Raw genomic sequence first — 57,328 nt, forward strand, 5'->3', positions numbered from 1 at the left:
CGCGTCCGGGTGCAGCCTGCCGGATACCCGGTTGCTGTGCAGCCATTTCAACTGGTCGCTGATGGCCTGCTGCGCGGCAAGCTGCACGTTCTTATTGAGGGTCGTATGCAGGTCGTAGCCCTTCTCCGGGGCCGTCCATTCCGGGATGCCTTTAGCCATGTTGCGGGAGTTGACTGATATTTTCTTGAACCCGTTTTTACCGCGCAGCTCATTTTGGTAATACAGCTCAAGCCCGTCATAGCCGACGTTCTCAGCTTCCGTATACTGGAGGGCCGGATCGGAGCCTTCCCTGGCTTTTAACTCTATGTAATAATCCCAGGTCGTCGAAGCGTTCGCATATTTCCTCATGTAGCCGATCGTCTGAACGGCCACTCGGTCCTGATCGTAATGCCGGACGCTCTCCTCAATGATTTCAATCCCGGGGAAGCGTTCCTTCCGCTCGAGGAAATAAGCAATCTCCTGCCGGGTCAGGCCCATCTTGATCCGCCGGGGCTCAAAGCCGCTAGCCTTCCGGTATTCCAGATCCATCGCATCGATAATGTCCTCAAGCGTCATCGGAGCGCTATTCGGGTCGCCATGAGCATCGAAGCCCGACTTCAGCCTCTCCGCCAAAGCCACAGCCTCGGGCCGATTCTCCCTGCCCCTCTCTGTACTGCTGCTGTAATCCTTCTGCAGCGTAATATACAAGGATTGCACCGAAATAGAGTACGCGAGCCTCTCTCCCCCGGCTGCATATATCGTCCCCCGGATCGGCGGAAGCGGAACATCCTTAACCTTCAGCTCCATTCCTTGCTCCGCCAGTGACGGCCCTTCGACGAACTGCAGAATAGCCAGCCGGATGATCATCACTGTAAAGATAGCGAATGCGCTGAAGAAAAACACATTAAGGCGAATATTGAAATGGCGCTGCAGCCTGCCGTCATGATCAGAGGAATTCTTGGAATAAATGCTTTTCATCGCTAAGCTCCCCATTTTCCATAAATATCTCAATGCATGAAATAATTGTAACATGGGGAATAAGCAATGAGCCAGAGTCTTTCGAACTTAGCCACCATCAAGAAAATCAATCCATATCGGTTCGGAGCGCGGAGACGGCCTAAAATACACAGCTGACGATAAAAAAGCGGCTCCCCTGATCTTTTGCGATCGGGAGCCGCTTCTCGTCCACCCTTTGGGCGATACAAATTTGCTAGTTTCCGTCCGATTCCGAGCCGGACTGCGTAGTTTTAGCCTTCTTCGGCACGCCATCGAGGCCGTATTCCTGATCGTACGCGTCAAAAATTTTGCGTGCGATCGGCGCAGCGCTCATGGAACCGAACCCGCCCTCTGGGACAACTACTGCTACAGCGAGCTTCGGATTCTCCCGCGGGGCAAAGGCGATGAACACCCCATTATCGATCATTTTACCGCGGTAGCTCTGCTCTGACGTTCCCGTCTTCCGGGCAAAATCATAAGGGAAGCCGTTGAATGCGGAGACATCCGTCTTCATGCCGCTGATAACCTCGTTCCAGTGCTCCTTCTTGAAATTCACTTCATTCAGCACCGTAGGCTCGAATTCCTTGACGATATTCCCGTCGGAATCGGTAATTTTGCTGACGAGATGGGGCTCCATCCGCTTGCCGCGGCTGGCCAGGGTTGCAGCGTATTGAGCCAGCTGCATGGCGGTATATTTCCCCTGCTGCCCAAAGGAGGCATAGACCAATCTGGCCAGCGGCGTCTCGTTCTCATCCTTGTATTCGAGCTTGCCCAAATATTCCGAGGGAAGGTCGATTCCAGTTGAGACGCCGAGTCCGAATTCCTTCATGTACTTATCCCATACTTCGATGCCTTCGGCCTGGTATTTGCCATACAGCTTCTCCCCGACCATATCAACCATGAAGGTATTCGACGATTTATAAATGGCCCGCGACGGCTTCATCGCCCCATAAGCATGGCTGCCTGAGTTCCGCACCCGGGAGGAGTCGTTTCGCCCGAAATACGTAACCCCTCTGTCATTGTAGGTTGTATTCGTCGTGAACAGCCCTTCGTTCAATCCGATCAGAACGGATAGCGGCTTGATCGTCGAGCCGAGCAGCACCGTCGATTCGAAGTTATGGCCCGAGCGGCCCGAGCCGAACGGCGTTATCGTTCCGTTCTTGTAGCTGTTCTCGATCTGCTTCCATGTATCGCTGCTCACGCCGCCGCTCTTCCACACGTTCGAATCGTAATCAGGCACGCTCGCCATGGCAATGATATTTCCGGTTTCTACTTCCATAGCTACGGCATAACCCGTTTTGGCGTTGGGATGCGTCCTGCCGGACACCGGATTGCTGTGGAGCCATTTGAGCTGGTCGGTAATGGCCTGCTGCGCGGTGAGCTGCACAGACTTATTGATTGTCGTATGCAAATCATAGCCCTTCTGCGGAGCCGTCAGCTCTGGTATGCCCGACGCCATGTTCCGCGGGTCGATCGGAACGCTCTTATAGCCGTTCTTCCCCCGCAGCTCATGCTGATACTGCATTTCCAGACCGTCGAAGCCCACAAATTCCTCCGCCGTATACTCTAGACCCGGATCCTTGTTCTCCGAGGCCATCGCTTCCCTGACCGATTCATACCAGGGAATGTCCAGCGTAGAGCTGAACTTGCGCAGATAACCGATGGTCTGCACGGCAACCCGGTCCTCATCGTAATGCCGGATGCTCTCCTCCACAATGTCGATCCCCGGGAACTGATCCTTCCGCTCCAGGAAATAGGCGACTTCCTGATCCGTCAAATCGATCTTGATGCGGCGCGGCGCGAAGCCATTGGCTCTTCGGTACTCCAGATCCATTGCATCGACGATGTCCTCGAGCGTCATCGGCGTAGCGTTCGCATCTCCGTATTTATCGAAGGCCGCCTTCAGCTTCTCTGCCAGGGCGATCGCCTCGGGCCGGTTCTCCTTCCCTTTGGTCGTGCTCTTGCTGTAATCCTTCTGCAGCGTAATATACAGGGACTGTACCGGCGTCGAATAAGCCAGCTTCTCTCCGCCAGCCGCATAAATCGTCCCCCGCATCGGCGGAAGCGGAACATCCTTCACTCTAAGGCCGGTCCCCTGCTGTGCCAGCGTCGGACCCTCGACAAATTGCAATATGGCCAGCCGTACGATGATCACCGTAAAGATGGCAAACGCACTGAAGAAGAACAAATTAAGGCGGATATTGAAATGGCGCTGCAGCTGTATTTCCTGCTCGCGCGGATCATCTGAATACATCTTTTTCATGGCCTGAATCTCACTTTCTCTTGTTCGCGCAATAATACGTTTATTGTATTGTAACATACCCTGCAGGAGTCATTTCAAGCGGGGACAAGCCCTTGGCGGAGTCTTGCTTAAATGACCTTGCCAGCGATATGGGTCTCATGAAAAGCAGGCGGATTAAACCAGTCCCCACTGCGCGCCCAGGTCGCATCGAGCGGAACCCAAGCATCCTTCTCGGACAGATATACCTCATTCCAGGCATGCGGGCCGTAACCGCCCCGGCCATCATAGCCAAGTCCAGTCACGACTTTGACCTTCAGCCCCTGCGAACGAGCCATCACAGCATATAAGCGGGAATAATCAATGCATACGCCGCGCTTGCTGTCGAAGGTCATCTGCGGCGTCTGCTCGCGCCAGTTGTCATTCTCCTCATAATCCCTGACTTTGTCGTAATCATAGGCCACCCTGGTTCCGATCCACTCATAGAGCCGGCGCGCCTTCTCCTCATCGCTACGCGCATCCGCGGTGATCTGGGCAGCAGCCTGCTCAATGTCCCGTGGAATTTCAGCATCGATAACCTCATACCTGCGCTGCAGGATGCCGTTTAATTCCTCCCCGACCTCCCGGGTAAACACCGGGAGCTTATCCTTGATCAGCTCGCCGGTTAACGGCTCGATAATCGTCCGGGCCCCTTGCTGGTATACAGGAGACGCTTCTACGTAGCGGCTGAAGCCGCTATTGGGGAACAAAGTAACCACAATGAACAGCATCGCAATGACCATCAGGCAGCGCGCCGCCCCGATGACCGCTCCGATTCCGGCTCCCATGAGACGGCTGATCCATGAAGCCGCCCCCTCCCGGCCGGAAGCAATCCTCCCGAACAAGGAGTCGCTGCCAAAGGCGAAGGCGCAGATCAGTCCCAGTACGGAGCGTATCAGCCAATAGCTGAGGATAAACACTACGGCAACGCGCATTAGCGGAAAATCCCTCACCGCCGTAACGAGCGTATAGTAAAGCTGTTCCCACCTCGACAGTTCCCGGACAGGTGCAGCCAAGCCGCCGAGCCACTCCTGCACCTTCGGAGCGATCCATATCGTGAACGGAACGGATGCCGCAATGCTGACCAGCGACAGCAGCCCTCCGCTGAACAGCGTGAACAACCGGCCCGCCGAACGGGATGCCCCCCGCAGCAGGCCCTGCAGGATTGAAATAGCCATAATGAGCATGAGCAAGGCGGAAATCATGTTGTATTCCCGCAAACCATCTATCCAGATTTCCGTCATGTCCGCCCCCTACCGTTTTACTTATTTAGCGCTTTTCTTCGCCTCCTGCACGAAGGCCTCCAGTGTATCGCTCATCTTCCATTCGCCGAGGGACACGCCGCGAAAGACAACCTTCACCTTGTCCTTGCCCGGCGTCCCCGTCACCTCCAGGTTCGGCGTTGTGATCGTGAATGTCCCGTCGCCATTCTGAGTCCACTTGGCCTCCTTGGCTTCATTCTTCATCGCGTTCAATACTTCATTCTTGCTGTATTCCACTGCCTGATCCTTGACTGCATTAACCGCATCCCCGATATCCTTTAAGGAAATGCCGCTGTAAATCACAATAAACGCAGCGATAACCAGCACCAATGCCCATTTAACTACAGTCTTCACCAAATTTACGATCAGAAGCAGCGCAACCAGGGCAATGACGATCACCAGCCAGTTCTGCTTCAGAAATTCGGTCCACACCTGCACATCCATCATCAACAACACCTCTAACGTCTTATATTCTCTTAATTAAACGCAGCAGACTTCAACTTAGTTTCATCTTAAAATTAAGGACTCCATAGTGTTAGTTATTATACATGATTGACCTGAGCGATGTCAGCTAACCCTTGTTTATTGCCCGGTATTCAAGGAAAAGCGCTGCCTGTTCGCGGAAAAGGGTATAAGTTCGTCCCCTTCGACGTACAAGTAGAGCATAAGGGAAATACTCAGGAGGGCAAGGTATGATGAAAATGGCATTTTGGCTCTACTTTTTTTTGTTCCTCGCTTTCTTCGATCTGCACGCGCAGTACCCCATTCTAACCCCCTTCGCGCTTTCGATCGGGGCAGCCCCCGTGTTTATCGGCTGGATGATGGGGATCTATGCCCTCACACATTTGCCTGGCAACCTGATCGCCGGCCAGGGCGTAGACAAGCACGGCAGCAAGGGGTACATGGTCTTCAGCCTGATCTCCGCCGGGATCATCCTGCTGCTGCAGGCGCATGTTACCGAGCCTTGGCAGCTTCTAGTTCTCCGCTCCATCAGCGGCTTCGTGCTGGCCTTTCTGTCACCAGCCTGTCTGGCGCTGCTCGCCTCGCTGTCCAGAGATCCCGTTGCCCAAGGCAAGCTGATGGCCGGGCATGGTGTCGTGCATACCCTCGCTTCCGTCGTTTCCCCGGCAGCCGGCGCATTTCTGGTCGCCCAAAGCGGCTACTCCATGACCTTTCAATCCCTGGGCTGGCTGCTGATCGTCACCGGGGTTATTGCGATATTCATGATCCATGAGCCTCGCCAGAACGGTATTCAGCTGCAGGGAATCGCCAGTACGAACGAGCGCGCACCGGGGGTATTCCGGGTAATTCCCCTGAGGTACTTCCTGCTGCCCTTTGCGGTATCCTGCTCGCAGGGGATATTGTTCTTCGAGCTCCCGCTGCAGCTGGGCGGTACGGAGGGCATTATGCATACAGGGATCAGCTTTTCGATTATAAGCCTGGGTGCATTGGTTACCTTGTCAATGCTGTTTCTAAGTCATTATTCACCTTACTTGCGAACCCATCTGGGGACATTGGGAATCGCCCTGTCCTTCTTCTCCCTCGCCGCCCTGGATGCCGTTCCGCTGGCCGTGTCGCTGTTTGCGCTCGGCATTGCCAAAGGCGTGGTATATCCCGCCATGTCCTCCCTATTCATCGACCTGAGCGGCGGAGAACGCCTCGGCACCGTCTTCTCCCTGCAATCGATCGCCATGTCGGTCGGTTCCTTCATAGGACCCATTGCCGCAGGGGCCATCCATGGCTCGTACTCTCCCTATTTTGCCGCTTTCCTGCTCCTGATGAGCGTGCTCATCGCCGTACCGCCCGTGCGCAAAAAAGGACTGAGCCTGCCTCCCCTGACAACGAACCAAATTCATTAATCTAGGAGCCGGGCCATGCCGCCGGCGTTTTACCTGCGCTTCTTTTTCCGCCTTTAGGCTGCTGCACAGGGCAATAGTAATGCAGGCACATAGTATAATGTGTAGTCACCTACCAATGCGGAAAGTGAGGTGAAAGAAATGGGCCACATCGATCCTTGTTGCAAACCTGGACCGGTCGCGCCAGGCGGATTCTGGACATCCACAGGAACAATCCTCGTATTGTACATTCTACTGGTGATCATTCTCCGCGCTCCTCTGTACTAATATCATCCATGCTTTGCCTATAGCGGTCTGCCGGCGGCAGGCCGTTTGCTTTTGGCGTTTTGCATGAACGGCGGCCGCGGTATACACTAGAGAAGACAGACTAATTCGATAACGGCCAGCCTGAGGTGATTGATTTGCCGATTTACATCATCGTTGAAGGAAAAAATGACCGCAGCAAGCTCCGTCCTCTGCTGAGCGAGGAAATTTCGATCCTGTGCACCTTCGGCACGCTGAATTCCGCGAAGCTGGAAGCGCTGCGCAAGCAAGTGAAAGATGACGAAGTATTCTTATTCTTGGACAATGATTCCTCCGGCAAGCGAATCCGCGGCGTGCTTCGCGACGCTTTCCCGGACGCCGTCCAGATCTATACCAGGCGAGGCTACGCCGGGGTAGAGGGGACACCGGAAGAATACCTTATCGCACAATTAGAAAAAGCCGGGCTGGAGGATTACATCAACTATCCCCCGCCCAGCTTCATTTAAAAGCTTCCTATTCCTTCACCAGCCCGGCTACAACATCCGTAATCTCCTCCGCACTTGCCTCGGGACGGAACATCTGCCGAATGTTTCCCTCGCGGTCGACGAGCCCGATCAGGTCCATATGAACAAAGTTCCCCTCCTTGTCCTGGTTCACCAGGATTTTGAAGGAATTCATCGCCAAATCGATGACCTGCTTCTGATCTCCCCGCAGGAAATACCAACCGGAATAATCCGCTTTGAATTTATCGCCGAACTCCTTAAGCCTCTCCCTCGTATCTCTCTCCGGATCGAAGGTAATCGACACAATCGTCGCATCCTTGCCGAATATCCCCTTCTCCTTCAGCCCGTCTTGAACCTGAGAGAGCCTTAGCGTAGTGACCGGACACACGTCCGGGCAATGGGAGAAGAAGAAATAGAACAGCCTGACCTTCCCGTTCGTATCCTTCAATGCTACGTTGCTGCCATCCACGTTCTCCAGCGAGAACGGCGCTACCGTCCCGATGACCGGAAGCTTCGGTCTCGAGAAGGAGCCCCAGAGCAAATATACCGCAAGCCCTACGCATATGGCCAGCATGATCCACGTCCATTTATACTTCTTCAACAGAGTCATTGCAGTCCTCCAACATCAGCTTCTATCCCGCCGATTACATACGTACTGTATCGAGAATCATGACAATCAAGCTGATCGTCAAATAATTCACGGAGAAAATAAACACTTTCTTGGCCCAGGCATCATCATTCTGTGAGCGGATGCCCTTGAGTGCCATGTACAGCCAAATAACGGACAATGCCTCGCCGAGAATCAGGAACCATATCCCGGTATAGCCATAAACGTACATTAATACAGGTATGGGGAGCAGCAGCACTAGATAAGGAATCATCTGCAGCTTTGTTCTCGGAATGCCTTTAACAACAGGCAGCAGCGGATAGCCCGCAGCCCGGTATTCCTCGACGCGGCGAATGCCTAGCGCCCAGAAATGCGGCGGCTGCCACAAGAACAAGAGAGCGAACAGCAGCCATGCTCCCAGATCCACCTTCCCCGTTACAGCGACATACCCGATGACAGGCGGCATCGCGCCTGAAATTGCTCCGACCGAGGTGCTCCAGGTTGACGTGCGCTTGAGCCATAATGTGTAGACGACGACGTACACGAACATCCCTACTGCGCCGAACACTCCTGCCAGCAGGCCGGAGAAGCTGAATAAAACCGCCAATCCGATCACGCCGAGAACGATCGCGTACCACAGCACGACGCGCGGCGAGAGCTTGCCTGTAGGCAGAGCCCGCTGCTTCGTCCGTTCCATCTTCATGTCAAAGTCGCGGTCGAAGTAATTGTTGAACACACAAGATGAAGCCATTACAAGAATGGCTCCCAGTATCGTCCAAATTAATTTCCCGTATTGCAAGTTCCATTGGGAAGCCAGCCAGAATCCGGCAAAAACCGCAATGACGTTAGAGCGGATAATGCCCGGCTTCGTCAAGGCTACGAAATCTTTCCAAGTTGCCGTTTCTCCCGGAGGAGTTGGTCTCACGGACAACGCAGGGGAATCCGATGGAGCAGAATAGCCTAGTGGTTTTTCCATGCGTTATATCTTCCTCCTATACTTATATATATGAACATCATCAATTAAATTCTAAGATGAATACCTTCTTGCTATAAACTTTATCATAACAAAACAATGAAGTCTCTGACAATCGTTACATAATGGTCAAGTTATTATGACAATTCCGTGACGTTAAGTAAAAAACCCGGATTTTTATCCGGGTTCTTCTACTGTTCAATCCCTTGTTTAGCTTTTTCTATTTCGTGATAAATCCCATCATCCGCTGAACGTCAGACAGCGTCTGCTCCGCCATTTCAGAAGCTCTCTCAGCGCCTTGCGCCAAAATATCGAAAATTTCGCCGGACTCCCGGATTTCGCGGTATCGCTGCTGAAGCGGCTCGATAGCTCCGACCACGACCTCGGCCAGATCCTTCTTGAAGGCGCCGTACAGCTTGCCCTCATAGAGCCGCTCCACCTCCGCAACTGGAATTTCCGCACACTGACTGTAAATGGTAATGAGATTGCTTACCTCCGGTTTGTTTACCGGATCGAATCTCACCTCGCTGCCCGAATCCGTCGTCGCACGGCTGATCTTCTTGCGGATATCGGCCGGGGGATCCAGGAGCGATATATAGCTTCCGGGATTCGGATTGCTCTTGCTCATTTTCTTGGAGGCGTCATCCAGTGACATGATGCGGGCCCCTACTTCCGGAATATATGGCTCAGGAATAGTGAAATATTCCCCGTATCTGCTGTTGAAGCGTCCGGCCAAATCGCGGGTCAGCTCCAGATGCTGCTTCTGATCGTCGCCTACCGGCACCAGGTCTGCATTGTACACCAGAATATCTGCTGCCATCAGCGAAGGATATACGAACAGCCCCGCGCCGACCGAGTCTTTGCCCGCCGATTTGTCCTTGAACTGGGTCATCCGCTCCAGCTCGCCCATGGCCGTCAGCGTCGTCAGGATCCATCCAAGCTGCGCATGCTGTAGAACGTGAGACTGCATGTATACATTCGCCTTGGACGGATCGATGCCAGCCGCCACGAACAATGCCGCCACCTGCTCGGACTGCTCCCGCAAGGCGGCAGGATCCTGAGGGACTGTAATCGCATGAAGATCGACCACCATAAAGTTGCACATATGCTCATGCTGGAGCTTCACGAAATTTCTTAGCGCACCGATATAATTGCCCAAGGTCAATTTGCCGCTGGGCTGGATGCCGGAAAGTACTTTTTTCATTAATAATCTTCCTCCTTATCTTTCTATAAAAGAACCGCCTCTATGCGGCCTTTTGTCCGGTAACAAATGCTGTTGCCTGCTCAAATGCTGCTGCCTGCTCATGATAAACGCGATAAACGCAAAAAAGCCCACGCCCGAAAGGGACGTGAGACCGTGGTGCCACCCTTATTCATCAAGCCCTGATAGCGGCATTCCTCCGCTGAAACAACATAGGTCTTGACCTTAAACAGCTCCGTAACGTGGGGCAGGCCGGCCGGCTTAATGGGACAAATCAAAGATCTGTCTGTTACGCTCGGCGCTCCAGGGTCCATTCGGCCAAAGCAACTCCGCCGGTTCACATCAACCACCGGCTTTCTGCAGAGGAAGTCCGCTTTGCTTACTTATCCCTGTCATCGCGTTCAATTTGTTAAATTTATTAGTCCAATCATACTCGGCAGGCGGCGGCAATGTCAACTTCCGTTTTTCGTCCTCAGAAAAAAGTGTTATGATAGGGCTAGCTGTTCGAATTCGATTATTTGTGGGAAAAGGAGCATCGATATGAAAAAAGTGACCAAAGGGCAATGGAACGGTTACGATACCTATACGTTACATAGCCGCGAGCTTGATGTCACGCTGCTGCCCCGCCTTGGCAACAATGTCATCAGCATTCGGGACCACATCCAGCAACGCGATGTACTTCGCTGCCCAGACGAAAGTGAACTCGATTTCTATTTGCAGAAGCCGTATCATTTCGGTATCCCTCTGCTGATTCCGCCCGGACGCATCCGCAGAGGGCAATTCACTTATGCTGGTCAGGATTATCAGTTTGACCGCAATACGGCCAATGACAATCATATTCACGGCCTTCACCGCACCCAAGCATGGCGCGTAAGCGACATTGAGGAAGACGATGAGGGCTGCACGATTACAACGGAATTCGTAACCTCGGATGATCCGGACTGGATACGCCAGTTCCCGGTTCCCCTCAAGCTTGAAATGACCCTCCGTCTTCAGGGAGCAAGGCTTGAGCAGACGTTCAGAATTAGCCATTTGGGCGATCGCCCCGCTCCTTTCGGCCTCGGCCTGCACACCTGGTTCCTGCTAGACGGACAGCCTGATAAGTGGACGATTACGCTGCCGGTTGCCGGGACATACGGCTTGGATGAAGAGCTGATCACGACGGGAGAAATCATGCCGCTGGACGGCCTGGAGCAGCTGAACCGAGGTATGAAGCTGCAGGGAACGAACTTCGATACGATGTTCCACATCGGTGACAATCCCGTACAAGCAACATTGATGCATGATCAAGGATATGGCCTCGTCTACTCCGCTGATCCCGCTTATTTCAAGCATTGGGTGCTGTATACGAAGGGAGAAGCCGATCAGTTTCTTTGCATTGAGCCTTACACCTGGCTTCCGAACGCCCCTAACTCGGGATTGCCGAACGAAGTAACGGGACTTATCGAGCTTCAGCCCGAGCAGACTCTTGAGCTCCAACTGCAGCTGGAAATGATCTATCCCGACGCTACCTGAGCCAACTCAGCGATGATCAACACCTATAGAAATCAAAGAAAGCAATTCTCTGTGGAGGATTGCTTTTTTTTGCTGCGTTGCAAATATTACCAATGATATAGAAAGAATTAAGACTGCATATTTTCGCCCGTGAAATCCATACTAAATTCACAAAGGCAAAGGAGGTGACAAACATGGCCAACCGTTCCAACAACCTTGTCGTTCCTCAAGCGAACGCTGCATTGCAGCAGCTGAAATTCGAAGCTGCACAAGAACTAGGCGTTCAAATCCCACAAGATGGTTACTACGGTAACTACACTTCCCGCGAGACCGGTTCTCTGGGAGGGTATATCACCAAACGTCTGGTTCAAATCGCAGAGCAGCAATTGTCGGGTCGTTCTAACCAGTAATCTGCGTCTCACCTATAAGAAGGCAGGCGGTCTGCATTAGCAGGTCGCCTGCTTTTTGCTCATAGGCGCGCTCACTGCAGCAGCCTGGTTCTAAACGGTCCTTAATTCTCCGTGCCTTTATGAAATATCGTGATATGTACTCGCCGCATCCTTTCTCGGATAACGCTGTATCATCAAGTTTGCCATATTATAATTGGACTCTAGAATAGCATCTACAATGATCGTCTCCTGCCGCAACGCGAACTCGTAGCTAATTTCGCCGTGTGTCCAGTACCGCTTGAATTTCAAGGCTTCGATAGCCATCGCCTTAAATGATTTCAGCTGCTGGCTTGTTAATCCTCTATCCTCCTCAGACAATTGTCCGTTGCGACCTGCGATCGGATTATGGCGGATACCGAATTTCCCGATGGCATTGTTCCGGATTTGAATAAATACGGTTCCCGAGGTCATCCCTGATAGTTCTGCTTCAAGCTCCTTGAATACCATGTCAACCTGCCTGGCAAGTGAAAGCTGGTCCGTCTTCAGCATATCCACCCTCCCTTCCCATATGATTCCCTATATAGGGCTTACGACTCATTATATTCCAATATCACCAACCAATCAACAATATGAAACAAAAATGGTTATTTATTACTATATATATCATTTTTTCAACATTTTCTAATCAAATACTTCGCCAAAATATACATTTTTACGACAGTGTTTTTTCTTGATATTTCAAGGTTTTAGGGGGATTCCCGCCTCTTGCAGGCAAAGTCTCTTTCGCTTACTGAGACCCGAGGAGAAATCTTGTGAGCCTGGCCGGAGCAATGACATAATTTGCAAAAGGCCGTATTGCAAAGCAAAAAAACGAGCAGCGATATAGGCCTTTTTACCTATCAAAATAACAATATTGCACATCAGCTTCTGAATTTTCCGGCCTTATTTAAGAAAATACCAGCCCGCCATCTAAACAAATTCTAATAAAAAAACAGGGCTCCCCTTAAGGAAGCCCCGCTTATCTTCTATTCCGTCAGCTTCAGGAACGTCTCGACATCAGCCACCGCTACAGCCATTGCTTCCCGCCAGAAGTCCGGCTGCGTCAAATCTACGCCGAGATGCTTGCTCGCAAGCTCCTCTACCGTCATTCTTCCCGTATCCTGCAGCAAGGCATCGTACTTGGCCGCGAAGCTCTCTCCCTCACGCTGCGCCCTTGCATACAACCCTGTGCTGAACATATACCCGAAGGTGTACGGGAAATTATAGAACGGCACATCGGTAATATAGAAATGCAGCTTGGACGCCCAGAAATGAGGGTGGTAGGAAGCCAGTGCCCCATGATACGCCTCGCGCTGCGCTTCCTCCATCAAGGCTGACAGCTCATCCGCGCTCAGCGCCCCCTCCCGTCTTCTCTCATAGAATCGCGTCTCGAACAGGAATCGAGCATGAATATTCATGAAAAAGCTGACGCTGCTTCCGATTTTATCCGCCAGCAGGCTCAGCTTCTGCTTATCGTCTGACGCATTTTTGACGAGCGCATCCGCCACAATCATTTCCGCGAATGTAGATGCCGTCTCCGCGACGTTCATCGCATAATCCTGATTAAATGCCGGAAGCTCGTCCATGAGGTGCTGGTGATAAGCATGCCCCAGCTCGTGCGCCAGCGTGGAGACGTTGGATACCGCTCCTCCGAACGTCATGAAGATGCGCGTCTGTCCGCTGACCGGAAGCGATGTGCAGAACCCCCCGGGCCGCTTGCCCGGCCGGTCCTCAGCTTCGATCCAACGCTTGTTGAACGCCTCAGCGGAGAATTCCGCCAGCTTCGGGCTGAAATTCCGGAACTGCTTCACGATCTCCTGCGCCCCGGCTTCATAGGAGATTTTACCGGCGGATTCTCCGAGCGGAGCATCAACGTCAGCCCAGGACAGCTTCTCCAGCCCCATCAGCTTGGCCTTTCGATTCAAATAGGCCACAAACAACGGTTTATTCTCTTCGATGACCTGCCACATCATGTCCAGCGTTGCCCGGGACATCCGGTTAATTTCCAGAGGCTCCTTGAGGATGTCATTCCAGCCTCTCTTCTCGTACAGCTTAATGCGGAAGCCTGCCAGCCGGTTAAGCGTATCCGCGCAGTAGTCCGCGACGCTGCTCCAGGCCTGCTCCCAATTATTGAACGTCTCCTCCCGCACCGCGCGGCTGCTGTCCTCCAGCTTATTGGCGGCCTGGCCTACGGACAAGGACGTAAGCTTGCCGTCTCCATCCTTGAAAGGCACCGCCACTTTTGCCACGATGGTGTCGTAGTGCTGCCCCCAGCCGTGGTAGCCGTCGATCGCCAAATCGGAAGCCAGGCTCTCCAGCTCCGGAGCCAGCTTCTCACGGGCGGCAGCGCGCTTCTCGCTAAGCACGAATGATATCGGAGCGACCTCCTTGCGGAACATCCATTCCTCCCAGAGCTCATCCCCCGTATTCCGAAGCACATTTTGAAACAGAGTCATGACGTTCTCGTAAGCAGCACGGAGGGAGGTGACTTTGCCTGACAGCTGCACCGCCTTCTTGTCGTGCTGGTTCTCTGCCGTCAAGCAGGCAACGAAGCTGTCCGCTTCCACGATTCTGCCTGCCGCGCTTTGAAGTCCGGCAATCAGCTGGTCAAGCCCTGCGGCCTCCTCCAGACTGCTTGGAGCACTGCACTTCTGCAATTCTTCATGTAAAGCCGTAATATCCGTCTGCAATTGCTGCAGGAAAGCCGCAAATTCCGAAGAAGAGGAGCCCCCGGCAAAAATGGAATCCAGCTCCCAGGTCTGCTGCACCGGATTTGTCAATTGTGCCATGATTACGCATCCTTTCTTATGCCAGTGTTGATGCCACCGGCATGATAAGTGTATGATATAGAAACCAGATCGACAGGAGGGGATCACATGAAACCACTGCAAGTCTCACCGGAAACTGCCGTTAAACTAGCCGAGAAGCTGAAGGTGCCCCTTGAGCATCTTATGCATATGCCGCAGCATATTTTAATGCAGAAAATCGCCGAGCTCGCTAAAGAAGAAGCGAACAAGCCTGCATCCCCGGACGATTCGGGTGCGTCCTCATGATTCCTTTTGAAAGAGCTTTGCCTTACGATATCGTGATGGGCGATGTATATGTGCCCACATGCCCCTTCTGCGGGCAGGAGAACGTCCTTCTCTCCATGAAGCCCCGCGAGGTACAGAGCGTCCATGAAGGAAAGAAAAAGCTGCTTGTTTTTCCATGCTGCAAGAACAAACTAACGGTCCTCGACAGCGACCGGGACTACTTGCTGACCGATACAGTCGTCCGCAAATAAACCGGCTGTGTTCGAAGGCCAGAAGAGGCCGTTCCCTTACCGTGGACGGCCTCTTCTAAGCTGTAGTCTTAGCATTCGAATGAATTCATCATTGCGAGCTTCTGAACTTCCTACCCCTTGATCTCTTCCGTTAACGATTCCCCTTGATCCAGCATTTCTTCCCGCAGCAGCGCCCACTGCTCCCGGCAGGCGCGAATCATTGCCGCATCCATGATTTTCTTATCATTAATGACTCTGGAGAACCATTTGACAGCTTCATTATATGCCCCTAGCCTGCGGTTTAATTCACCGATCAAATACATCAGCCGGGCATCATTGCCGCTAATCCCCTCATTCTCGAATACCTTGATGTAAGAATCCAGGGCATGCTTCAGGAAGCGCTGCTCCTGATCCTGATCCTCGCGGTAACGGTACAGCCAGGCGATATGATGGAGCAAGCTAGCGATAATTCGATCCGTCTCGCCGACCGTCTGTGCGCAGAGCAGAGCTAGCTTATAAGTCTCCAGCGCATTCTCCCATGTTCTAGAGCCGCCGTAATCCCGCTTAACGAGCCGGTTGCTGATCTTCTCCTCGAATTCCCGGCGCTGGTGTTCGGCCAAGCGGTCATTCGAATTCTCCGTCGAAGCGAAGCCGCAGGAAGGACATACCCGGACTACATAATAATCGGGATTCTCCCCCCGGTAGTACCCGCAAAAATCAGTGTCCGTCTTAACAGCCCGCTTTAGGCTTGGCCTCACCCGGGATGTTGAGAACACATTTTCGCAATAGGCGCAGGTCACTTTGATTTTATAAAGGGGTTCCATTTCCACACGATAACTTCCTTTCCATTACCGCCATTAGGCAGGACGTTTGATCATTTCTAAGGTGTATTCACGAAATGAAAAGCTGGTCCAGACAATCGCTGAATGACAAAATCCTTTAATTCCGTCTCGATCCCGATCTCTTCCAAAGCTTCCGACATGCAAGCCAGCCAGGCCTCAGCTCTCTCGCGCGTGACCGGAAATGGAAGATGCCTCGCTCTCATCATCGGATGGCCGTAGGCGTCCGAGTACAAGGAGGGACCGCCAAAAAATTGCGACAGGAACATATACTGCTTCTCCATTACAGGCTCAATATCCTCTGGGAATAAAGGACCAAGCAGAGGATTAGCCTTCACTTTAGGATAAAAGGCCTCGACAAGCTGCCTGATGGCTTTGTCGCCGCCCAAATTGTCATAAATGCTTAAACTTGGATTCACGGGATTCCTCTCCAACTTCCACAATGTATTTTTGATACGATGCTTCAATTATAACAAAAAAAAATAAAAGCTCCTACCGGAGCTCTTACGTATCAACAGGATCAACCTGCCATTATGTCAATAACTTCGCCAATCTTCTTCACTAGAATGGACGCGGGAAGCGCGGATCACATACACAAAGGCGCATACAAGCACACCTGCTACAAAGCTCATAGCCAACACTCCATCCATCAGAGATTTTTGTCTCGTGAAGTTTACATCTGTGATTTTTATTCTAACACATCTTATTCAAAAATACAGTATAATTTGTAATCGCTTACTTGCTTTTTTTGTGCTGTTTGTCCTAATTCGATCATACACTCCACTATGACCATTGTGGAGGCGTTCCTCATGAATATAGCGCGAATGACTATTTCGCTGATGGTTGCGGCGATGACGGCGCTCCTGATCCTGATGCTGGTCTTCCCCGAGGCTTCCTGGGAAGCGGGCGTTGCAGGATTAGCCATCTGGTGGGATGTTCTCTTCCCGTCCCTGTTTCCCTTCTTCGTGATCTCCGAGCTCATGCTCGGCTTCGGAATCGTTCATTTTCTTGGAAAATTGCTGGATCCCCTAATGAAGCCCTTGTTTCGAATCCCCGGAAGCGGAGGCTTCGTTGCAGCGATGGGCTTTGCCTCCGGCTACCCGGTCAGCGCCAAGCTGGCGACCAAGCTCAGGGAGCAGCGGCTCATCAGCCGCGTTGAAGGCGAGCGCCTTGTGGCCTTCACCACCTCATCGGACCCGATCTTTCTCATCGGCGCCGTCTCGGTCGGCTTCTTCGGCAGCTCCAGCCTCGCGGGCATTCTGGCCATAGCCCATTACGGCAGCGCCCTGCTTCTCGGCTTCATCATGAGGTTCTACGGAACCAAGGAGGAGGAAAACAAGGGCCCTGGGAATGAAAAGGCCAGCGGCGGCGCAGCCAAAGGCCCCGACTCGGAAGACGGCTTGCAGGGAAATTCCTCTGCCGGGGCTGCCGGGGCGAAGTTCAGCCTGCGGCTTGCCCTCAAAGCGATGCACGAGGCAAGGATCAACGACGGCCGCAGCTTGGGAGAGCTGCTGAAGCAGGCCGTTTCTTCCTCTTTGCAGCTCATGGCCGTAGTCGGCGGCCTCGTGGTCTTCTTCTCGGTCGTCCTCAAGCTGCTGACCGCCTCGGGGATAATGGGATTGCTGTACGCCGGCGTTCATTCCATCCTGGGCATGACCGGCCTGCCGGCTGCTTTGGCCGAGCCCTTCATGGGAGGGATCTTCGAGGTAACACTTGGCGCCAGAGCTGCAGCTGCACCGGCCGATGTCCCCCTCATGTACAAAGCCGCAGCAGCGGCGTTCATTTTATCCTGGGGGGGCTTGTCCGTGCACGCCCAGGTTGCCAGTATTCTGAACGGTGCCGATTTGCGCTACCTCCCCTTTTTGGCGGCCCGCCTCGCCCATGGCTTTTTGGCAGCAATCCTGCTGGTGCTGCTGTGGAATCCGTTTATGGGCTCCCGTTCATCCTCCGCATCGTTCATAAGATCGGAAGGTGAAATGCTCCTAGGCTGGGGCAGCGTTCCTGATGCTCTTTTGATTTTTCTGAAACTGATCTCGGTGCTCCTTATTTTCTCTCTGCTTGCCCGAATCATTCATCGCTTGCTCATGAGGGACGAAGGGAGATCAAGGAAATGAAACGTTGTGTTCTCTTTCAGAATTGATTATGATCTTTACAAGCGGTAGTTTTTCTTGCGATACCAGGAAGCTCTTGCTTCGGATGTATTGTACTTTCTGATATCTATTACAAAGGAGCCTGTCATCTTGAGATATTACGTTCTTGACCGTGGCGATCAATTGTCCGTCGAATTAAGCGAGCAGTTCCATCAATTGGCCGCAAAGCAAGGTCTTCAATTGGATGCAGAGTCACCGGACATCGTCGTTTCTATTGGAGGAGACGGAACGATGCTCCACGCTTTTCATACGTTCATTGACCGTATTCCGTCGATCTCATTTGTAGGGGTACATACCGGGCATCTTGGTTTTTTTGCCGATTGGCAAGCCAATGAAATACCCGAGCTCGTGGATATGATAACCCGGCACAAGGATGAATCCCTTCTCAAGCCCAGGATCGTGCACTATCCGCTCATTGAGCTGGAGATTCAGAAGAAATCAGGAACCTCCTCGTATATCTGCCTGAACGAATTCACGTTAAAGGGCGTAGACGGCACGATTGTCGCCCAGGTCGATATCAACGACCAGATGTTTGAAATGTTCCGGGGAGACGGGTTTTGCATTTCTACCCCTTCCGGAAGTACGGCATATAATAAAAGCCTTGGCGGTGCTATCATTCATCCTTCAATTAAAGCCTTGCAAATTTCCGAAATCGCCTCGATCAACAACCGGGTGTTCCGAACAATCGGGTCATCCCTGGTGCTGCCGAAGCACCATCATTGCGACATTTATTCCCGCAAGGAACAGAATTTGCTGCTTACGCTGGATCATATCAACCATCCGATCAGCGACCTTATTTCCGTACGCTGCCAAGTAGCGAAGCAAAGCGTAAGCTTCGTGCGCTATCGGCCTTTCCCTTTCTGGAATCGCGTCCGCAACGCATTCCTAGGATAACAAAACTGAATATGGAGCCTTCACCGATCGAACGGATGTTGTAATAAACATCCGTTTTCCTATATAAATTTCCCTTTTTTACCTGTATGATAGAGTTATATATTCTAGCAAATACATAGCAAAGGAAGTTTATATGATTATGCTCAAATCGTGGTGCAAGACAGCTCTAATCACCCTTCTTCTTCTCGCGGTAAGCCTTCCCCATGCCGCATACGCGGATAGCAGCGCGGATGAAGCGGCGGAAGCCGGGGAGCTCGAAATTCTTCGGGAGGTTCTGCAGTACCTGGACGCCCACAACATCGAAGGCGTTCAAAGGGAGGAATTCATCGAGAACGCCATACGTGGTATGGTCTATACTCTGGATGACCCTTATTCGGATTATTTCACAAAGGAAGAGCTCGAGGAATTTGAAGGCGAGCTCAATCAGGAATATGTAGGCATCGGGGCGCTGCTCCGTTTTAAACAAGGCAAGCTGTACATTACCGAAGTTCTCGACGGATCACCCGCCAAATCAGCAGGCCTGCGCAAAGGCGATATTATCGCCAAGGTCGATGGGCATTCCGTGACCAGCCAGGATGACATATATCTCATTCAGGGCGCGGAGGATACGAAGGTCAGCATCACCGTCAAGAGGGGCCCTAGCCAGCTAACCGTACAGGTTACCCGGGCCCATTTCACTCTGCCGGCCGTCTCAAGCCGCCTCATCTCGGCGGGGGATATCGGATATATCGCTATTTCCACCTTCTCCGATCAAGCGGATGAGGAGTTCACCGTGCATTTGAACAAGCTCCGCAAGCTAGGTGTGAAGTCGCTGGTTCTAGACCTCCGCGACAACTTGGGAGGATACGTGGAATCGGCGGAAAATATCGCCAAGCAATTCATCAAAGACGGCGTGCTTATGTATGTAGAGCGCCAGAATGGCAATATGGAAGCGATCCGAATTACGGACGGCAGCCCGATCGGCATGCCGGTCGTTATTTTGACTAACGAGTGGACGGCCAGCGCCGCGGAAATATTGACCGCCGCGCTGCGCGATAACGGTATCGCTTCGGTGGTAGGCACGCAAACCTACGGGAAAGCCCGGATCCAGAATATCTATGCTTTATCCAACGGAGCCTCCCTGAAGCTGACAATTATGAAATATTTGACGCCGAAGCTTGAGGACTTCAACTATATCGGCCTTAAGCCCGACGTCGAAGTGAGTCTCAGCTCGACAGCACAGCTTATTGCGGCCCTGCACCAAGCCGGTCTCAAAAGCATTGAAGTTAGCGGAAATGCCTCCGAGCTGAGCATCAATAACGTATCCTTTACAGGGTATCTGGACGCCATTGAGGAAAACGGCAAAGTATATGCTTCCTCGCGCGTACTCGCTGCCCTCGTCCAGGGCAAGGCTTCCTGGTCGTCCAGTGCCGGAGCGCTGGCAATCACCGATGGATCGGGCAAGAAGCAGGAGTTCAAGCGCAATGCCGGCAGCATCAAGATCTTAAACGATGAGACCTTCATCGAGCTCGGCGATTTCAAGAAGATGTATCCCGGTTTCGAATGGAGCTACCAGGATGAAAGGCTAATGCTGAAGGTGAAGGTAAACTAGGGGATTTATTCTGACTACCCGGCGTCCTTTCCAAGCCGAACGACCGCATTTGCTTCAAGCTTTACCTGCGTTTTTCGGGAAAATAACGCTCCTCGACTCATACGTTCCGACATGCTGCAAAAGACGGCCTCCGCATGAATGCGGAGGCCGTCTCTTATTCTTATAAGGTGCTGCAGCCGTCAGGCTAACAAGCCTGAGCCCTGGCTGTTTCGTTACTCGGAGGCCGTCGCCGGGCCCGAAGAACCCGAGGCCTTGGAGCTGCCGCGCTGCTCCCTCTGCTCTTTGTGCTCCCTAGGCTCATGATTGTTCTTGCTCTCCTTCGTCTTCTGGAGAACGAAATAGGCACAGCCAAAATTGCAATATTCGTTAATATAATCCGTGATTCCAGAAAAAGCGGTATCCCGGTTCGCCTTGGGATGGTTGTCCCGCAAGAAGCCCTTGAGCCTCAGCTTCTCGTAGCCCCAATCCCCAAGAATATAATCGTACCGATCCAGCACTTCGCTGTATCTCTGCTTGAACGCCTCAGCGTCCCAAGCATTCTTGTAGTTCTGAATCAGCTCGTAAGTTCTGCCACCGATTTGGATCATTCGGTATCCCCCTCTTGCCTTGCCCTTAGATTTCTGCCGGAATGCCGCCCTGATGGCTCTTCGCCGATTTGACCTGCTCATGGGCATGATAGGAGCTGCGCACGAGCGGTCCGGATTCGACGTGACTGAAGCCGCGCTTCATGCCCTCCTCCTTCAGCTCGGCAAATTGCTCCGGCCGGTAGTACTTCTCTACATTCAAATGCTGCGGCGAAGGCTGCAAATACTGTCCGATCGTCAAAATATCGCAGTCCACGGCCCGCAAATCATCCATCGCCTGCAAAATTTCCGGCCACTCCTCTCCTACGCCCAGCATAATGCTGGATTTCGTAGGAATATCGGGCTGCATCGTTTTGGCACGCTGCAGCAGCTCCAGCGAGCGCCGGTATTTCGCCTTGGCGCGAACACGATCGGAAAGACGCTCCACCGTCTCGATATTGTGGTTCAGAATATCCGGCTTGGCGTCCATGACGATACGCAGCGAATCCTCGTTGCCCAGGAAGTCGGGAATAAGCACCTCCACGCTGCAAAGCGGCATGCGCTTCCGTATGGCGCGAACCGTCTCCGCAAATATGGATGCCCCTCCATCCTTCAAATCATCGCGTGCTACGCTGGTAACTACGCAGTGGCGCAGTCCCATCTTCTCGGCGGCCTCGGCCACCCGCTCCGGCTCCTGCAGATCCAGCTCCGTAGGCATTCCCGTATTGACTGCGCAGAAGCGGCAGGCTCTGGTGCAAATGTCGCCGAGGATCATGAATGTAGCCGTACGGTTGGCCCAGCATTCATATATATTTGGACAACGCGCCTCTTCGCATACCGTATGCAGCGTCTTGGAACGCATCATCTCTTTGATTTCCTGATAATTGTCGCCGGTCGTCAATTTGATTCGAATCCAATCCGGTTTCGGTTCTTTAGCTAGTTTGGACAAGAATAGAGACCTTCCTTCTCTTGGAATAGGCTATAGCGCCATTATTATACCATGAATCGGCTGGAAAAACCTCCTTGACAAATGGAATAAAAAAACAAGTTTTATCTCATCTTATAAAAACGTTGTTTACTTCAAAGGTAATCGGCGACGGAATTATAAAGGAGGAGATCTCGCATTGAGGTCGATTTTGTTATTATTCGTCGGCAGACTTATAGCTTGCTTCATAAGCCTAGCGGTATTAACGTCCCTATGGAGCATCCCCGGTTTTGGAGCATCTGCAGCCGAGGCTCCCGGCAAGCCGAGCTCCTCTCCCCCAAAGAATGCTGATGAACTGAGACGAAGCTTGTATGAAGAGATCGGCCTGCTGACCAAGATTCCGTGGTACTGGCTTGCTGCTATAGATCAATATGAACGAACGATCACCCCGCGCAAAGAGCACAAGCCTGAGATGAACCATAAACTGATCGGTATTCGCATTAAGAAGCCAATCTGGGCCGGCCCCTTGAACCCTGACACTAACGATACCGATCCCGCGACGATCGCCCTATTCGGCGGTATCGGCAAAGACGCGACGGCAGACGGGATAGCCGATCCTCGGAATGATCGGGATGCCTTGTATACGATGGCGGCTTATTTGCTTCATTTCGGCTATGCAGACGATGATATCCGCATCGGTCTCTGGCGCTATTACAAGAATGATTCATCCGTCGAGCGAATCCGGCAATTCGCCAAAATTTACAAAGTTCTTGATCGTACCGACCTTTCCGACAGCGCCTTCCCGCTCCCCGTAAGCAGCACCTATACTTACCGCGATACATGGGGGGACCGGCGCGGCTGGGGCGGCCAGCGCACGCATGAAGGGACGGACCTGTTCGCCTCCTACGGCGTGCCGGTTCGCAGCGTCTGCTACGGCATCGTCGAGACCAAAGGCTGGAATCCTTACGGCGGCTGGAGAATCGGAATCCGGGATTTGAACAACCGCTACCATTACTACGCGCATCTTCAAGGCTTTGAGAGGAGCATCAATATCGGCGATATCGTGACCCCCGGCCAGACGGTGGGCTGGGTGGGCAGCAGCGGCTACGGTCCTCCAGGAACGCAGGGCCGATTCCCGCCTCATCTCCACTATGGCATTTACAAGGATACCGGAACGAGGGAATGGGCGTTTAATCCATTCCCCATGCTGAGGCAATGGGAACAAGCCGATCAGCTGAAAAAAAGCAAAAAGGGAGCCTCCTGACCGAGAGAGGCGCTTTCTGCCTTCTAAGGGCACTACCGTTCCTTATCTAAATAGCTGCTAAAAAGACGCCCTTCCGCAGAAAGACGCCCCATTGGCTGTATGCCTATTTCAACTGGTCAGCCACGCTAGCCCTCTGCCGTGGTCTACTTCTATCACTCCTGCTCTACTGCTCCGCCGTGATCCGAACCCGTTGAATTAGGAATGGATGGCAGGGCAATATTAGGCGCGCTTACGCCGCTATCTCCCACGGGATTTCCTTTGCTGTCGTAATAATACATCGGGACATCGCCAACCACCAGCATATAGGATACCGGTATTTCGGTCTCCACCGACTGCGGCCCCATATCAAAGGGAACCACCACAGCAAGCTCCGTCCGCACGCGCAGGAATACTTCCACAAGGATCATATTGATCCCCGCCTCCTGCCGGCGGGTATTCAAATCAACCTTGACATCCCCCTTCGGCTCAATGCGAATGGGAATGCTCGGTCCAAAGGAGGCTAGAATGGGGCTGCCAAGCGCCTGTCCGAGCGGGATATGCTCCGACAATCTCGATACTTCATCCAGCGTGGACCGGACTGTCTGAATCGTATCGGACGTAATTTGCATATGCGCAGAGTAATTGAGCATAAACCCGGTGATTTTACCGGAGGAATCCGTTTTCCAATCGATAAGGTTGTCAATTTGCTCCCGATTAGCCACCTGAGCTGTAATGGCCTCATTGATCGATTCAGTAGCGATTTGCTTCACCCGGATTTGGGCAAGATGCTTTATGGGCCCGATCATATTCCGTTCGACATACTGACCGAACATCAGAATCGCAACCAAGGCGACGATACAAGCGATGAACCAAATGTTTCGCCGGCTGAGCTTCCCCCTTCTTCTCCGGCTACGCCATCCCCTTCTGATCCGCATTATCTATCCCCCTGCAGCAGTTAAATGTCTATACATACAAGTTATGCGGAACGGCCGGGAAAAAGAAGGACAAAGATTTAACTATTCGATACCGGGAGAAGACGTTTATGCGATGGTCCATCATAGAGATTAACAACCCTGCAAGTACCGGATCGGCTGGATTAGCCTGCCCGGTGCTTGTAGGGTCTTATCCTCTCTGCATAGATTCATTCCCTCAACTCTTCGAAGGGGATGGGTTCAAGTAATCGCATGTCCAGACATGTCTGAATAGATAACCGCTTGATTCCGTTCGCAAATTGAATTTCTATAATCTCTCCTGCAAGCTGCACAATGCTCCCTACTCCAAATGCAGGATGCAGCACCTGCCTTCCCTGTTCCAAGGCGGTTCTTGATTGGATCGCGTTCGGGTTGTACGGCACAGCCGCTGCCTGTCTGGAGTTCCCCGCCTGCCTCTGACCCGCGAGCATCCTAACAGCAAGCTTCGGAGGATTCAGAATATCCCGCATCTCGGATACAAATGCAGACTCCGCTGCCTTCTCTCCCTCCCTTTGCTGATAAGCCAGCAGCTCAAGCCGGGTCTTGGCTCTCGTCATACCGACATAGAACAGCCGGGCCGCTTCCTCCATCAGCTCGCTATTCCGATCCCCTGACCGATGCTTAAGATCCTCCTTCGACGGAATGATGCCGTTGACCAAATCGATCATGTATACATGCTTGAACTCCAAGCCTTTGGCGCTGTGAAAGGTCGAGAAGGTAACGGCATGCTGGCCCTTTTGGGACTTCGAGGACTTCAGTAAAGCCTCCAAGTGCTTGAGACGCTGCGCGAATTCCTCCATCGAATTCAACGATTCCGCAATCTCCTGCAGCGAGTTCAAGATGCCGAGCAAATATTCCTTCCGGAAGCCCAGCCGCTCGCACATTTTATCGATTGCTTTATCATAGCCCAGCTTCGTTCGGATGACGTCAATCGCCTCTAACGGCGGCATGCCCTTCATCTGTTCAAAGATCCATTTGCACTGCGGCAGCTGCTTCAACTGATAGTCCTGAAGCGGGACATAGTTCAGCAAATTATCAAATACGGACTCATTATTGTGAATATCCTTTAATGCAGCCATCTGCTGCTTCGTAATGTAGCCATTAAATTTCGTATGAATGGCTTCCAAGATGTCCGGCCTTCGGTCTGTATACGACATTCTCATGAAATTGAGAATATCCTGCACGACCCAATGCGAGAAGAAGCGATTGTCTGCATCGCGCATATAGAACGGAATGCCTGCCCGGTCAAACTGATTCATTAAATCAATGGAGGACGAATTATTCCGATAGAGCACGGCAACCTCGCCCAAGTTGTCCAGCTTACGAATTTCCTCGACTAAATATTTCGTTTGCTGCTTGTAATCAGGCAGGCTCTTGATGGAGATTGGCTGCTCCTCTCCATTATGTGTGAACATTTTTTTGTCGTAGCGATTTTTGTTCCGCTGGATGAACTGATTGGCTGCCTCGACAATATTTTTGGAAGATCGGTAGTTCTGCTCCATATATAAAATCCGGGCTTCCGGATATACCTGCCGGAACTCCAGCAAATAAGACGGCTCCGCCCCTCGCCAGCTATATATCGATTGGTCATCGTCCGCTACGACGCATAGGTTGCGGTGCTCCATCACCAGCTTCTCGACGATCGCATGCTGCACCAGCGACGTGTCCTGGCTTTCGTCTGTAAGCATATAATCGTAGCGCCGCTGATATTTACGGAGCAGCCGGGCGTCTTTGCTCAAAACGTCATCAGCCAGCGTCAGCATATCGTCAAAATCAATGAGCAGGCCGCCCGGATGCTCCCGTTTAAACCTCTCATACTCGCTGAGGATTTGATCCGCATGACGCACGCTGCAGGACACCTCCCGCCAGCGGCTTTCCGGGATCATTTTATTCTTGATATAGCTGATATACGTCGTTAACTCTTCTAATTGATCATCCGTGATATTCTCACCTGTGACAGCCCTAAAAATATCGCGCAATATCAATTTCTTATGCAAGGAGAGAGCCGCTGGATCTCCAGCTTCTCCCGGTTCCGTATCATGCGCCGCTCCATGCCCCTCGATGATCTGAAAGGAAGCTCTCTGGGTACGGAACCTCTCGCGCACGATTTCAAAGGCTAGACTATGAATCGTTGAAAAGTCTACGGAGGGTAGCTCCGGGAAAAGCCGTTTAAACCGCTCCTTCATGTCCCCGGCCGAAGCCCGGCTGAAGGTAATCGCCTTAATTCGCGAAGGCTGCACTCCCAGCTCCTCGATCAAGTAGGCGATCCGCATCAGCAGCGTCGTCGTTTTGCCTGAGCCCGGCGCGGCTAACAGCAGCAGCGGCCCCTCTGTATGCCGTACCGCCTGCTGCTGTATTTCGTTTAGATGAACAGCGACCTGCTGTTTTTTACGTATGAAAAAGGGATGTTCTCGCTGCATGATGATTCCTTTCAAATTACTCAATTATACTTAGGCAGGACAAATAAGAAGCCGAGCAGCTGCCAGAAACGAATTCTGAATCTGCTCGACTTCACTATAGGGAGAAGCTACTGCATTTTTAAACGGTTGATTTCTAAGTCATTCATGGATGCCTTCTTATACGTGAACTCAATATCCTTTGCAACACTATCCAGTTTTCGGCTTATAATTTTAACATTGCCAAGGTATCGTCAGGTGTTTCAGCCAAAAGCATCTCCAGTTGACTTTTCATTTCCTTTGCCTCTAGCTTTATTTCGCTGATATCATCTTGAAGTGGCTTTAATTTAATATCTAATTCCTCTGAAACAATAGTTCGAAGTACGTTTGCTATTTGTTCCATTTCCATCAAACACAACCTCCTCAAACCCATTATATCAGAGCATGGAAAGGTTGCCATCTCAACATGAAATGGAAAACCCTACTTCCACCACGTATCGAACGGCGTGGCCGGAAGCTCCCGCTTATGCCGGGAAACGGCATACTGCTTCTCGATGCGCGCTTGCTCCTGCGGATCAACCGCCTGCCCGGTCAAATACTGATCAAGCACCTCGTAGGTGATGCCAAGCTCGGTCTCATCGGATTGCAGCGGCTTGTTGTCCAGCAGATCGGCCGTCGGTATTTTCAGATACAAGCGCTCTGAAGCCTTCAGCTCCATCAGCAGCTGGCGCCCCTGCCCCTTCGTCAATCCCGCCAGAGGCAGAACATCCGCCCCTCCGTCGCCGAACTTCGTGAAGAAGCCTGTGACGGATTCCGCGGCATGATCCGTACCAATAACCAGGCAGCCGGTCTCTCCTCCAATAGCATATTGAACGATCATGCGCATGCGCGCTTTAGCGTTGCCCTTATTGAAATCCGATAATTTGAAATCTGTACTGTGTTCAACCACGTTAGCCAAGGCCAGGACCGGCTCTTGAATATTCACAACGAACTCTCGATCCGCCTGAATGAATTCCATCGCTGCCGCAGCGTCGTCCTCATCCTGCTGCACGCCATAAGGCAAGCGTACAGCATAGAACGTAGCGTCATAGCCTTCGGCACGCAGCTCTTCGGCGGCCAATTGCGCCAGCCGGCCGGCCAGCGTCGAATCCTGCCCTCCGCTAATGCCGAGCACGTAGCCTTTGGCGCCAGCCTTCCGGCAATACTCCTTCAGGAAGTCGATCCGGCCGCGGATTTCCGCCTTCGCATCGATGCTCGGCTTAACGTGCAGAGCTTCGGTAATTTGCTTCTGTGTATGGTCGATTGGCATTTTGACGTTGCTCCCTTCTGTCTGTCTTCTTAAGCTTATCATTACCCTGATCGGCCTGGAAAGTCATCATTGCAGCGTAAAATCCCCAAGTCACGGTCTCGCCCCTCTTTGCTGAACCTTGTGCTGTGCTTCCTCAATGAGCTTCATCTTATTATCCCAACAGTCTTGACTTAAATTAACAGGATACTCGGCCGGGTTCAAGAGACGCTTATACTCCTCCCACAGCACCTCCAGATTGTCCGCCGCAAATTGCCTGATTTCCTGCAGGCTCGGGAGCTCATATACCAGTTCACCATCGTGAAATACAGTCTGATGCAGCTCGCGCGCTTCAAAATTCGTCACGAACTTCGCGATATAGGTATGCACCGGATGAAACATCTTAAGCCGCTCCTCGTCTTGCGGTCTTTCGTGCTCCAGGGCGATATAGTCGCCTTCTGCCTTCCGGTTTGTCTTATTCACGATCCGGTACACCTTTTTACGCCCAGGCGTCGTAATTTTTTCAGGGTTCGAGCTGATTTTAATGGTATCTACCATTTTACCATGCTCATCCTCGATCGAAATCAATTTATAAACAGCTCCGAGAGCAGGCTGGTCATAAGCGGTGATCAGCTTGGTTCCGATGCCCCAGACATCGATTTTTGCCCCCTGCGCCTTCAGGTTCATAATTGTGTGCTCATCGAGATCGTTCGTGGCATATATTTTCGCCTGAGGGAACCCGGCTTCATCAAGCATTCTGCGGGCTTCCTTCGAGAAATAAGCCAGGTCCCCGCTGTCCAGACGGATGCCCATGAAATTGATCCGGTCGCCGAATTCCTGGGCTACCTGAATAGCCGTAGGCACCCCCGATCTCAGCGTATCATACGTATCTACCAGAAATACGCAGTCCTTATGGCATTCAGCATATTTGCGAAATGCGGTATATTCATCCCGGTAGGCCTGAACCATGGCATGGGCGTGCGTGCCAACCGTAGGGATGCCGAACAGCTTGCCGGCCCTCACGTTCGAGGTCGCCTCAAAGCCGGCAATATAGGCGGCCCTTGTCCCCCAAATGGCGGCATCCATCTCCTGGGCGCGGCGGGTGCCAAACTCCATGCTGATTCCATCCTCAATCACCTGCTGAATGCGCGAGGCTTTGCTGGCAATCAGCGTTTGATAGTTAACGATATTCAGCACAGCCGTTTCGATTAACTGCGCTTCCGCTAGCGGGGCTTCGATTTGCATGATCGGTTCATTGGCAAATACCAGCTCCCCTTCCCGCATCGAACGCACTGTTCCCGTAAAGCGAAGCGTTTCGAGATAGGCTAGATAATCGTCGCTATAGCCTTCTTCTTGTAAATAAGTTAAATCGCTCTCTGTAAAACGGAACCCCTTGAGGTAGCGGATAACCCGCTCTAGTCCGGCAAACATGGCGTAACCGTTTTGAAACGGAATTTTGCGAAAATAAACATCAAAAACCGCCTTGCGATTGTGAATTCCATCGCGCCAATAAGCCTCTGTCATATTGATCTGGTATTTATCCGTATGCAGGGCGAGCCCGTCGTCCGCGTAAGGCGGCTGCGGGAGTGGAATAGGGATCTGGTTGCTCATCTCTGCTCCTCCTCCTTCTGCTGTAACACTGCCGCACCCAGCGTTCCCTTGAAATGCTGCAGCGCCCATGCATGCCCTTCCGGGTCAAAGCTGGCCACGGCATCCGCATGGATCGCCAGCTCAAAGCCTTTGTTGTAAGCATCAACGGCCGTATGCAGCACGCAAATATCCGTACACACCCCGACCAGATGAAGCTCCGTGATTCCTCTGGCCCGCAGCACCAGCTCAAGGTCGGTGCCCACAAACGCGCTGTACCGGGTCTTATCCATCCAATAGACGTTGTCCTTATCCTTGTAGGTTTGATATACCCCATCCAGCGCTCCGTAAAGCCTGCGGCCAGCCGTTCCCTCGATATTATGCGGCGGAAACAGCTTCGTCTCGGGATGCAGCGTGTCTCCCTGCTTATGCAGATCGATCGCAAATACCACAAGCTCTTGATTCTCGATAAACTCTCTAGTGAGCTCAGCCATCCGCCCCTCTATAGCCTGACCCGGCTGTCCGCAGGTTAATGCCCCGTCCACAGCTACAAAATCATACGTGTAATCCACATTAATCAGAGCTCTCCTTCTAATAGCAGTCATCGTAAATTCCTCCCTATCGTTATCTAACATTTATCACTTTGTTAATTAATAAAACCAGAGAAATACGTCCTGCGACGTAAATATTATTTCCTCACGTGGTAAATTGAGCTGCTTACCTCCGCCTCCACGAAACGATACAGCTGAGTAGGCTTCTTCGACGTGCGCGTCGTCTTCTTCCCTTTGATTTCCTCGATGAATGGGAGGGTTTTGATCTTGCGGGCAAAAGCAGCGTCCAGAGCGATCGCGGAGTCTTGGGTGACGGTCAGCAGCACCGCCTGCAGCTCTGAATACGTGAACTCCACCGGCAAAAATTCTTTGGCCACCGTGGTCTCGAGCAGCTTATGCCGGATTACGGCAATCGCATCGGCGATAATCTGTGCATGGTCAAAGGCCAGATCCAGCTTTAATACCTCATTCACGGCAAACAGCTCGACCTCGCTCGCATCGTCATTGGCCTGGCGATGTGCAAGCTGATGCTCCGGTACAATCGCATAATGCGCATTGGAGATGATCCAGCCCCGCGGATCCCGTCCAGGAGCGTCGTATACGCCATAATGCTGGAGATGAATATGATCTACGCCCGTCTCCTCCTTCAGCTCCCTTGCAGCCGATTCGAAGGCGGTCTCATGCGGGCCTACGAAGCCGCCAGGCAGGGCCCATTTGCCTGCTTCAATATTGGGGCGGCCCTCGCTATCGACCATGCTTCGCTTAATCAGCATTATTTGAAGCTCCATCTGGGGCGGCTTGAACATTTCGGTCTTTGTCGACCTGATGGTAAATACCGCAATGTCTGAAGTATACCCGTCCGGTGTGCGGTATTTCTTGATGTCGTATTGCTGCAATGCCTGTTCGTTCGACATGCTGCGTTTAAGCCTCCTCCGTCAAATTAACAATTAACATTTTGTTAATTGTATTATATGCAGCACAATTGCTTTTGTCAATAAGAAAGCCCCCAATTACTGGGGGCTTGATCCTGCGATCGCATGGTATATATTTTCAAATCCGTATCGATCCACAAACTTGGCAAAGGGCTCTCTTCTTTTGCCTTGCGCCGAATAGATTTCAATAATTTGGTCAACTGCGCCATATAGCTCCTCGGGCGTCGCCTCTTCCAAGATCAAAGCACCCACCCTGGCATCTGTCCCTTTTGCTTTACCGCCAATATATAGATTATATCCGCTTCTGACCTTCATTACGCCTATATCATGGATCAGAGGCTCGCCGCATCCAATAGGACACCCTGTATACGCAGGGCGAAGCGTAAAAGGAACTGGCCTGCCCGCCAATATTTTGTTCAGCTCGATGGCCACCGGCATGCCTTCTTCCTCGGCTCCTTTACAAAAATTGCAGGTCCTTAAGCTTTTTACATAGTTACCAACAGGATAGCACGCAAGTCCAACCTGCTCGAACTCCTCCTTTAGCATCGCGACCTTGCTTTCCGGCACAGTAATATATAATTGCTGAAAAATAGTTAACTCTATTTCGTCATTTTCATTCATGTATTTTGTAATGGCAGCCAACTGTTTTGCATTCAATTTTGAACCGAATCCAATACCTCCATTAATAGCTAACGTAACATCAGATTCCTCCATATTCACTCTCCTATCCACTTAAAATGCATTGCAATCCAATAATACCATACCCCCGATAGGTATTTCAACAGGATGTAAATCACTGCTGGAGCATCATCCAGCAGCTTGCGTATCTTGCTTATATTTGAAGTAACTCTTATGGAATGTCCGAATACAGTTGAGACATTAGCTAGCTGTGTTTAATATGCTGGAGCGTTTGCAGAAAAATCTGCTCGATATGCTCATCATCCAGAGAATAAAACACTGTCTTGCCTTCCTTCCGCCTTTTAACAATGCGCATATTGCGGAGTGTTCTCAATTGATGCGAAATGGCCGATTGCCCCATGTCGAGAAGCACCGTGAGATCCTGCACGCATAATTCCTTTTGCAGCAGCGCATCCATAATACGAAGACGAGTTGGGTCGCTAAAGGTCTTGAACCAGTTGGCCATCTCCGAAGAAGTCTCTTGATCTATAAGGGAGGTGCGAAGGGATTGCAGATTCGCTTCTTCTTCCGGGCAGGCCGAATCGTATTTGTTAATTGTTTTAACCGGTTTTTCCATTTTTTCAATCACCGCCTACAAGGCTTATTCTATATTCTGCATCCAAAAAAACTTGATTGACATTGGTTTTTGAACATGCTTATAATAAGAGTAATCAAACATATGAATGGATGATCATATATTAGTTTATAAAAGGAGCGATCAAATATGTCTGGACACCACAACCATCACGACCACAAGCACGGTCACAGTCATGATCATGGACATAGCCATGTTCACACCAATAATAAGAAAACACTGTTTATTTCATTCCTAATCATTACCCTCTATATGATCGTAGAGGCTGTTGGCGGCATGGTTACCAATAGCTTGGCCCTGCTTTCCGATGCGGGTCATATGCTATCTGACTCCATTGCTTTAGCCATTGCTTTATTGGCCTTCTGGTTCGGAGAAAAAGCTGTTAACACAGGAAAAACGTACGGTTACAGACGTTTCGAAATTTTAGCTGCCTCCCTTAACGGCATTACATTGATTGGTATTTCGTTATATATTTTTTATGAAGCCATTCAGCGCTTTAGTCATCCCCCAGAGGTTGCCACAACAGGTATGCTGATTATTAGTATTATCGGTTTACTGATCAACATACTGGTCGCATGGATTATGATGCGCGGAGGCGACACGGAGAACAATTTGAATATGCGCGGCGCTTATTTACACGTCATCAGCGATATGCTTGGTTCCGTGGGTGCCATTGCCGCTGCTTTATTGATGATCTTCTTCGGCTGGGGCTGGGCAGACCCGCTTGCCAGTGTGATTGTTGCAGCGCTTGTATTGCGCAGCGGTTACTTTGTTACCAAGTCGTCCCTGCATGTCCTGATGGAAGGAACGCCTCATAATGTGAATTTGAATGAGATTATTGACACCATTCAGCAGGTAGACGGGGTAAAGGGAGTTCACGATGTTCATATTTGGTCGATTACAAGCAGCCTAAATGCTCTTACAGCCCATATCGTTGTCGATGGAGACAAGACCGTTTATGAGACAGAAGCCATTTTGCAAAAAATCGAACATCTTTTAGAGCATAAAGAGATTAAGCACGCGACCCTGCAGGCCGAGTCGGAAAAGCATAACCATGAAAATTCTATTTTTTGTACCACCAAAGCGGATACGCCAAATGCCCACGCGCATGCTCATCCGCATTAGAGAACAAAAAAACGCAATATGCAAGGGCGTACACCTCCTGCATATTGCGTTTTTTAGGCTATCCTCAAAGACTACTTTTTCCTTTACTGGTTATTTTACAGCGCCTTGATCTGTTTCTTTCATGTGGTCCTGATTCGGATCTGAATGACCGGATACTTCGTTCATTTCGTGGGTGTCAGGTGAAGTGCTGGTGCTTGCACCATAAATGCTGTACCCCCCGATAACTACCCCCAAATACAGGACAGCGGAAAGTGTCCAATATAGAATGGTCTTTTGCTTCATCGCCTATCCCCCTATTTCTTGTTATGCTATCAATTTGATCCGCTGCAATCTTAAGGCATTCAGAACAACGGATACAGAGCTAAATGCCATGGCTGCACCGGCAACCCAAGGAGCCAGGAAGCCTAACGCCGCAACCGGAACTCCAAGGCTGTTATAGGCAAGCGCCCAGAACAGATTTTGTTTGATATTCCGGATTGTCATTTTACTCATGTAAATAGCATCGGCAATACTGTTCAAATCTCCGCGTATTAGCGTAATGTCTGCCGCCTCCATCGCCACATCCGTTCCTGTCCCGATAGCCATGCCGATATCGGCCGTTGCCAAAGCCGGAGCATCATTGATGCCGTCGCCTACCATAGCCACCTTTTTCCCGGCCTTCTGAAGCTTCTTCACTTCCTCCGCCTTTCCTTCTGGCAGAACTTCAGCGATCACATGGTCGATCCCGACCTGATGGGCAATAGCCTTGGCTGTCTGCGTGTTGTCGCCTGTTATCATGACTACATCCAGCCCCAATTTTCTCAGGCGGGCAATAGCCTCCTGGGAGGTTTCCTTCACGGTATCCGCTACAGCTACGATTCCGGCAAATTCATTATCTATCGCTACTAGCATCGCCGTTTTCCCTTGCTTCTCCAGATCCTCCATGCGGGCTAATTGAGCATCTGGAACTGAAATATTGTGTTTTTTCATAAGCCGGCGTGTCCCGATCAACAATTCCTTCCCGTCTACCCGGGATTGAATGCCGAATCCCGGGATGGCTTCGAAGCTTTCAGAGGATCCGAATGGAATGCCCTTCTCCTTAATCCCCTCAACAATGGCCTCGGCCAGCGGATGCTCGGAGCTCTTTTCAGCTGCCCCGACCAGCCGCAGGAATTCCGATTCATTGTGCTCATTGGCCAGAATGACATCGGTCAGCGTTGGTTTGCCGTTTGTAATCGTTCCTGTTTTATCCAGAATAATGGTATCGATCCGATGAGCGGTCTCCAGGTGCTCGCCGCCCTTAAATAGGATTCCGTATTCTGCTGCCCGGCCAGAGCCGGCCATAATCGACGTTGGGGTGGCTAACCCCAAAGCACATGGACAAGCAATAACCAGAACGGCAATGAATTTCTCCAAGGATTCAGCGAAATTGCCGGGAGTTACAAAGAAATACCAGATCAAGAAAGTAACAACCGCTATGCCTACGACGATCGGTACAAATATTCCGGAAATCTGATCGGCCAGACGCTGGATCGGGGCTTTCGACCCTTGGGCTTCCTCCACTACTTTTATAATTTGCGCCAAAGCCGTATCTTTGCCAACCTTGGTCGCTTCCATTTTGAGAAACCCGTTTTTGTTAATGGTTGAGCCTATGACCGTGTCGCCGATCGTTTTATCTACAGGTATACTTTCACCGGTAATCATCGACTCATCCAGAGCGGAGCGGCCTTCAGTAATAATACCGTCGACAGGCACCTTCTCGCCTGGTTTAACATATACGATATCCCCGGTCAGCACTTCTTCGATGGGAATGCTTATTTCTTGGCCGTTTCTTAAGACTGTGGCAGTCTTGGCTTGCAGCCCCATTAATTTCTTGATGGCTTCAGAGGATCGCCCTTTGGCCTTGGCTTCGAATAATTTCCCCAGAATGATCAAAGTGATGAGCACGGCGCTTGTTTCATAATAGAGCTCCACCATATGGGTGCCTGACCCGATGGAAGCAAAGCTCAAATAGAGACTGTAAAAATAAGCCGCAGACGTGCCGAGAGCCACCAGCACATCCATATTGGCGCTTTTATTTCTAAGGGCTTTATAGGCACCGATATAGAATTGTCCCCCCACTATGAACTGCACCGGTGTGGCAAGCGCTAATTGCACCCAGGGGTTCATGAACATCTCCGGCAGCCAGATGAAGGAGGTAAATTCAAAATGGCTTACCATCGCCCATAGCAGCGGGAAGGACAGAATGGCCGAAAAGATAAACTTTCCCTTTTGCTGCTGGATTTCCCGTTCCTTATGATCACCCTTCTCAGCATTCTCCTCCTTTAGGATGAGAGAATACCCCAGCTTTTTAATAGCCTCCATCATATCTGCAGTGGATACTTCATCAGGATTGTATTCTACAAGGGCTGTTTCAACGGCAAAGTTTACGGCCGCCTTGTTAACGCCATCCAGTTTATTTAATCGCTTCTCTATTTTTGCTGCGCATGCTGCGCAGGTCATGCCGGAAATGTCAAACTCTGCTTTTTCAGTTACAATTTTATAGCCCAACGACTCGACCTTTTGTTGAAACTTATTCATATCCGTCTTACTTGGGTCATATTTAATTTTCGTTTTTTCAAGGGCAAAATTGACGTTAGCCTCTTCTACGCCCTCCAGCTTGTTAAGACCTTTTTCTATTCTTACCGCACAAGCCGCGCAGGTCATGCCGGAAATCTGCAGATTGATTTCTTTGGTATCGCTCATGCTTTTCACTCCTTTATGGTCATGTATGGCCAAGCACCGTCAACAGCTTCTAATTGTATTATTTTAAAAAAATTTCATAAATAAATCGTGCCTTGGCAGCACGATTTATTTGTAGATACCATTTACCGCTTTTAGCACACAGATTCTTTATCGCAGCTGATAGAGAATGCCCTTTTAGGCAGACTCTCCATCCACCTCATACCCCTGTTCATCAATGACATCTTTAATTTCCTTCAAAGACACAGCCTTGGGGTCAAACGATACAGCAACCGTACCGTCATTCAAATTTACTTTAACGGATTCCACACCGTTCATTTTCCCCACATTGCCTTCAATGGAGTTTATGCAATGTCCGCAAGACATCCCTTTAACCTGAAGTGTTTTTTGTTCCATGGTTGTTCCCTCCAATAATAAGTATAATTCTTAACTACATTTACATATTACCATACCCCTGTAGGGTATACAAGAGGGAATTGATGTCTTTTTCTAAAACTAGTATTTTCCTAAACCGTACCCACCATTATAATACCCTGTTTATGTATTAATTAACCAGATCATCAGGCTGTATACTGAAGCTTAATCCCTTCATGCAGCTCCCGGTAATCAGGAATGAAGCTTTGATTTCGCCGCTCTCTTGAATATACCCATACTAGGTATATATATGATAAAAGTAAAGCCAGTAAATTAAGCTTACTGGCTTCATGCTCAAGATTTGGTGAAACGCTCAAAGACCCCCATCAATTCTTCAATGGCTTCTGCTTCATTCCCGCTTTTTATGGCATCTACCACACAGTGATGGGTATGTCTCTCTAACAGGTTAAGACTGACCTTCTTTAGGGCTGCATTTATAGCCGAAATTTGAATAAGAATATCTGTGCAATAACGATCGGTTTCAACCATATTCTGAATGCCTCTTACTTGCCCTTCGATTCGTTTAAGGCGATTTATGATTTGTTCCTTCTCTTTTAAAGTTCTCGGGTGAGAGACCTTCCTTTCTTCACCGGTATGATCCATTCTATTTGCTCCTTGTCCATCTATAATCCTGGCCCTTATATTTTCAATATAGTATATGGTATCATAAAATACTCTCAGGAGGTATACCGCCAATATGTCCTGAGGCTATACCTATCATAAAAGGCTCAGGATATCCCCCAAGCAGCAGTTATCTGCAGCCGGTCATCAGACCCTCTACATCCTCCGGTAAACCTCTTTGCCTCCAATCATAGTCCATTCCACTTGAAATTGGCCATCCAGAAGCACTAAATCTGCATCTGCCCCCGGAGCAATGCGCCCTTTATTGGACAGGCCCAGCACATCTGCCGGAGTGGTGCTGGCCATCACAATCGCCTCATGGAGAGGAATTCCGAGCTCTGCCGTATTCCTTAAAGCCTCATTCATCGTAACTGTACTGGAGGCTAGCGTTCCATCGCTAAGCTGCGCTATCCCATTTACGACGGTTACCCGGTGCCCGCCAAACTCATATTGTCCGTCTCCAAGCCCCATAGCCTGAAGCGCATCTGTAATAAGAACCATACCCCCCGGCCCTTTAATTCGATGCATTAAACGAACCATGGCAGGATGAAGATGTACGTTGTCCACGATGGCTTGCAAACTCACCTTCTCCTCCTCCAGCGCAGCAGTGATAAGACCAGGATCGCGATGGTGAATCGGCCGCATGCCGTTGAAACAATGCGTAATGTGGCTGGCTCCCAAACGAAAGGCTTGCTTGGCTTCTTCATAAGTCGCATCGGAGTGGGCGATCGCCGCTATGATTCCTTGTCTGTGCAGATAGGAAACCATCTCCATTCCACCCGGAAGCTCAGGCGCAATCGTAACCATTTTCAACAAGGACCCGGCCTGCTCAATCAGTTGCTCCATTTCAGTAAAGTCAGGATGACGAAGATAGGCTTCGTTCTGCATTCCTTTTCTTTTTATATTTAAATAAGGCCCTTCAATATGAATACCCGCGATCTGCGCTCCTTCCTCATGACCGGCGACCTGCTTTACTTGGCGGACCATAGCAAGAAGGTCTTCCAGACTGGAGCTGACCGATGTTGCCAGGAAGGAAGTGCATCCTGTGGCCGCACAGGCTTTGGATACCTCTTGAATGCTCTTTACCGTACCATCCATCATGTCATAGCCATTAGCCCCGTGAATATGGACATCGATCATGCCAGGAATGAGCAGCTTGCCCTGTCCATCGATCATTTTTAGTTTTCCTGCGTGGGACGGTTCACAATCGACGGCAATAATGCGCCCTTTATCGATAAGTACTGCCCCATTCTCCACGATTCCTGTTTCAGCAGCTATTCGAACATTAATCACCTGTATAGCTTCCATCGGAGTCCCCCCCTGATTTTGCAATTCACTTTGAGTATAACGAAGCACTTCATTCCCAACAACCAGTATGGCGCGCAATATAGGGGGAAATATCTACGACGGGATTTACGACCAAGCCCATCCATTCGGCGATCAGTTACATCTTTAAATACAAATAAGAGGACTGCTTCATTGCAGCCCTCAGTGCCTTATGCCATTACTGACTAATGCTGATGCTTATTTACGTATTTGCCGTAATCGGGGATGGCAATTTGGTCAAACTTATTTACCAGCCTATCCAGATTGCTGGACAATAGCTCGCCAGACACAGGCATTCCATGCCCGCAAACCGCAACGGCTGGCCTTAATGCCGCCAATTTCTTAACAGAATCCCGTGCTGCCGGCCAGTCTGTCGTAAGATATCTTGGCGGACCATTAATCTCCACTTCTTGCGTAAACACTTTATACAGCGAGTCCTGTTTTACTGTTACGAAGGCATCTCCGGCAATAAGAGAACGATCTTTATCCCTGAACAATGACACATGTCCTGGTGAATGGCCCGGGGTATGAATCCAGCGAAAATCAGCCAAATGAGGCACCGTTTCGTCAGCAGGAAGGGCTTGAACCTTCTCCCCTAGATTAACCGGTTCAATCGGAAAGAAGGGAGACATCTTGGCTACCGCCCCGCCTTCAACAGTTGCATCCGGCTTGGGATAGCTCTTTTGCCCCGTTAAGAACGGCAACTCTAATTCATGAGCATATACAGGAACATTCCAATGCTTTACCAAATCAACAACGGCCCCCACATGATCAAAATGACCATGGGTTAAGATTATTGCCTTCGGGCGGCTATTTGCGCCGAAGCGTTCTTCCGCGACAGAGATGATTTCATCAGCTGATTCCGGCATTCCCGCATCAATTAATACAAATTGCTTCGAATCCCGCTGGCCGACCATAACGATATTAACAATTTGAATAGTATGGCAATATAAGTCTGGTACTGCTTCCACACCAACACCACTGCCTACAGAGGTGACCGGGATATAATGGTAATCCATGCCGTATTCAATTTGTTTATCCATTTAAAGTTTTCTCTCCTGTAATTTTGATTCGTGCTACAAAATAGTATCCCAGCCCTTCATTAGATTATGCGCAGAGGCAATTATTGCTTACCGCTAACTCGCGTTAGCAGCAGTTGCAATCTTAAACGTCCAAGCAGGCTTGTTGATCGAGGAGAGCGCTAGAAACAATATACCTGAACCAGCTTATATACGAGCCACCTTCCGCATCTCCATTTTTTTTGACGACTGTTTATACACCCAGTAATACATTTCCGTCAAATTTACCAAGCCAAGTCCTCGTTCCTCTTCAACAGAATATGTATTGGAGCCCATATCGGCATTCAGACGAGCCCCATCAAAATAAATCCTTTCTACTGGCGTATGACCGTGAATGATCGGCTTGTTATGAGTCAAATTTAGAAGGGCGCTCTTCGGGATACTATAGAAGTCGTATTCGGACATCCATAGAATATCCCTGGATTGACTATGCAGCAATTCATTGGGATTTAGTCCAGCGTGGGTGTATACAAACTCATCATCTTCAAAAACTAGAGGCAGATTCATAATCCACTCCTTATGTTCTTCCATTTCTGCTTTGGAGAAAATTTTCTCGAAATTCAAGAGAGTTTCTTTCCCGCCATGCCTTAACCAAAGTTTGTCTCCCCTCCGAAAGTAATCTCCCATCATCTCTTCATGATTGCCAGTTACAACATGCACATTATGCGGATGAGCATCAGTAAGCTCCTTTATTAGCTTAACGACTCTGGCACTCTCCTTGCCTCGATTAATCATATCTCCACCAAATACAAGCTGATCTTTTGAAAAATCAATTTTTGCATGCTTAAGCAATAACTCCAGTCCATAGTAATCCCCGTGAATATCCGTCATGAAAAACTTCAACAACTTTCCCTCCGCTCCACTGAAAATTAAAAAAGACTGAAAAAGATCGAGGTGATGATTGACCTGTTTCCAGTCTTTAATAATGCTTATAAGCTGTTATTTAAAATACCGCTGCCGCTGCGCCTCAAACAGCAGCACTGAGGCCGCCATCGCCACATTCAACGATTCAGCCTGCCCCTGCATCGGTATGATCAGCCCGTCATCCATCAGCTCACGCACGCCCAGGCTAAGCCCTCTCGCCTCGCTGCCAAGCAGCAGCCATACCGGTCCCGTAAAATCGTATGCATAGCAGTTCTTTGCCGCCTGCAGACTCGTTCCAGCCAGCCGGATGCCCCGGGCTTTGGCTTGCGGCAGCAAATCGGCCAGATCGCCTTCGATGACAGGCAAATGAAACAAGGAGCCCATCGTCGAGCGAATGACCTTCGGGCTGTATATATCCGCGCAGCCCGCCCCAACGATGACGCCGCTCGCTCCCACGGCATCCGCGCTGCGGATAATCGTGCCGACATTGCCCGGATCCTGCACGCCATCCAGCACGACAACAAGGCTGTTCTCCCCTGATAGCAGGGGCTCCAGTTGGCCCCCGCTCTTGCGGACGACCGCGAACACGGGCTGCGGCGTCTTCGCTTCGGTGCATTTGGCGATAATCACGGAGGTTACGCCGATCCACTCGACGCCTAGCGAGGCGGAAGCTGCCTCCGACAGCTCAGCGGGAATTCCGCGCTCGATTTCATAGCATACGCATTCCAGGTCGGCTCCCGCCCGCAGCGCCTCCTGCACCAAATGGATGCCTTCAATGACGTATTTCAGGTGCTTGTCCCTGTTTTTCTTCTCAAGCAGCCCGGCCCATTCCTTCACGCGGGGGTTATGCGGAGAAGTGATTTGCTGCATCGATCATTCATCCCCCTAGATTATGATTCCGAATAAGCCAGCTCCAGCTTCGTCAGATCGTTCTTCTCGCCGACAATGACGAGCACGTCGCCCTCCGCGAGCCGGTCGTTGGCCGCCGGAGAAATATTCATTTTGCTGCCCGTCTTGATTGCCATTACGTTGCAGCCGAACTTGGCCCGGATGTCGAGCTCCTTCAGGTTCTTGCCAATCATCGCCTTCGTGATTTGCAAATCCACGATGCTGTATTCGTCCGACAGCTCGATGTAGTCCAGTATATTCGGCGAAGTCAAGTGATGAGCGAGGCGAAGCCCCATGTCCCGCTCTGGATAGATCACCTTATCTGCGCCGATCTTATTCAGGACCTTGCCGTGCAGCTCATTCTGGGCCTTGACGATAATGATCGGCCCGCCGAGGTCTTTCAGAATCAGTGTCGTCAGAATGCTGGCTTGAATATTCTCGCCAATTGCCACGACCACGACATCGAAGTTCCGTATGCCCAGCGCGCGAAGCGCCTCTTCATCCGTGGAATCAGCAGATACGGCATGCGTTACGATATTGGATACCGCCTGCGTTCGCTGCTCATCGGAGTCGATCGCCAGCACATCGAAGCCCATGTTGCTTAGAGCGCTGGCCACACTCAGTCCAAAGCGGCCCATACCGATGACAGCGTATTGTTTTTTTTGCGGATTTGCCATGCTTCCACCTGCCCGAGTCATTATTTTATGCGAATTAGTATACCACAACATGCCTTAAACTTGAATTTTCACAGCATACATCGGGAACATTAACAGCGGGCAACGACTATTTCAGGGAGGTATTGTTATGCCAATTACTCTTGATCTTAGACAAGCGGTTGTGCATAAGATGCACGGCAACAACGAAGCTGGCCTGCGGGAGATGGTAGAGGGCTCGATCGATGCCCAGGAAGCCGCGCTTCCAGGCCTTGGAGTCGTCTTTGAGATTATCTGGAAGCATATTGACGAGGCCAAGAAGGACGAACTGATCTCTCTCCTGAGCAAAGAGCTTGCTTCTGTCGAGCTGAAGCCATTGAAATAAGGATAGCCCGCCATTCATGCAACAAAAGAAGCCTTCTTATTCGGGATCGCATACCCGGTAAGGAGGCTTCCTAATTATAAGGTCCGAGAGGCCTTAGCTTAATCGCCTAACACGGCTTGGCTTTACTCAGTTTTACTCAGTTTTACTCAATTTTACTCAGTTTTACTCAGCTTTGTTCAGTTTTTCTTAGCTTTGTCAGCTTCGTTGCTTGGCTTGGAGTAGCTTAGTTAAGCCTGGCTGGGCTTTACCCTGCTCGGCTTTGTTCCGCTTTAACTATCCGGCCGCCATGTTCTCTTATGGCGCTGTCTCCAAGAACTTCGCTTCCGGATTTTTCTCCATCGCGGTTCTCATCGCATACTCGTTCTCGAACAGGACGACATAATTGCCCTTCTTATCCGTCACCAGCGTGGAATTAATCCGGAATTTCGAAGGATCGACCTTGTCCGCGACGATCCAGCGCGCGAATTGGAACGGCATCCGCTGCAGCTGCACATCAACGCCATACTCCGCCTTCATGCGATATTCAAACACCTCGAATTGGAGCTGCCCTACAACGCCCAGCAGCGTGTCCTCGAAGCCTACCGTCATGAAGACCTGAATGGTGCCCTCCTCCGTAAGTTGATCGATTCCCTTCTGATATTGCTTATGCTTCAAGGCATTTTTCACGGTGACCTTGGCGAAAATCTCCGGTGAGAAGGTCGGCAGCTCATCGAACTCGACCTCGCTTCCTTGGCTAAGCGAATCACCGATCCGGAAAATCCCGGGATCGAACAATCCGATAATGTCGCCAGGATACGCCTCGGTCACGATATCCCGATCCTGAGCGAGGAATTGCTGCGGCTGAGACAGCTTGATCTCTTTGCCAACGCGGACATGCTTCACCGACATGCCCCGCTCGAACTTGCCCGATACAATGCGCAGGAAGGCGATGCGGTCGCGATGGGCAGGGTTCATATTGGCCTGGATTTTGAATACGTAGCCCGAGAACTTCTCATTCGTCGGCTCGACCATGCCGGTCAAGCTGTGGCGCGGCTCCGGCTTCGGTGCAAGGCGCAGGAAGTTCTCCAGGAACGTCTGCACGCCGAAATTATTCACAGCACTGCCGAAGAAGACTGGGGTCAGCTCGCCGCGGCTGATTTTCTCCATATCGAAGGGATCCCCTGCTACATCGAGAAGCTCCAGGTCCTGACAAAGCTGATCATGGAGAAATTCCCCGGCCAACTCGCGGATCACGGGGTCATGATAATTCTCGACCTTCTTCACTTGTATGTTGGAATGATCGTCCCCTTGGAACAATTCAACCTGATTATTCATCCGGTCGTAGATCCCCGACAGCTCGCGCCCCGAGCCGATCGGCCAGTTCATCGGCACAGAGCGGATGCCCAGCACCTGCTCCAGCTCCTCCATCAGATCGAAGGGACTCCGCCCTTCCCGGTCCAGCTTGTTGATGAAGGTAAAAATCGGAATGCCCCGCTTGGCGCAGACCTGGAACAGCTTGATCGTCTGCACCTCAACGCCCTTGGCCACGTCGATCAGCATGACGGCGCTGTCCGCAGCAGTCAGCGTACGGTAGGTATCCTCACTGAAATCCTGGTGGCCCGGGGTGTCCAGAATATTGACCCGGTGACCGTTATAATCAAACTGCATTACGGAAGAAGTGACGGAAATTCCGCGCTGCTTCTCAATTTCCATCCAGTCGCTGGTCGCATGCTTGCTAGCTTTGCGAGCCTTGACGGACCCTGCCAGACGGATCGCGCCGCCGAACAGCAGTAATTTCTCGGTTAATGTCGTTTTCCCGGCATCCGGGTGGGAAATGATCGCGAACGTCCGCCGCTTATTCACTTCCTCCTGCAGCACTTGTCCCAATGCTTTGCTCATTTATCACTAGTCCTCTCATTCCACAAATTCACGTTGTATATTGTAACATATTTTGTCTCTTTGTACGCAAAAACACCCTCACATCTTGGGAGATGCTGAGGATGCCTTTGTTCTTGCCCATATTAGCTTATGCGCCTTAGCGCCATTTGGTCACTGAAGAGATTCCTATCCGGAAAAACCGCCCCATATGATACTTTCGTCTAGTGGACGGCGACCGCTGGGCACGTTTCTGTCCTTGAATTTATCCGGGAGCAGCTCCGTGCTTCCCGGATATCCGAGCGCAATTACGGCATGCAGCTCAAAGTTCGCTGGTATGCTCAGCAGCTCTCTGGCCTTCACCCGGTCATATCCGCCGATAGCCCGGGTATTCAATCCAAACAGGGAAGCCTGCAGAGCGATAGCCGCCCATGCCGCCCCTGTATCGAAGGCATGCGCCCCATTCGGCTTGCCGTCCTCCTCAACGGAGGACAATAGAAGGATCAGCACGGGCGCCTGGGCCGCCCACTCCAGATTGCCGGGGACTATGAATGAATGGAACCGCTCCAGTTGCTCCGCATCTCGAGCCACAACAAAGCGCCACGGCTGGAAATTGTTCGAGGAAGGCGCCCAGCGCGCGGCCTCCAGGATTGCCAGCAGCGTCTCTTCCGCTACAGGCCGGTCCGCGAACGCCCGGGAGGACCAGCGGTTAACGAATAGCGGGTCGGCTCCATGCTCCGCTTTCCGCGATAGCGCCCCCTCCGCAGCTGCTTTTGCCGGGGTTGGTACGGCTGTTAGTTCGGATTGACTCATGATATATTTCTCCTCTCATTAGGCGTATGCTATTAATATCATTATAACTGCAGGATGAATTCCCTGCCCGATATCGCTATGGAATCGCGCGAATGGCTAATTGATGCATATATTCATGCGCTGACACCGGCCTTCGGCCCGGGCCCCATCCAACCTTCTCGCGATAGCCGCCCAGCAGTCCGCGCTCCTTCAGCATCGATTCGCACACCACCTCACGCTCTTCCGCGAGCGGCGAGACGTACATCGCATCGGCGGGACAATACAGCTCACACATGAAGCAGGTCTGGCAGTCATCCCGCCGGGCGATCACCGGAATCCCGTCCGTCCCCTGATCGAAGACGTCGGTCGGACAGACGTTAACGCATAAATTGCATTTCACGCACCGGCTTTCGCTAATCAGCTCAATCATTGCAGCACAGCCTCCTTGCTGATCGGCTCTGGCCGGACAGTAATGTCGTCCAGCCCCGCACTGATCAGCCGATGCTGCTGGGCTGAATCGAGCTGCGGATAATCGTCGCGCCTATGCATTCCCCTCGACTCGCGGCGGGCTAGAGCGGAGGTGTACATCCACCGGGCCGTGGCGGCCATCGCCGCGGCCTCGCGCAGCCTGACGCCTTCACGGTCACGGCCGGCGCTCTCCTCCCGCAGCGCATGCCATACTTGCTTCAGCCGCGCAAGCGATGCCTTCAGCCCCGCCTCAGAGCGAAACAGATTCCGGTCATAGGGCATGACCTCCTCCTGCACCGCCTTCACGTACTGCTGCGGAGAGTACGCCCTCCCCTTCCGGCCCGAAACAGCGCTGTCCAGCGAAAGGGCAGACAGCCCCTTGACCTACCGCTGATGGGTCCGCGGCCCGAGACGCCGGGCATATTCGGCAGCGCCGTCGCCGGCAAAGCTGCCGGACGACATCGCCCAAGCGGCGTTATGGCTGCCTCCGCCGGTAAATCCGCCGCATATGAGCTCCCGCGTCGCCGCATCACCGGCGGCATAGAGCCCCGGCACCTTCGTCGCGCAGGAGGCATCCACGATATGGATGCCCCCGGTTCCACGAACCGTTCCCTCAAGGCGGAGCGTAACGGGGAAGAGATCGTGGAACGGGTCGATGCCGCAGCGGTCAAAGGGCAGAAAGAAGTTGCTCTGACCGACCCGCAGCAGCGGCCTGATCTCCTCGGGCGCCAGGTCAAGCCGGGCATATACCTGCCGACCCTCCAGCAGATTTCGGGCGATCACAGCGCGGCCCTGCTTGGAGCCTGCCCCCTCGACCAGCGTCCCGTCTTCATAATAGAAGGATGCGTACTGGTAATAAGCCGTCTTCGTTACGGAAGCAAAGGCGGGCGCAATCCCATAGGCATTGGAAAACTCCATGCCGGAGAACTCCGCCCCGGCTTCGGCGGCCATCAGATATCCGTCCCCGGTCAGCACATTGCAGCCCAGAGCCTTGCTCAAGAAAGCGCAGCCGCCCGTAGCCATGACAACCGCTGCCGCCCGTACGAACCAGGCCTGCCCGCTTCTCGTGCGAACTCCCGCAGCTCCTCCTACGCCGTATTCATCGGCCAACAGCTCCAGTGCCGGGCTGTGGTCCAATATTTTTACTCCGGCCCGCTTAACTGTCCTGCGCATCAACCGCATATATTCCGGGCCCTGCAATCCCCGCCGGTGCTGCCGTCCCCGCCCGTCCTCGGGAAACGGGTAGCCCCATTTCGCAAGCATGCCCATGTTGTCATACGTCTGGTCGAGCACGCGGTTCATCCACTGCGCGTCAGCCAGCTGCCCTCCTAGAGTATAGCGGCTGCGCTTCGCCTCTTCTCGTACAGCCGCCTCCGGCTTGACGTACCACACGCCGGTTCCCGACGGCGCGGTCGCCCCGCTCGTGCCGAGGTATCCCTTATCCGCCAATACGACCCGGGCTCCTTTCCGCGCCGCCGTAACAGCCGCCCAGGCCCCGGCCGGACCGCCTCCAATGACCAATACATCTGCCGATAAGTTCAGTTCTTGTTCCCGCATGCCATCCACCTCCTCCTGCCCAAACGAAATGGAGGCACCTCCCTTAACACGGGAAATGCCTCCATTCGAATGGTCGACTTTTAAATCATATAATTCACATATGAATAATTAATATTTGCTAATTTCCACAATAACAAGCCATCCTGAATTTGTCAATAAATAAAGCCGCCCATCAGCTTGGAGCTGACAGACGGCTTTTATCTTACATCTCAGCGTTTCTTAACATCTCGGCATAACAAAGCGCTTGAACAACGGCGGGTTGATGCCTGTGAACCGTACAGCGGGTTACCCCTTGATCCAGATTACGTTATCCTCTTCCTGGCCATTCACCGGCCACCAGTGGAAACCATCCTTCGCAAGCAGCTGATCAGCTTCCTCTGGCCCCCAGGAGCCAGCTGGATACTTGCTGATATCGGCTGATTCCTGCGCCCAGGCAGATGCGATACGATCGACGAACGCCCATGCCGTAGCCACCTCATCCCAGCGGGTGAAGTAAGTTGAATCGCCGTTAGCGGCATCATTAATCAGACGCTCGTAAGCTTCAGGCGAGTTGATGCCTACCTGGCAGCTTTGGCAGAACTCCATCGCAAGCGGACTGATCTGTGATTCCGTTCCCGGCTTCTTCGCGTTGATCTTGATATAGATGCCTTCCATCGGATTAACGCGAATGACAAGCAGGTTCGGCTCAAGCTTATGCTTCTGTCCCAAATACACATTGGTTGGCATTTGCTTGAATTCCACTACAACCTCTGTCGTCTTGACCGGAAGGCGTTTGCCTGTGCGAATATAGAACGGCACTCCGGCCCAGCGGAAATTGTCTACATAGACCTTGGCTGCAAAATAAGTCTCCGTGTTGGAGTTCGGATCTACCTTGTCCTCCTCGCGGTAGCCCGGCAGCGTCTTGCCGCCGCTCTCGCCTTGGGCATATTGCCCGCGAACCACGTTCTCCTTCACTTCCTGCGCCGAAGCGTAAGGGCGAAGCGAGCGCAGCACCTTCACCTTCTCATCGCGGATATCCTCGGCAAGCAGACGGCTTGGCGGCTCCATCGCGATCATCGTCAGCAACTGCAGCATATGGTTCTGCCCCATATCCCGAAGGGCTCCGGCATTGTCATAATACCCGCCGCGCTCCTCTACGCCGACAGTCTCGCTCAGCGTAATCTGAATATTGGAAATATGCTTATTGTTCCAAAGCGGCTCGAAGAAAGCATTCGCAAAGCGAATCACTTCGATGTTCTGCACCATCTCTTTGCCGAGATAGTGGTCGATCCGGTAAATCTCTTCCTCTTTGAACACTTGGTTCAGCTCTTCGTTCAGCTTCTGGGCGGAGATCAGGTCATAGCCGAACGGCTTCTCGATCACGAGGCGATGCCAGCCGCTGCTGTCCAGCATGCCGCCCTTCTGCAAATTAAAGGATACGCTGCCGAACAGCTCTGGCGCCAGCGCCAGATAGAACAGCCGATTGCCGGGAATGCCGAAGCGGGCTTCCACTTCCTCGGTCTGCTGCAGCAGCTCGCGGTATCCATCTATATTGTTAATATCGAGCGATTTATACGAGAAATGCTCTGCAAAACGGCTCCACTCCGCCGTATCCTCGACCGAATAACGGCAGAACTCCTGAATAGAACGATACACATCATCTCGGAATTCTTCTCCTGAGCGGGGACGTCGCGCCACGCCGATAACCGCAAAATCTTCTCCGAGCTTCCCTTCGCGATACAACGAGTATATTGCGGGAAACAACTTGCGCCTAGCTAAATCTCCGGTTGCTCCAAAAATGAAATATACCGCCCCTGGTGTCTTCACTGAATCTAGATTTTGTATCTCAGTCATGGCTCCTCATTCTTTCTATGTAATATAGTGTATATTTATTCATTCTCCCATCAATGCCTTAACCTTATACAGCATCACAGCATGTGAAGATATTTTAGCATATTCACTACAAGGATGCCATCAAATTCATATCAAATTTAGTTATGTCCATCGAAAATTCATCTAATATTTATCTAGAATCAGTTAATATTCGACAGTCAATAACGGCGAACCGATGGATACGTCATAACGGTCCGACTCGGTATTCCAATGCAGTGCAAGCTGCAGACTGATCTCTTGTCCGGCACTTTCCGCCTTAATCGGCAAATCCTCCGCAGCATAAGTTCTGCTAACCGTCCGCACGTCTGCAAAACTCTCCGCCGCCTGCAGCTTCAACTGCTCCTTCATTCGCGACTCCAGCTTTGCAAAGGCAGCCAGGGCAGACATGGGATCAGCCTCTCCTGCTCCAGCGGAATCATCCTGCCCAAAGTCTGGCCATTCCGGTGCATTAACGAACTCGGCGGCTTCCCCCTGCAGAGCGGCATTCCATTTAGCGCGTACTCCCTCTCCCAGAAGCGCCTCCCCCCAGGACTCCCCGATCTCCGGCAGCCGCTGCAAGCCTTCATCCGTGCTGTTTTCCAGCCGCAGAACAACATAGTAGATCCCTTCTTCCTGCAGCATCAACACCAGCTTGCCATGAACGTCTTCCGCCTCTCCGAAGACTCCTTCAGCGTAAAATACCTGGTTTCCATGCACCTTTTCCGTATAACGATCCGCAAGTCCCAATCGATCAGCGAGCAGCTCCGCCGCGGCCTCCAAGGACAACGCCGCATGCCATTCCCCTTGCCACTTTACGGTGGCTTGCCTGCTGCCCTGGATTAAATCTTCGCTTGCAGCCAGCAATTGTCTAAGCTGCGTATGGGACGATGCAGCCTCAGCCGAATAAGCGGCATCCGCTATTGCAGCTGCGCCAGCTATGTTCAACGATTTGATTATGATTACTCCGACCACAATAACCATCATGAGAATTCCCCAACGATTTTTCACCCGCATCATCTCTCCCCAAGCATACTACGAATCTATCAATAGATTCGCCAGCTAGAGAGAATTTTATACGTCTGCATATCCTTTCTCTGCCTGGAAAATACTAAGCGCACCTGAACCCGACTGGAGGCTGATGCGAATGAATCCCCCGAAACCTACGGCACTGCAGGCCACCATGACCATCATGCTTACGGTCGGTATCACTAACCACGTATTCATTATTCCTGCGCTGCTTCAGACTGCTAAGAGAGATGCCTGGTTTTCCGTCATTCTATCCATCGTGCCATTTGCCCTGTTTACCCTGCTGATTGCGTATATTTCTGCCCGCACCAGAGGGAAATCCCTGCCAGACTGGCTCGAAAGCCATTATGGAAAAAAGCTGTCCATTCCGTTCAAATTCATTTCCGCCGCCTATTTTCTTGGTACGGCCTGGTTTGCTCTGTTCGATACCATTATGTGGACCAAGGTAACATTCCTGCCCTATACGCCGATGATCATCACGGCTGCTGTGTTAATGCTGATCTGCCTGATCGCCGCTCAGCTGGGAGTAAACTCCATGGCCTATGCCTCTGGCGTTCTGCTGCCGTTCGTTGTGCTTTTGGGATTTTATGTAGCGACGGTTAATGTTCAATACAAAGATTACCACCAATTGCTGCCGCTGCTGGAGCATGGCTGGGCTCCCCCCCTCAAGGGGATCATTTATGCATGTACGGGATTGTTCGAAATTTTCTTTCTTCTGTTTCTGCAACCCTATTTAAAAGCACCCTTGAAGAACAAGCATTTTGTAATCGTTGGCTTCATTCTTGTCAGCCTAACGCTTGGCCCGCTCACCGGTTCCATCGCGGAATTCAATCCGCACGAAGCGTCCCTGCAGCGTTATCCTGCCTATGAACAATGGAGGATCGCAGGGTTTGGGAAATACGTCTCCCAGACCGATTTCTTCTCGATCTACCAATGGCTGGCCGGAGTCACTGTCCGTATTGCCGTAGCTTTATTCATCGCTACAGACATATGGAACATCAGCAAGAAGCGCCAGCGCAATACGCTGCTGCTGCTTTACGCCGTTGGCTTAACCCTGCTGTGCCTTACCACCTTCACGGACATCCAATTTGAGAATCTGATGATCCGGTTCGTATTTCCGTTCAATACTGGCCTCACTCTGATCATTACCCTGCTGCTAGCCCTTGCCGTCTTTATCGCAGCCCATAAGAAAGGAGAATCCGGCACATGACACTTGATCCCTCATCGTCACAGGCACTGGAAGAGCCCGAGCGTATCGACACTCCGTTTTTGCGGCAATATTTCGCGAAATCGGCCGATGTTATTGTTCATGAGCTGGAAGGAGGGGACAAAGAGAGAAAACAGCCTGTCACCATCATATATTGCGAACCCGTAACGGACACGAAGCAGTTGAACCAGACTGTCCTGCCCGGCCTTACGGCGCTGTTCCGGGAATTCCCCGAACCGACAGTCCCAAATATCGAACATAACCGCCATCTTCCTCTAAGCCTACTGCCCAAAGATACATTGCTGCGGGATCTGACCGCGAAGATGTACGGCGGGAGCTTAATTATCTATTTTCAGGAGCAGAGTGCCTTTTTCAGTCTCGACATTGCCGACCCGCCGGCCCGCACCCCCGAGGAGGCTACGACGGAACCCTCCATCAAGGGACCGCATGACGGGTTTACCGAGGAACTGACTACGAATACGGGACTGCTGCGCAAGCGCCTGCGGACGCAATCCCTTTGCGTGGAGCATTTTACTGCTGGCAGGCGCGGCGAGAATAAGATTGGCCTTTTTTATATTCAGGACATTATTAACGATGAAATATTGCAGGAAATACGTAAGAATTTAAGCAAAATCGACATCGATGCGATTGTAGGCACATCTTACATTGAAAGTATCGTAGCAAATAAAAAAAATGCCTTCTTCCCATTATCAGATTATACCGGGCGGCCAGACTTTGCCGTTGATGCGCTGCTAAAGGGGAAATTTGCCGTCATCGTGGACGGCATTCCATTGGCCATCCTTGCTCCCGTATCGATCATCACCCTTTTCACCTCGCCTGAGGATGAGAATACTTCCAGCTACGTGGTAGCATGCAGAAAATTCTCCGCGTTTTTGGCCTGCTGATTTCCATGCTCCTGCCGGGGTTTTATGTCGCACTCACAAGCTTTAATTTGGAGCAGATACCGCTTCCCCTGCTGGCAACGATCAGCAACTCACGTCATGGCCTGCCCTTTCCCATACAGATGGAGGCCTTTATCATGCTGTTTTTATTCGAAATTTTCAATGAAGCTGGACGGCGTTTGCCCAAGACTGTGGGGCAGACGATAACCGTTGTCGGCGGACTGATCATCGGCGATTCCGCGATTCGGGCGGGCATTACCTCGCCGACGATTATCGTAGCGGTTGCCATCGCAACGGTAGCGACCTACACCCTTGTGAACCAATCGCTTACAGGAACGGTATCCCAATTTCGCTTGTATATTCTGTTTGTTTCCTCCATCCTGGGGATGTTCGGATTTTTGGTCAGCGTTATCGGTCTCGTCTTTTATTTGGCCTATCTCGAGTCGTACGGCGTTCCCTATTTGTCACCGCTGTCTCCGTTCCACAGCAAGGACATCGTCCAAGCCACCATAAATAGGCCGTCTGGCAGCAGCAATCAGCGGCCAGAGACATTTCAGCCTAGGGATAATACATCGAAAGGAGAATAGCCGGTGAAACGAAAGTTTGCCCTGATCGCCGTTTGTATGGCTATCCTGTTATCCGGCTGCTGGGACGCCAAAGAACCCCAGAGCGTCAATTTCGTTACGGCACTAGGCATCGATTATGTTAAAGGAGAATACACGGTCTATGCGCAGGTTCTTGCCTTCGGCGACATTTCCAAGCAGGAAAGCTCCGCTAACACGGAGGAGACCCAAGTCTGGATTGCAACCGGAAAAGGCGAGACGATCTCGAAAGCCCTTATGAGCATCTACCCGGCTTCGCAGCAGAAGACGTTATGGACTCATGTCAAAGCCATCGTCTTCTCCAAATCGCTGCTTAACAGCAATCTGGGCGAGTGCCTGAACTCTCTCCTGCGTTCCAGCGAGCTGCGCTATACGCCTTGGGTCTACGGAACCGATCAGGACATTCCTTCTATTTTATCGGGGGTATCCCTATTGAATCAGTCGGCCCTTAACTCTGAATTGATGGATCCGCGTGAGGTATATGAGCAGCTCTCCACCGTAGAGCCATTGCGTCTCATTAAGCTGATGAACGGGATCAGAGAGCCTGCTGCAACCGTATTACTCCCGTCCATCAAGCTCACGGACCAGGTATGGTCCTCGAAGGAGAAGCCCATTTCGCTGGTCAGGCTGGATGGGGCTTACGTGATTTCCAAGGGCGAGAACAAGGGATTTCTGAATGGCGGCCTGCTGAACGGAGCCAGATGGGTGGCTTTCAAGAACATGCACAGATATCCTGTGCTGCTGAAATTAAAGAACGGCAGCCAGGCTCAAATCAATATTGTAGATTCCAAGCCATCGGTGAAGGTTCGTTTGGACAGAGGGCAAGTTAGGTTTACCGTAAAAATCAAAGTAACTGCAGCGGTTTCCGAGGTGGCTGGACAACCGGCGCCCACTTCCCTCCAAATCAAGGAAGCTGCGTCCGCTCAAATTAAACAGCAAATCATCGGCAATTTCCATGCCGCCAAGGCAAAAAAAATCGATATCTATGGGATAGAGGACATTCTGTATCGAAAATTCAATCCACAATGGAAAAAGATGACCGCCGGCCCGGGAGGCCAGGATCATCTTTTCTCATCGTTACAGCTTGAAAATACGGATGTAGATGTGAAGCTGATGCATTCCAGCACCTATAAGCTGCAATACCGCTAGCACGGAATGCCAGGCTCTGCGTCAATCATTCTGCCAGGCCGTTCTTGTAGGCATAGATCGCCGCTTGCGTACGGTCCTCCACGCCTAACTTGGCCAAAATATTCGTAACATGAAATTTAACGGTCTTAATGCCGATGATCAAATCGTCAGCGATATCCTGGTTCGATTTCCCTTGAGCGAGCAGGCGCAGTACGTCCATTTCCCGGTCCGTAAGCTCCTCGTGAGCCGGCGTCTCAGTCTTGGGCTGCCGGAACCGGTTCATCATCTTCGAAGCAACCTGGGACTCCAGAACGGACTGGCCGCGGACTGCCGCCCGAATGGCATCGGCGACCTCGGAAGCGCGCGACGTCTTCAGAAGGTAGCTGAACGCGCCAGCCTCGATGACAGGGTACATTTTCTCATCATCCAAATAACTCGTCAGGACGATGACCTTGCATTCGGGGTAAAGCTTAAGCAGCTGCCGCGTCGTCTCGATCCCGTCCATTCCTTCCATCACCAGATCCATCAGCACCACGTCAGGCTTATACTCCTGGGCCAGACGGATGCCTTCCTCCCCGCTGCTGGCCTCGCCGACCACTTCTATGCCTTCCTCGGTGCCCAGTACGGCTGCAAGGCCGATTCTCACCATTTCATGATCGTCTACCAGCAGTACTTTAATGTCATTCTCCATCTCCATTATTCTCCTCCTCTCTGCTCTCTCCGCTGTCTTCGGTCATTAACGGTACCGTAATTTCAATCCGCGTCCCTTTGCCCGGAGCCGTAATGAATTGAATCGAGCCGCCAATTTCCCGGACACGCTCCTGCATCGTGGACAAACCATAGGAGGCCTGCTTCTTCTCATCCAGCTCGAAGCCGACCCCGTTGTCCCGAAGGATAACCTTGATCGTCTCCGCTCTCCGGTGGATGCGGATCTCCATCTTATCCGCCTTGGCGTGACGCAGCGTATTCGACATCGCTTCCTGAATAATTCGGAATAAATGATTCTCGATGCCCTTGCTGATTTTCAAATCCTCATCGATTTCCAGCGTCAAGTCCATAGGAACCTTCGTCTTCAGCTCGCGGACCAGCTCCAGCAGCCCCTGCGACAGCTCCTTGCCCTCTAGATAGACCGGACGGAGATGCAGCAGAAGAGCGCGCATTTCCGACTGGGCCACCGAGGCCATTTCCTCGATCAGCTCCACCTGGCGCTGAGCCTTGTCGAAGTCCTTTTCCAGAGTACGCCCTACCGCTGTCGCCGTCATCGATATCGCGAACAGCTGCTGGGAGACGGCATCATGGAGCTCGCGCGCCAGCCGCTGCCGCTCTTCAACGATCGCCGATACCCTTGCCTGCTCGGCCAGTTGGGCATTATGCGTGGATAAACGCTGCAAGGAGGTTACCTGCTCCTCCCAGCGCTTCCCGATCCTCTCCAGTTGTTCCCCGAGCCGGCCCAGCTCATCCTCCCCCAGCTTCGGCACCGTTCCGGTCTGGTTGCCTTTTTCCCATTGGAGCAGGGAATCGCGAAGCAAGTCGATCCTTCGTTTGGCCCGGTATCCCTGAAGGAAGCCATACACCGCCCCGATGACCAGGAGCAGTGTGAACAAGGTCAGACCGGCCTGGATGCCGGTTTTCCAGGAGTCTGACGGCTTGAAATACCCGTATGTATATAGAACATAAATAATTCCCGCAAGCGCTGTAAAAGACAGGAGGATCCCATCCCGCATACTGCGAGAGACCATGTTGGACGGTTTTTTCTTTCTCATGCAGGTCAATCCTCCTGTATTAAGTCAAATGTATGTCGACATTTCCTACAAGGTAGGAAATTATTATTTTCACTTTCTGATCGCGCTGCTCATAGTTCGGAGATTTCCAGTAAATGCGGTTTAGCATTCCCGTCTCCCTCGTCTCATTGAAATCGATTTGCCCGAACAGGACGAACGCTTCAATCTCCACGCCGTAGTCCTCGGATACGACCAGATCGATATCGCCGACGATTCCCTGGAACATGAGCACATTGTTCTGACCCTCTACCATGGCAAGCGACAGGTCGATGTTCACTTCTCCCAGCACATGCCACATGCTAGTATTTCGCAGCGTCCATGGATCACGGTTCCAGTGGATGCTCGTTGTAATGTTCTGCTTCTGAACATGATTGCCTTCCGGCTGCATTTTCTTCATTTTGGCATAATACAAACCGAGCGAAATCATCACGATGGCGACCACCAGCATGAAGTGCTGCAGCAGAATGATGCCGCCGCCGACCGCCAGCAGAATGTAACCTGTTTTTACGTCGTCTCCAAGACGGATCTTATAAATGCCATAGCCCAATATCAAAATGGCGACGATGGTAAAAAAGCTCAGCCACTGGCCGAAGATAATGAATGTGCCCAGCCCGATCAATCCGATGGCCAATAAGCTTCTATGCCTATCCATGCCGCACCTCCAGATCAGTTCATATGTGAGAATGAATGTAAGTGGAAAAGCCATAACAGTATAAATAGAATCATACCGCATGGCTTTACCATTACATAGCATATCACAATGTCCTGTAGTCGTGTAGCTGTTATTCCTTGCCTTCTCCGCTCTTAGCAGAAGGATTCAGTTTGGCTTTCAGCGCCTCCAGTTGTTCTTCTACCTTCACTTGCTTCTCGGCATCAGCCGGGCTGATGTAGGAAGAACTGGATCCGCTCACTCCGCGGTAACCGATTCCTGCTACTTCGGCCTCCGCTTCCAGCTGCATAATTTTCTCTTCCATGCGGTGGAAGCCTAGGGAAGCTGTGCCGCTCTCAATCGTGTTAAGCGTATTGATTTGCGACATTTGTTTTTTGGCCTTAGCCATTTGTGCGCGGCTGACCAGCTCATTGCGTTTGTTGCGCAGCTTGTAGAACTCATCCTTCATGTCATGCAGCTGCTGCTTAAGCTCCAAGGCCTGCGCCTCTGATTGGGCATGCAGATCGCTGAACTCGGTTTGCTTCTGATCGTACAGGATTTTCTCTTCCAAAAGCTTGCGAGCCACTTCTTCTTGCCCGTTCTTGAGCGCAGCCTCAGCCTGGCTCTCTCTTTGCGCAGAAATGCGAATCGCCTCTTCCAGACGATGCTTCATTCTGCGCTCGTTAGCCATTTGCTTCGCCACGGTCACTTCTGCGTCACGGATTTCTGCCTCCATGTCACGCAGGTATTGATTCAGCATCACTACCGGATCCTCTACTTTATCCAGCATGTCATTGATGGACGCCTTCGTAATATCTTTAATTCTTTTGAATACTCCCATGGTTATTTATCTCCCTTCTCATTCTCGTATTTTGATAATTTTCTGCGAAGTTCTTCCAGTTCTTTCTCCATCGCCTTCTTCTCGATGTCTTCCATCATCGAGTCCAGGTTCGATTCGCTGCCGCTGAAGGCGGACTGCTGCTGGTATTGCGGGCCATGGTGGCTAGGGCCGCCGTAGTTCGGCTCCGCATACCGAGGATCGCGATATTGGTTCCCCGGATTGCCGTACCCATAGTTCTGATGACCGCCCTGCCAGCCATTGTAATATGGATCGCGGGGAATATGCGGCTCCTTCGAAATGACAAGCGTTGCA

Annotated in this window: 56 protein-coding genes and 2 pseudogenes (2 of these 58 only partly in view); 16 read left to right on the top strand and 42 right to left on the bottom strand. The window is 51.5% G+C overall.

Going from position 1 to position 57,328, the window contains the following annotated elements; translation table 11 throughout:
* The 4 genes from BN2762_RS04815 to BN2762_RS04830 all read right to left on the bottom strand — a co-directional run.
* On the bottom strand, positions 1-957 hold the 5' portion of the coding sequence (locus BN2762_RS04815) for a peptidoglycan D,D-transpeptidase FtsI family protein (RefSeq protein WP_055105880.1). Its footprint begins 1,062 nt before the window's first position; only the first 957 of its 2,019 coding nucleotides appear in the window; the start codon lies at positions 955-957; the stop codon falls past the left edge of the window.
* A gap of 232 nt (positions 958-1,189) precedes the next feature.
* On the bottom strand, positions 1,190-3,238 hold the full coding sequence (locus BN2762_RS04820) for a peptidoglycan D,D-transpeptidase FtsI family protein (protein WP_055105881.1): 2,049 nt from the start codon (positions 3,236-3,238) through the stop codon (positions 1,190-1,192).
* 107 nt (positions 3,239-3,345) lie between these two features.
* Complete coding sequence (locus BN2762_RS04825) at positions 3,346-4,497, bottom strand: transglutaminase domain-containing protein (protein WP_055105882.1); 1,152 nt, start codon at positions 4,495-4,497, stop codon at positions 3,346-3,348.
* A gap of 21 nt (positions 4,498-4,518) precedes the next feature.
* Entirely contained in the window at positions 4,519-4,959 is a 441-nt protein-coding gene (locus BN2762_RS04830; RefSeq protein WP_055105979.1) for a hypothetical protein, read from the bottom strand.
* Between the two features lie 251 nt (positions 4,960-5,210).
* Here BN2762_RS04830 and BN2762_RS04835 point away from each other — a divergent pair, with 251 nt between their 5' ends.
* The 3 genes from BN2762_RS04835 to BN2762_RS04840 all read left to right on the top strand — a co-directional run bounded on the left by BN2762_RS04835 (position 5,211) and on the right by BN2762_RS04840 (position 7,120).
* Positions 5,211-6,374 (top strand): MFS transporter, encoded by a 1,164-nt coding sequence (locus BN2762_RS04835; protein ID WP_055105980.1) that lies wholly within the window; start codon positions 5,211-5,213, stop codon positions 6,372-6,374.
* A gap of 138 nt (positions 6,375-6,512) precedes the next feature.
* A complete protein-coding gene (locus BN2762_RS28295) occupies positions 6,513-6,638 on the top strand; it encodes a sporulation protein YjcZ (protein WP_148499872.1) in 126 nt (41 codons plus the stop codon).
* A gap of 134 nt (positions 6,639-6,772) precedes the next feature.
* The gene (locus BN2762_RS04840) at positions 6,773-7,120 is read left to right on the top strand and encodes a toprim domain-containing protein (protein ID WP_055105883.1); all 348 of its coding nucleotides are present in this window, start codon (positions 6,773-6,775) and stop codon (positions 7,118-7,120) included.
* Positions 7,121-7,127: 7 nt separating this feature from the next.
* Here the strand turns inward: BN2762_RS04840 and BN2762_RS04845 are convergent, their stop codons facing one another.
* The 3 genes from BN2762_RS04845 to trpS all read right to left on the bottom strand — a co-directional run bounded on the left by BN2762_RS04845 (position 7,128) and on the right by trpS (position 9,901).
* Entirely contained in the window at positions 7,128-7,727 is a 600-nt protein-coding gene (locus BN2762_RS04845; RefSeq protein ID WP_055105884.1) for an SCO family protein, read from the bottom strand.
* Between the two features lie 34 nt (positions 7,728-7,761).
* Positions 7,762-8,700: a heme o synthase gene (cyoE, locus tag BN2762_RS04850; protein WP_055105885.1), complete on the bottom strand. Its 939-nt coding sequence runs from the start codon at positions 8,698-8,700 to the stop codon at positions 7,762-7,764.
* 217 nt (positions 8,701-8,917) lie between these two features.
* Positions 8,918-9,901 (bottom strand): tryptophan--tRNA ligase, encoded by a 984-nt coding sequence (trpS, locus tag BN2762_RS04855; protein ID WP_055105886.1) that lies wholly within the window; start codon positions 9,899-9,901, stop codon positions 8,918-8,920.
* 537 nt (positions 9,902-10,438) lie between these two features.
* On the opposite strand from trpS, the gene BN2762_RS04860 reads away from it, so the two are divergent.
* Both BN2762_RS04860 and BN2762_RS04865 read left to right on the top strand, forming a co-directional pair.
* Positions 10,439-11,413 carry an aldose 1-epimerase gene (locus BN2762_RS04860; RefSeq protein WP_055105887.1) on the top strand — a complete coding sequence of 325 codons (975 nt, stop codon included), beginning with the start codon at positions 10,439-10,441 and terminating at the stop codon, positions 11,411-11,413.
* Positions 11,414-11,586: 173 nt separating this feature from the next.
* Entirely contained in the window at positions 11,587-11,802 is a 216-nt protein-coding gene (locus tag BN2762_RS04865) for an alpha/beta-type small acid-soluble spore protein (protein ID WP_055105888.1), read from the top strand.
* 117 nt (positions 11,803-11,919) lie between these two features.
* On the opposite strand, the gene BN2762_RS04870 is transcribed toward BN2762_RS04865, so the two are convergent.
* Positions 11,920-12,330, bottom strand: coding sequence for a hypothetical protein (locus BN2762_RS04870; RefSeq protein ID WP_055105889.1), 411 nt, complete (start codon positions 12,328-12,330; stop codon positions 11,920-11,922).
* A gap of 476 nt (positions 12,331-12,806) precedes the next feature.
* Complete coding sequence (locus BN2762_RS04875; protein WP_055105890.1) at positions 12,807-14,609, bottom strand: M3 family oligoendopeptidase; 1,803 nt, start codon at positions 14,607-14,609, stop codon at positions 12,807-12,809.
* An 87-nt stretch (positions 14,610-14,696) separates the two neighbouring features.
* On the opposite strand from BN2762_RS04875, the gene BN2762_RS25800 reads away from it, so the two are divergent.
* On the top strand, positions 14,697-14,873 hold the full coding sequence (locus BN2762_RS25800; protein WP_074048569.1) for a YycC family protein: 177 nt from the start codon (positions 14,697-14,699) through the stop codon (positions 14,871-14,873).
* Positions 14,870-15,103, top strand: a complete 234-nt coding sequence (locus BN2762_RS04880) for a hypothetical protein (RefSeq protein ID WP_055105891.1) — start codon at positions 14,870-14,872, stop codon at positions 15,101-15,103. Before BN2762_RS25800 ends, BN2762_RS04880 begins: the two co-directional genes overlap by 4 nt.
* Before the next feature lie 110 nt (positions 15,104-15,213).
* On the opposite strand, the gene BN2762_RS04885 is transcribed toward BN2762_RS04880, so the two are convergent.
* Together BN2762_RS04885 and BN2762_RS04890 are read right to left on the bottom strand one after the other, a co-directional pair.
* A complete protein-coding gene (locus BN2762_RS04885; protein ID WP_083484765.1) occupies positions 15,214-15,912 on the bottom strand; it encodes a DUF2225 domain-containing protein in 699 nt (232 codons plus the stop codon).
* A 50-nt stretch (positions 15,913-15,962) separates the two neighbouring features.
* On the bottom strand, positions 15,963-16,340 hold the full coding sequence (locus BN2762_RS04890) for a globin domain-containing protein (RefSeq protein WP_055105892.1): 378 nt from the start codon (positions 16,338-16,340) through the stop codon (positions 15,963-15,965).
* Between the two features lie 390 nt (positions 16,341-16,730).
* On the opposite strand from BN2762_RS04890, the gene ylbJ reads away from it, so the two are divergent.
* The 3 genes from ylbJ (at position 16,731) to BN2762_RS04905 (ending at position 20,556) form a co-directional block, all read left to right on the top strand.
* A complete protein-coding gene (gene ylbJ, locus BN2762_RS04895) occupies positions 16,731-18,035 on the top strand; it encodes a sporulation integral membrane protein YlbJ (RefSeq protein WP_055105893.1) in 1,305 nt (434 codons plus the stop codon).
* A gap of 126 nt (positions 18,036-18,161) precedes the next feature.
* Positions 18,162-18,965 carry an NAD kinase gene (locus BN2762_RS04900; protein ID WP_055105894.1) on the top strand — a complete coding sequence of 268 codons (804 nt, stop codon included), beginning with the start codon at positions 18,162-18,164 and terminating at the stop codon, positions 18,963-18,965.
* Positions 18,966-19,098: 133 nt separating this feature from the next.
* A complete protein-coding gene (locus BN2762_RS04905; protein WP_230202422.1) occupies positions 19,099-20,556 on the top strand; it encodes a S41 family peptidase in 1,458 nt (485 codons plus the stop codon).
* A gap of 212 nt (positions 20,557-20,768) precedes the next feature.
* Here the strand turns inward: BN2762_RS04905 and BN2762_RS04910 are convergent, their stop codons facing one another.
* Together BN2762_RS04910 and lipA are read right to left on the bottom strand one after the other, a co-directional pair.
* A complete protein-coding gene (locus BN2762_RS04910) occupies positions 20,769-21,143 on the bottom strand; it encodes a YutD family protein (protein WP_055105895.1) in 375 nt (124 codons plus the stop codon).
* 25 nt (positions 21,144-21,168) lie between these two features.
* A complete protein-coding gene (lipA, locus tag BN2762_RS04915) occupies positions 21,169-22,068 on the bottom strand; it encodes a lipoyl synthase (protein WP_055105896.1) in 900 nt (299 codons plus the stop codon).
* A 175-nt stretch (positions 22,069-22,243) separates the two neighbouring features.
* Between lipA and BN2762_RS04920 the strand changes: the two genes are divergently transcribed.
* Positions 22,244-23,308, top strand: a complete 1,065-nt coding sequence (locus BN2762_RS04920; protein ID WP_055105897.1) for a M23 family metallopeptidase — start codon at positions 22,244-22,246, stop codon at positions 23,306-23,308.
* 152 nt (positions 23,309-23,460) lie between these two features.
* Here the strand turns inward: BN2762_RS04920 and yunB are convergent, their stop codons facing one another.
* The 9 genes from yunB to BN2762_RS04965 all read right to left on the bottom strand — a co-directional run bounded on the left by yunB (position 23,461) and on the right by BN2762_RS04965 (position 32,264).
* Complete coding sequence (yunB, locus tag BN2762_RS04925; RefSeq protein WP_055105898.1) at positions 23,461-24,222, bottom strand: sporulation protein YunB; 762 nt, start codon at positions 24,220-24,222, stop codon at positions 23,461-23,463.
* A 206-nt stretch (positions 24,223-24,428) separates the two neighbouring features.
* Complete coding sequence (locus BN2762_RS04930) at positions 24,429-26,678, bottom strand: ATP-dependent helicase (protein WP_055105899.1); 2,250 nt, start codon at positions 26,676-26,678, stop codon at positions 24,429-24,431.
* A gap of 202 nt (positions 26,679-26,880) precedes the next feature.
* Positions 26,881-27,063 (bottom strand): hypothetical protein, encoded by a 183-nt coding sequence (locus tag BN2762_RS04935; protein ID WP_055105900.1) that lies wholly within the window; start codon positions 27,061-27,063, stop codon positions 26,881-26,883.
* Positions 27,064-27,135: 72 nt separating this feature from the next.
* A complete protein-coding gene (gene nadE / locus BN2762_RS04940; protein WP_055105901.1) occupies positions 27,136-27,963 on the bottom strand; it encodes an ammonia-dependent NAD(+) synthetase in 828 nt (275 codons plus the stop codon).
* A 90-nt stretch (positions 27,964-28,053) separates the two neighbouring features.
* Positions 28,054-29,550: a nicotinate phosphoribosyltransferase gene (locus BN2762_RS04945; protein ID WP_055105902.1), complete on the bottom strand. Its 1,497-nt coding sequence runs from the start codon at positions 29,548-29,550 to the stop codon at positions 28,054-28,056.
* Complete coding sequence (locus tag BN2762_RS04950) at positions 29,547-30,131, bottom strand: cysteine hydrolase family protein (RefSeq protein WP_055105903.1); 585 nt, start codon at positions 30,129-30,131, stop codon at positions 29,547-29,549. Before BN2762_RS04950 ends, BN2762_RS04945 begins: the two co-directional genes overlap by 4 nt.
* 83 nt (positions 30,132-30,214) lie before the next feature.
* The gene (locus BN2762_RS04955) at positions 30,215-30,991 is read right to left on the bottom strand and encodes an NUDIX hydrolase (protein ID WP_055105904.1); all 777 of its coding nucleotides are present in this window, start codon (positions 30,989-30,991) and stop codon (positions 30,215-30,217) included.
* A gap of 96 nt (positions 30,992-31,087) precedes the next feature.
* A complete protein-coding gene (locus BN2762_RS04960; RefSeq protein ID WP_083484766.1) occupies positions 31,088-31,723 on the bottom strand; it encodes an NAD(P)/FAD-dependent oxidoreductase in 636 nt (211 codons plus the stop codon).
* 169 nt (positions 31,724-31,892) lie between these two features.
* Positions 31,893-32,264 carry an ArsR/SmtB family transcription factor gene (locus BN2762_RS04965; RefSeq protein WP_055105906.1) on the bottom strand — a complete coding sequence of 124 codons (372 nt, stop codon included), beginning with the start codon at positions 32,262-32,264 and terminating at the stop codon, positions 31,893-31,895.
* 147 nt (positions 32,265-32,411) lie between these two features.
* Here BN2762_RS04965 and BN2762_RS04970 point away from each other — a divergent pair, with 147 nt between their 5' ends.
* On the top strand, positions 32,412-33,407 hold the full coding sequence (locus tag BN2762_RS04970; protein WP_055105907.1) for a cation diffusion facilitator family transporter: 996 nt from the start codon (positions 32,412-32,414) through the stop codon (positions 33,405-33,407).
* A gap of 90 nt (positions 33,408-33,497) precedes the next feature.
* Here the strand turns inward: BN2762_RS04970 and BN2762_RS04975 are convergent, their stop codons facing one another.
* From BN2762_RS04975 to BN2762_RS05015, 9 genes are all read right to left on the bottom strand, one after another.
* The gene (locus tag BN2762_RS04975) at positions 33,498-33,689 is read right to left on the bottom strand and encodes a hypothetical protein (protein WP_055105908.1); all 192 of its coding nucleotides are present in this window, start codon (positions 33,687-33,689) and stop codon (positions 33,498-33,500) included.
* 21 nt (positions 33,690-33,710) lie between these two features.
* Complete coding sequence (locus BN2762_RS04980) at positions 33,711-36,131, bottom strand: heavy metal translocating P-type ATPase (RefSeq protein WP_055105909.1); 2,421 nt, start codon at positions 36,129-36,131, stop codon at positions 33,711-33,713.
* Between the two features lie 174 nt (positions 36,132-36,305).
* Positions 36,306-36,524 (bottom strand): copper chaperone CopZ, encoded by a 219-nt coding sequence (copZ, locus tag BN2762_RS04985; protein ID WP_055105910.1) that lies wholly within the window; start codon positions 36,522-36,524, stop codon positions 36,306-36,308.
* A 312-nt stretch (positions 36,525-36,836) separates the two neighbouring features.
* Complete coding sequence (locus BN2762_RS04990) at positions 36,837-37,145, bottom strand: metal-sensing transcriptional repressor (protein ID WP_055105911.1); 309 nt, start codon at positions 37,143-37,145, stop codon at positions 36,837-36,839.
* A gap of 174 nt (positions 37,146-37,319) precedes the next feature.
* On the bottom strand, positions 37,320-38,471 hold the full coding sequence (nagA, locus tag BN2762_RS04995; protein ID WP_055105912.1) for an N-acetylglucosamine-6-phosphate deacetylase: 1,152 nt from the start codon (positions 38,469-38,471) through the stop codon (positions 37,320-37,322).
* Between the two features lie 203 nt (positions 38,472-38,674).
* Positions 38,675-39,532 (bottom strand): MBL fold metallo-hydrolase, encoded by an 858-nt coding sequence (locus BN2762_RS05000; RefSeq protein ID WP_055105913.1) that lies wholly within the window; start codon positions 39,530-39,532, stop codon positions 38,675-38,677.
* Positions 39,533-39,715: 183 nt separating this feature from the next.
* Positions 39,716-40,411, bottom strand: a complete 696-nt coding sequence (locus tag BN2762_RS05005) for a metallophosphoesterase family protein (RefSeq protein ID WP_055105914.1) — start codon at positions 40,409-40,411, stop codon at positions 39,716-39,718.
* A gap of 96 nt (positions 40,412-40,507) precedes the next feature.
* Positions 40,508-41,302, bottom strand: coding sequence for a TrmH family RNA methyltransferase (locus tag BN2762_RS05010; RefSeq protein ID WP_055105915.1), 795 nt, complete (start codon positions 41,300-41,302; stop codon positions 40,508-40,510).
* 20 nt (positions 41,303-41,322) lie between these two features.
* The gene (locus BN2762_RS05015) at positions 41,323-42,018 is read right to left on the bottom strand and encodes a potassium channel family protein (protein WP_148499873.1); all 696 of its coding nucleotides are present in this window, start codon (positions 42,016-42,018) and stop codon (positions 41,323-41,325) included.
* Between the two features lie 106 nt (positions 42,019-42,124).
* Between BN2762_RS05015 and sspI the strand changes: the two genes are divergently transcribed.
* Positions 42,125-42,358 (top strand): small acid-soluble spore protein SspI, encoded by a 234-nt coding sequence (gene sspI, locus BN2762_RS05020; RefSeq protein ID WP_055105917.1) that lies wholly within the window; start codon positions 42,125-42,127, stop codon positions 42,356-42,358.
* 294 nt (positions 42,359-42,652) lie between these two features.
* Here the strand turns inward: sspI and BN2762_RS05025 are convergent, their stop codons facing one another.
* The 6 genes and pseudogenes from BN2762_RS05025 to BN2762_RS05050 form a co-directional block, all read right to left on the bottom strand.
* Positions 42,653-44,236 carry a peptide chain release factor 3 gene (locus tag BN2762_RS05025; protein WP_055105918.1) on the bottom strand — a complete coding sequence of 528 codons (1,584 nt, stop codon included), beginning with the start codon at positions 44,234-44,236 and terminating at the stop codon, positions 42,653-42,655.
* A 165-nt stretch (positions 44,237-44,401) separates the two neighbouring features.
* On the bottom strand, positions 44,402-45,025 hold the full coding sequence (locus tag BN2762_RS05030) for a nitroreductase family protein (RefSeq protein ID WP_055105919.1): 624 nt from the start codon (positions 45,023-45,025) through the stop codon (positions 44,402-44,404).
* Positions 45,026-45,101: 76 nt separating this feature from the next.
* Positions 45,102-45,434, bottom strand: coding sequence for a 4Fe-4S dicluster domain-containing protein (locus BN2762_RS05035; protein WP_055105920.1), 333 nt, complete (start codon positions 45,432-45,434; stop codon positions 45,102-45,104).
* A pseudogene (locus tag BN2762_RS05040) lies at positions 45,431-47,029 on the bottom strand (FAD-binding protein). Before BN2762_RS05040 ends, BN2762_RS05035 begins: the two are co-directional and overlap by 4 nt.
* Positions 47,030-47,314: 285 nt before the next feature.
* Entirely contained in the window at positions 47,315-48,862 is a 1,548-nt protein-coding gene (gene zwf / locus BN2762_RS05045; RefSeq protein WP_055105921.1) for a glucose-6-phosphate dehydrogenase, read from the bottom strand.
* Positions 48,863-49,045: 183 nt separating this feature from the next.
* Positions 49,046-49,888, bottom strand: coding sequence for a hypothetical protein (locus tag BN2762_RS05050; protein WP_148499874.1), 843 nt, complete (start codon positions 49,886-49,888; stop codon positions 49,046-49,048).
* 136 nt (positions 49,889-50,024) lie between these two features.
* Here BN2762_RS05050 and BN2762_RS05055 point away from each other — a divergent pair, with 136 nt between their 5' ends.
* The 3 genes and pseudogenes from BN2762_RS05055 to BN2762_RS05065 all read left to right on the top strand — a co-directional run bounded on the left by BN2762_RS05055 (position 50,025) and on the right by BN2762_RS05065 (position 53,766).
* A complete protein-coding gene (locus tag BN2762_RS05055) occupies positions 50,025-51,116 on the top strand; it encodes a GerAB/ArcD/ProY family transporter (RefSeq protein ID WP_055105923.1) in 1,092 nt (363 codons plus the stop codon).
* Positions 51,113-52,602 (top strand): annotated as a pseudogene (locus BN2762_RS05060) (spore germination protein). Before BN2762_RS05055 ends, BN2762_RS05060 begins: the two are co-directional and overlap by 4 nt.
* A 3-nt stretch (positions 52,603-52,605) precedes the next feature.
* A complete protein-coding gene (locus BN2762_RS05065; protein WP_055105924.1) occupies positions 52,606-53,766 on the top strand; it encodes a Ger(x)C family spore germination protein in 1,161 nt (386 codons plus the stop codon).
* 25 nt (positions 53,767-53,791) lie between these two features.
* On the opposite strand, the gene BN2762_RS05070 is transcribed toward BN2762_RS05065, so the two are convergent.
* From BN2762_RS05070 to BN2762_RS05090, 5 genes are all read right to left on the bottom strand, one after another.
* Entirely contained in the window at positions 53,792-54,442 is a 651-nt protein-coding gene (locus BN2762_RS05070; protein ID WP_055105925.1) for a response regulator, read from the bottom strand.
* Positions 54,426-55,508 carry a sensor histidine kinase gene (locus tag BN2762_RS05075; protein ID WP_055105926.1) on the bottom strand — a complete coding sequence of 361 codons (1,083 nt, stop codon included), beginning with the start codon at positions 55,506-55,508 and terminating at the stop codon, positions 54,426-54,428. The genes BN2762_RS05070 and BN2762_RS05075 overlap by 17 nt, the downstream gene beginning before the upstream one ends.
* A 19-nt stretch (positions 55,509-55,527) precedes the next feature.
* A complete protein-coding gene (gene liaF, locus BN2762_RS05080; RefSeq protein WP_055105927.1) occupies positions 55,528-56,178 on the bottom strand; it encodes a cell wall-active antibiotics response protein LiaF in 651 nt (216 codons plus the stop codon).
* A 130-nt stretch (positions 56,179-56,308) separates the two neighbouring features.
* Positions 56,309-57,016, bottom strand: coding sequence for a PspA/IM30 family protein (locus tag BN2762_RS05085; protein ID WP_055105928.1), 708 nt, complete (start codon positions 57,014-57,016; stop codon positions 56,309-56,311).
* 2 nt (positions 57,017-57,018) lie between these two features.
* Positions 57,019-57,328 carry the 3' portion of a PspC domain-containing protein gene (locus BN2762_RS05090; RefSeq protein ID WP_055105929.1) on the bottom strand. 155 nt of this gene lie beyond the right edge of the window, so the window shows 310 of its 465 coding nt (coding positions 156-465); the start codon falls outside the window, past its right edge; the stop codon is at positions 57,019-57,021.

The organism is Paenibacillus ihumii (genome assembly GCF_001403875.1).
Lineage (GTDB): Bacteria > Bacillota > Bacilli > Paenibacillales > Paenibacillaceae > Fontibacillus > Fontibacillus ihumii.

What these genes read in the sequence shown, in the direction of transcription:
- ylbJ (WP_055105893.1), top strand. Translation starts at nt 16,731, where the DNA reads ATGAATATAGCGCGAATGACTATTTCGCTGATGGTTGCGGCGATGACG.
- BN2762_RS04975 (WP_055105908.1), bottom strand. Translation starts at nt 33,689, where the DNA reads ATGAAGCAAAAGACCATTCTATATTGGACACTTTCCGCTGTCCTGTAT.
- BN2762_RS04960 (WP_083484766.1), bottom strand. Translation starts at nt 31,723, where the DNA reads ATGGAGGAATCTGATGTTACGTTAGCTATTAATGGAGGTATTGGATTC.
- zwf (WP_055105921.1), bottom strand. Translation starts at nt 48,862, where the DNA reads ATGACTGAGATACAAAATCTAGATTCAGTGAAGACACCAGGGGCGGTA.
- BN2762_RS04830 (WP_055105979.1), bottom strand. Translation starts at nt 4,959, where the DNA reads ATGGATGTGCAGGTGTGGACCGAATTTCTGAAGCAGAACTGGCTGGTG.
- BN2762_RS05070 (WP_055105925.1), bottom strand. Translation starts at nt 54,442, where the DNA reads ATGGAGATGGAGAATGACATTAAAGTACTGCTGGTAGACGATCATGAA.
- yunB (WP_055105898.1), bottom strand. Translation starts at nt 24,222, where the DNA reads ATGCGGATCAGAAGGGGATGGCGTAGCCGGAGAAGAAGGGGGAAGCTC.
- BN2762_RS04955 (WP_055105904.1), bottom strand. Translation starts at nt 30,991, where the DNA reads ATGTCGAACGAACAGGCATTGCAGCAATACGACATCAAGAAATACCGC.
- BN2762_RS04865 (WP_055105888.1), top strand. Translation starts at nt 11,587, where the DNA reads ATGGCCAACCGTTCCAACAACCTTGTCGTTCCTCAAGCGAACGCTGCA.
- BN2762_RS04845 (WP_055105884.1), bottom strand. Translation starts at nt 7,727, where the DNA reads ATGACTCTGTTGAAGAAGTATAAATGGACGTGGATCATGCTGGCCATA.
- BN2762_RS05055 (WP_055105923.1), top strand. Translation starts at nt 50,025, where the DNA reads ATGAATCCCCCGAAACCTACGGCACTGCAGGCCACCATGACCATCATG.
- BN2762_RS04970 (WP_055105907.1), top strand. Translation starts at nt 32,412, where the DNA reads ATGTCTGGACACCACAACCATCACGACCACAAGCACGGTCACAGTCAT.
- BN2762_RS04820 (WP_055105881.1), bottom strand. Translation starts at nt 3,238, where the DNA reads ATGAAAAAGATGTATTCAGATGATCCGCGCGAGCAGGAAATACAGCTG.
- BN2762_RS04870 (WP_055105889.1), bottom strand. Translation starts at nt 12,330, where the DNA reads ATGCTGAAGACGGACCAGCTTTCACTTGCCAGGCAGGTTGACATGGTA.
- BN2762_RS05075 (WP_055105926.1), bottom strand. Translation starts at nt 55,508, where the DNA reads ATGAGAAAGAAAAAACCGTCCAACATGGTCTCTCGCAGTATGCGGGAT.
- BN2762_RS04950 (WP_055105903.1), bottom strand. Translation starts at nt 30,131, where the DNA reads ATGACTGCTATTAGAAGGAGAGCTCTGATTAATGTGGATTACACGTAT.
- BN2762_RS04880 (WP_055105891.1), top strand. Translation starts at nt 14,870, where the DNA reads ATGATTCCTTTTGAAAGAGCTTTGCCTTACGATATCGTGATGGGCGAT.
- BN2762_RS04935 (WP_055105900.1), bottom strand. Translation starts at nt 27,063, where the DNA reads ATGGAAATGGAACAAATAGCAAACGTACTTCGAACTATTGTTTCAGAG.
- BN2762_RS04965 (WP_055105906.1), bottom strand. Translation starts at nt 32,264, where the DNA reads ATGGAAAAACCGGTTAAAACAATTAACAAATACGATTCGGCCTGCCCG.
- BN2762_RS05035 (WP_055105920.1), bottom strand. Translation starts at nt 45,434, where the DNA reads ATGATTGAGCTGATTAGCGAAAGCCGGTGCGTGAAATGCAATTTATGC.
- copZ (WP_055105910.1), bottom strand. Translation starts at nt 36,524, where the DNA reads ATGGAACAAAAAACACTTCAGGTTAAAGGGATGTCTTGCGGACATTGC.
- BN2762_RS04980 (WP_055105909.1), bottom strand. Translation starts at nt 36,131, where the DNA reads ATGAGCGATACCAAAGAAATCAATCTGCAGATTTCCGGCATGACCTGC.
- BN2762_RS05085 (WP_055105928.1), bottom strand. Translation starts at nt 57,016, where the DNA reads ATGGGAGTATTCAAAAGAATTAAAGATATTACGAAGGCGTCCATCAAT.
- BN2762_RS04875 (WP_055105890.1), bottom strand. Translation starts at nt 14,609, where the DNA reads ATGGCACAATTGACAAATCCGGTGCAGCAGACCTGGGAGCTGGATTCC.
- BN2762_RS05025 (WP_055105918.1), bottom strand. Translation starts at nt 44,236, where the DNA reads ATGAGCAAAGCATTGGGACAAGTGCTGCAGGAGGAAGTGAATAAGCGG.
- BN2762_RS04835 (WP_055105980.1), top strand. Translation starts at nt 5,211, where the DNA reads ATGAAAATGGCATTTTGGCTCTACTTTTTTTTGTTCCTCGCTTTCTTC.
- BN2762_RS04860 (WP_055105887.1), top strand. Translation starts at nt 10,439, where the DNA reads ATGAAAAAAGTGACCAAAGGGCAATGGAACGGTTACGATACCTATACG.
- liaF (WP_055105927.1), bottom strand. Translation starts at nt 56,178, where the DNA reads ATGGATAGGCATAGAAGCTTATTGGCCATCGGATTGATCGGGCTGGGC.
- BN2762_RS04910 (WP_055105895.1), bottom strand. Translation starts at nt 21,143, where the DNA reads ATGATCCAAATCGGTGGCAGAACTTACGAGCTGATTCAGAACTACAAG.
- BN2762_RS04930 (WP_055105899.1), bottom strand. Translation starts at nt 26,678, where the DNA reads ATGCAGCGAGAACATCCCTTTTTCATACGTAAAAAACAGCAGGTCGCT.
- nagA (WP_055105912.1), bottom strand. Translation starts at nt 38,471, where the DNA reads ATGGAAGCTATACAGGTGATTAATGTTCGAATAGCTGCTGAAACAGGA.
- trpS (WP_055105886.1), bottom strand. Translation starts at nt 9,901, where the DNA reads ATGAAAAAAGTACTTTCCGGCATCCAGCCCAGCGGCAAATTGACCTTG.
- BN2762_RS05000 (WP_055105913.1), bottom strand. Translation starts at nt 39,532, where the DNA reads ATGGATAAACAAATTGAATACGGCATGGATTACCATTATATCCCGGTC.
- BN2762_RS05030 (WP_055105919.1), bottom strand. Translation starts at nt 45,025, where the DNA reads ATGAGTCAATCCGAACTAACAGCCGTACCAACCCCGGCAAAAGCAGCT.
- BN2762_RS28295 (WP_148499872.1), top strand. Translation starts at nt 6,513, where the DNA reads ATGGGCCACATCGATCCTTGTTGCAAACCTGGACCGGTCGCGCCAGGC.
- BN2762_RS05010 (WP_055105915.1), bottom strand. Translation starts at nt 41,302, where the DNA reads ATGCAGCAAATCACTTCTCCGCATAACCCCCGCGTGAAGGAATGGGCC.
- BN2762_RS25800 (WP_074048569.1), top strand. Translation starts at nt 14,697, where the DNA reads ATGAAACCACTGCAAGTCTCACCGGAAACTGCCGTTAAACTAGCCGAG.
- BN2762_RS05015 (WP_148499873.1), bottom strand. Translation starts at nt 42,018, where the DNA reads ATGACTCGGGCAGGTGGAAGCATGGCAAATCCGCAAAAAAAACAATAC.
- BN2762_RS04990 (WP_055105911.1), bottom strand. Translation starts at nt 37,145, where the DNA reads ATGGATCATACCGGTGAAGAAAGGAAGGTCTCTCACCCGAGAACTTTA.
- sspI (WP_055105917.1), top strand. Translation starts at nt 42,125, where the DNA reads ATGCCAATTACTCTTGATCTTAGACAAGCGGTTGTGCATAAGATGCAC.
- BN2762_RS04945 (WP_055105902.1), bottom strand. Translation starts at nt 29,550, where the DNA reads ATGAGCAACCAGATCCCTATTCCACTCCCGCAGCCGCCTTACGCGGAC.
- cyoE (WP_055105885.1), bottom strand. Translation starts at nt 8,700, where the DNA reads ATGGAAAAACCACTAGGCTATTCTGCTCCATCGGATTCCCCTGCGTTG.
- BN2762_RS04825 (WP_055105882.1), bottom strand. Translation starts at nt 4,497, where the DNA reads ATGACGGAAATCTGGATAGATGGTTTGCGGGAATACAACATGATTTCC.
- nadE (WP_055105901.1), bottom strand. Translation starts at nt 27,963, where the DNA reads ATGCCAATCGACCATACACAGAAGCAAATTACCGAAGCTCTGCACGTT.
- BN2762_RS04905 (WP_230202422.1), top strand. Translation starts at nt 19,099, where the DNA reads ATGATTATGCTCAAATCGTGGTGCAAGACAGCTCTAATCACCCTTCTT.